This is a genomic window from Octadecabacter sp. B2R22, assembly GCF_018861045.1.
Taxonomy (GTDB): domain Bacteria; phylum Pseudomonadota; class Alphaproteobacteria; order Rhodobacterales; family Rhodobacteraceae; genus Octadecabacter.
Genome location: NZ_JAHKQJ010000005.1, coordinates 227,331 through 284,384 on the forward strand (window position 1 = coordinate 227,331; position 57,054 = coordinate 284,384).

The 57,054-nt window shown below is 52.8% G+C and carries 57 protein-coding genes (2 of these 57 running past the window's edge); 26 read left to right on the forward strand and 31 right to left on the reverse strand.

All coding sequences use genetic code 11. The features are described from left to right. Window positions 1-394, reverse strand: partial view of an NADP-dependent malic enzyme gene (locus KO486_RS03655; protein WP_216035885.1) — the beginning only. Its footprint begins 1,862 nt before the window's first position; 394 of the gene's 2,256 nt are visible here — the first part of the coding sequence; it begins with the start codon at window positions 392-394; its stop codon lies off the left edge, out of view. Window positions 395-517: 123 nt separating this feature from the next. Between KO486_RS03655 and mutS the strand changes: the two genes are divergently transcribed. Next, window positions 518-3,142, forward strand: a complete 2,625-nt coding sequence (gene mutS, locus KO486_RS03660) for a DNA mismatch repair protein MutS (protein WP_252734551.1) — start codon at window positions 518-520, stop codon at window positions 3,140-3,142. Here mutS and KO486_RS03665 read toward each other — a convergent pair. Beyond that, complete coding sequence (locus KO486_RS03665) at window positions 3,126-3,698, reverse strand: nucleotide exchange factor GrpE (RefSeq protein ID WP_216035886.1); 573 nt, start codon at window positions 3,696-3,698, stop codon at window positions 3,126-3,128. The two genes, mutS and KO486_RS03665, sit on opposite strands and share 17 nt — an antisense overlap. A gap of 13 nt (window positions 3,699-3,711) precedes the next feature. After that, window positions 3,712-4,773, reverse strand: coding sequence for a heat-inducible transcriptional repressor HrcA (gene hrcA, locus KO486_RS03670; protein WP_216035887.1), 1,062 nt, complete (start codon window positions 4,771-4,773; stop codon window positions 3,712-3,714). A 115-nt stretch (window positions 4,774-4,888) separates the two neighbouring features. Between hrcA and rph the strand changes: the two genes are divergently transcribed. The 3 genes from rph to hemW are packed head-to-tail and all read left to right on the forward strand — an operon-like array spanning window position 4,889 to window position 7,333. Then, window positions 4,889-5,596 (forward strand): ribonuclease PH, encoded by a 708-nt coding sequence (gene rph, locus KO486_RS03675; protein ID WP_216035888.1) that lies wholly within the window; start codon window positions 4,889-4,891, stop codon window positions 5,594-5,596. Continuing rightward, window positions 5,596-6,204: an RdgB/HAM1 family non-canonical purine NTP pyrophosphatase gene (gene rdgB / locus KO486_RS03680; RefSeq protein ID WP_216035889.1), complete on the forward strand. Its 609-nt coding sequence runs from the start codon at window positions 5,596-5,598 to the stop codon at window positions 6,202-6,204. The genes rph and rdgB overlap by 1 nt, the downstream gene beginning before the upstream one ends. Next, window positions 6,197-7,333, forward strand: coding sequence for a radical SAM family heme chaperone HemW (gene hemW, locus KO486_RS03685; RefSeq protein ID WP_216035890.1), 1,137 nt, complete (start codon window positions 6,197-6,199; stop codon window positions 7,331-7,333). Before rdgB ends, hemW begins: the two co-directional genes overlap by 8 nt. Here hemW and KO486_RS03690 read toward each other — a convergent pair. Genes KO486_RS03690 through rho form a run of 6 tightly spaced genes read right to left on the reverse strand, consistent with a single transcriptional unit; the run spans window position 7,330 to window position 14,117 of the window. Next, complete coding sequence (locus KO486_RS03690) at window positions 7,330-8,220, reverse strand: ParB/RepB/Spo0J family partition protein (RefSeq protein ID WP_216035891.1); 891 nt, start codon at window positions 8,218-8,220, stop codon at window positions 7,330-7,332. The genes hemW and KO486_RS03690 overlap by 4 nt on opposite strands. After that, complete coding sequence (locus KO486_RS03695) at window positions 8,217-9,071, reverse strand: ParA family protein (RefSeq protein WP_216036218.1); 855 nt, start codon at window positions 9,069-9,071, stop codon at window positions 8,217-8,219. Before KO486_RS03695 ends, KO486_RS03690 begins: the two co-directional genes overlap by 4 nt. Beyond that, window positions 9,025-9,645, reverse strand: a complete 621-nt coding sequence (rsmG, locus tag KO486_RS03700) for a 16S rRNA (guanine(527)-N(7))-methyltransferase RsmG (RefSeq protein WP_216035892.1) — start codon at window positions 9,643-9,645, stop codon at window positions 9,025-9,027. The genes KO486_RS03695 and rsmG overlap by 47 nt, the downstream gene beginning before the upstream one ends. Further along, window positions 9,642-11,522, reverse strand: a complete 1,881-nt coding sequence (mnmG, locus tag KO486_RS03705; protein WP_216035893.1) for a tRNA uridine-5-carboxymethylaminomethyl(34) synthesis enzyme MnmG — start codon at window positions 11,520-11,522, stop codon at window positions 9,642-9,644. Before mnmG ends, rsmG begins: the two co-directional genes overlap by 4 nt. Window positions 11,523-11,525: 3 nt before the next feature. After that, window positions 11,526-12,815 carry a tRNA uridine-5-carboxymethylaminomethyl(34) synthesis GTPase MnmE gene (gene mnmE / locus KO486_RS03710; RefSeq protein ID WP_216036219.1) on the reverse strand — a complete coding sequence of 430 codons (1,290 nt, stop codon included), beginning with the start codon at window positions 12,813-12,815 and terminating at the stop codon, window positions 11,526-11,528. Between the two features lie 30 nt (window positions 12,816-12,845). Beyond that, on the reverse strand, window positions 12,846-14,117 hold the full coding sequence (gene rho, locus KO486_RS03715; RefSeq protein ID WP_216036220.1) for a transcription termination factor Rho: 1,272 nt from the start codon (window positions 14,115-14,117) through the stop codon (window positions 12,846-12,848). A 543-nt stretch (window positions 14,118-14,660) separates the two neighbouring features. Here rho and KO486_RS03720 point away from each other — a divergent pair. From KO486_RS03720 to dnaQ, 4 genes are read left to right on the forward strand one after another with little or no spacing between them, the layout of a single operon-like run. Beyond that, the gene (locus KO486_RS03720) at window positions 14,661-15,260 is read left to right on the forward strand and encodes a Maf family protein (RefSeq protein ID WP_216035894.1); all 600 of its coding nucleotides are present in this window, start codon (window positions 14,661-14,663) and stop codon (window positions 15,258-15,260) included. Continuing rightward, window positions 15,257-16,090, forward strand: coding sequence for a shikimate dehydrogenase (locus KO486_RS03725; protein ID WP_216035895.1), 834 nt, complete (start codon window positions 15,257-15,259; stop codon window positions 16,088-16,090). Before KO486_RS03720 ends, KO486_RS03725 begins: the two co-directional genes overlap by 4 nt. Beyond that, window positions 16,087-16,680, forward strand: a complete 594-nt coding sequence (coaE, locus tag KO486_RS03730) for a dephospho-CoA kinase (RefSeq protein ID WP_216035896.1) — start codon at window positions 16,087-16,089, stop codon at window positions 16,678-16,680. The genes KO486_RS03725 and coaE overlap by 4 nt, the downstream gene beginning before the upstream one ends. After that, complete coding sequence (gene dnaQ / locus KO486_RS03735) at window positions 16,673-17,401, forward strand: DNA polymerase III subunit epsilon (protein WP_216035897.1); 729 nt, start codon at window positions 16,673-16,675, stop codon at window positions 17,399-17,401. The genes coaE and dnaQ overlap by 8 nt, the downstream gene beginning before the upstream one ends. On the opposite strand, the gene secB is transcribed toward dnaQ, so the two are convergent. After that, window positions 17,398-17,907: a protein-export chaperone SecB gene (gene secB, locus KO486_RS03740; protein ID WP_216035898.1), complete on the reverse strand. Its 510-nt coding sequence runs from the start codon at window positions 17,905-17,907 to the stop codon at window positions 17,398-17,400. The genes dnaQ and secB overlap by 4 nt on opposite strands. 68 nt (window positions 17,908-17,975) lie before the next feature. Next, window positions 17,976-18,458, reverse strand: a complete 483-nt coding sequence (locus tag KO486_RS03745) for an FxsA family protein (protein WP_216035899.1) — start codon at window positions 18,456-18,458, stop codon at window positions 17,976-17,978. A gap of 111 nt (window positions 18,459-18,569) precedes the next feature. Here KO486_RS03745 and KO486_RS03750 point away from each other — a divergent pair, with 111 nt between their 5' ends. The 3 genes from KO486_RS03750 to KO486_RS03760 are packed head-to-tail and all read left to right on the forward strand — an operon-like array spanning window position 18,570 to window position 20,835. Further along, entirely contained in the window at window positions 18,570-19,232 is a 663-nt protein-coding gene (locus KO486_RS03750) for a Tim44/TimA family putative adaptor protein (protein WP_216035900.1), read from the forward strand. Window positions 19,233-19,282: 50 nt separating this feature from the next. Further along, window positions 19,283-20,248: an MltA domain-containing protein gene (locus KO486_RS03755; RefSeq protein ID WP_216036221.1), complete on the forward strand. Its 966-nt coding sequence runs from the start codon at window positions 19,283-19,285 to the stop codon at window positions 20,246-20,248. Then, window positions 20,245-20,835 (forward strand): Smr/MutS family protein, encoded by a 591-nt coding sequence (locus KO486_RS03760; RefSeq protein ID WP_216035901.1) that lies wholly within the window; start codon window positions 20,245-20,247, stop codon window positions 20,833-20,835. Before KO486_RS03755 ends, KO486_RS03760 begins: the two co-directional genes overlap by 4 nt. Here the strand turns inward: KO486_RS03760 and KO486_RS03765 are convergent. The 11 genes from KO486_RS03765 to regB all read right to left on the reverse strand — a co-directional run bounded on the left by KO486_RS03765 (window position 20,818) and on the right by regB (window position 35,883). Beyond that, on the reverse strand, window positions 20,818-21,981 hold the full coding sequence (locus tag KO486_RS03765; RefSeq protein WP_354667483.1) for an MFS transporter: 1,164 nt from the start codon (window positions 21,979-21,981) through the stop codon (window positions 20,818-20,820). The genes KO486_RS03760 and KO486_RS03765 overlap by 18 nt on opposite strands. Before the next feature lie 103 nt (window positions 21,982-22,084). Further along, window positions 22,085-23,389 (reverse strand): ATP-dependent protease ATPase subunit HslU, encoded by a 1,305-nt coding sequence (gene hslU / locus KO486_RS03770; RefSeq protein ID WP_216035903.1) that lies wholly within the window; start codon window positions 23,387-23,389, stop codon window positions 22,085-22,087. Further along, window positions 23,386-23,913, reverse strand: coding sequence for an ATP-dependent protease subunit HslV (gene hslV / locus KO486_RS03775; RefSeq protein ID WP_216035904.1), 528 nt, complete (start codon window positions 23,911-23,913; stop codon window positions 23,386-23,388). Before hslV ends, hslU begins: the two co-directional genes overlap by 4 nt. A 111-nt stretch (window positions 23,914-24,024) precedes the next feature. Beyond that, window positions 24,025-24,345: a thioredoxin gene (gene trxA, locus KO486_RS03780; RefSeq protein WP_216035905.1), complete on the reverse strand. Its 321-nt coding sequence runs from the start codon at window positions 24,343-24,345 to the stop codon at window positions 24,025-24,027. A gap of 62 nt (window positions 24,346-24,407) precedes the next feature. After that, window positions 24,408-27,782: a double-strand break repair helicase AddA gene (gene addA, locus KO486_RS03785; protein ID WP_216035906.1), complete on the reverse strand. Its 3,375-nt coding sequence runs from the start codon at window positions 27,780-27,782 to the stop codon at window positions 24,408-24,410. Continuing rightward, window positions 27,779-30,724 carry a double-strand break repair protein AddB gene (gene addB, locus KO486_RS03790; protein WP_216035907.1) on the reverse strand — a complete coding sequence of 982 codons (2,946 nt, stop codon included), beginning with the start codon at window positions 30,722-30,724 and terminating at the stop codon, window positions 27,779-27,781. The genes addA and addB overlap by 4 nt, the downstream gene beginning before the upstream one ends. Next, on the reverse strand, window positions 30,717-31,397 hold the full coding sequence (locus tag KO486_RS03795) for a nucleotidyltransferase family protein (RefSeq protein ID WP_216035908.1): 681 nt from the start codon (window positions 31,395-31,397) through the stop codon (window positions 30,717-30,719). The genes addB and KO486_RS03795 overlap by 8 nt, the downstream gene beginning before the upstream one ends. Beyond that, window positions 31,394-32,353 carry a phosphotransferase gene (locus KO486_RS03800; protein WP_252734553.1) on the reverse strand — a complete coding sequence of 320 codons (960 nt, stop codon included), beginning with the start codon at window positions 32,351-32,353 and terminating at the stop codon, window positions 31,394-31,396. The genes KO486_RS03795 and KO486_RS03800 overlap by 4 nt, the downstream gene beginning before the upstream one ends. Further along, window positions 32,340-32,810, reverse strand: coding sequence for a tRNA (adenosine(37)-N6)-threonylcarbamoyltransferase complex ATPase subunit type 1 TsaE (tsaE, locus tag KO486_RS03805; protein WP_216035909.1), 471 nt, complete (start codon window positions 32,808-32,810; stop codon window positions 32,340-32,342). The genes KO486_RS03800 and tsaE overlap by 14 nt, the downstream gene beginning before the upstream one ends. Window positions 32,811-32,850: 40 nt before the next feature. Next, window positions 32,851-34,380 (reverse strand): PAS-domain containing protein, encoded by a 1,530-nt coding sequence (locus KO486_RS03810; RefSeq protein ID WP_216035910.1) that lies wholly within the window; start codon window positions 34,378-34,380, stop codon window positions 32,851-32,853. 132 nt (window positions 34,381-34,512) lie between these two features. Next, window positions 34,513-35,883 (reverse strand): sensor histidine kinase RegB, encoded by a 1,371-nt coding sequence (gene regB / locus KO486_RS03815; RefSeq protein WP_216035911.1) that lies wholly within the window; start codon window positions 35,881-35,883, stop codon window positions 34,513-34,515. 85 nt (window positions 35,884-35,968) lie between these two features. On the opposite strand from regB, the gene KO486_RS03820 reads away from it, so the two are divergent. Next, entirely contained in the window at window positions 35,969-36,586 is a 618-nt protein-coding gene (locus KO486_RS03820) for an SCO family protein (RefSeq protein ID WP_216035912.1), read from the forward strand. Between the two features lie 61 nt (window positions 36,587-36,647). Then, window positions 36,648-37,193, forward strand: a complete 546-nt coding sequence (locus KO486_RS03825; RefSeq protein ID WP_216035913.1) for an ActR/PrrA/RegA family redox response regulator transcription factor — start codon at window positions 36,648-36,650, stop codon at window positions 37,191-37,193. 42 nt (window positions 37,194-37,235) lie between these two features. On the opposite strand, the gene KO486_RS03830 is transcribed toward KO486_RS03825, so the two are convergent. Next, window positions 37,236-38,093 (reverse strand): LysR family transcriptional regulator, encoded by an 858-nt coding sequence (locus KO486_RS03830; protein WP_252734554.1) that lies wholly within the window; start codon window positions 38,091-38,093, stop codon window positions 37,236-37,238. A 125-nt stretch (window positions 38,094-38,218) separates the two neighbouring features. Between KO486_RS03830 and KO486_RS03835 the strand changes: the two genes are divergently transcribed. Beyond that, on the forward strand, window positions 38,219-38,383 hold the full coding sequence (locus tag KO486_RS03835; protein WP_216035915.1) for a hypothetical protein: 165 nt from the start codon (window positions 38,219-38,221) through the stop codon (window positions 38,381-38,383). A gap of 597 nt (window positions 38,384-38,980) precedes the next feature. Here the strand turns inward: KO486_RS03835 and KO486_RS03840 are convergent. Both KO486_RS03840 and KO486_RS03845 read right to left on the reverse strand, forming a co-directional pair. Further along, a complete protein-coding gene (locus tag KO486_RS03840) occupies window positions 38,981-39,454 on the reverse strand; it encodes a GNAT family N-acetyltransferase (RefSeq protein ID WP_216035916.1) in 474 nt (157 codons plus the stop codon). Continuing rightward, on the reverse strand, window positions 39,451-40,041 hold the full coding sequence (locus KO486_RS03845) for an HD family hydrolase (protein WP_216035917.1): 591 nt from the start codon (window positions 40,039-40,041) through the stop codon (window positions 39,451-39,453). Before KO486_RS03845 ends, KO486_RS03840 begins: the two co-directional genes overlap by 4 nt. 156 nt (window positions 40,042-40,197) lie before the next feature. On the opposite strand from KO486_RS03845, the gene ahcY reads away from it, so the two are divergent. The 3 genes from ahcY (at window position 40,198) to KO486_RS03860 (ending at window position 42,833) form a co-directional block, all read left to right on the forward strand. After that, a complete protein-coding gene (gene ahcY / locus KO486_RS03850; RefSeq protein WP_216035918.1) occupies window positions 40,198-41,586 on the forward strand; it encodes an adenosylhomocysteinase in 1,389 nt (462 codons plus the stop codon). A 9-nt stretch (window positions 41,587-41,595) separates the two neighbouring features. Further along, entirely contained in the window at window positions 41,596-42,378 is a 783-nt protein-coding gene (locus tag KO486_RS03855) for an extensin family protein (RefSeq protein ID WP_303435440.1), read from the forward strand. A gap of 113 nt (window positions 42,379-42,491) precedes the next feature. After that, the gene (locus KO486_RS03860; RefSeq protein ID WP_216035919.1) at window positions 42,492-42,833 is read left to right on the forward strand and encodes a DUF2853 family protein; all 342 of its coding nucleotides are present in this window, start codon (window positions 42,492-42,494) and stop codon (window positions 42,831-42,833) included. 237 nt (window positions 42,834-43,070) lie between these two features. Here KO486_RS03860 and KO486_RS03865 read toward each other — a convergent pair whose 3' ends face one another. From KO486_RS03865 to tsaD, 5 genes are read right to left on the reverse strand one after another with little or no spacing between them, the layout of a single operon-like run. Then, entirely contained in the window at window positions 43,071-43,463 is a 393-nt protein-coding gene (locus tag KO486_RS03865; protein ID WP_216035920.1) for a DUF1761 domain-containing protein, read from the reverse strand. A 54-nt stretch (window positions 43,464-43,517) separates the two neighbouring features. Further along, window positions 43,518-43,937, reverse strand: a complete 420-nt coding sequence (locus KO486_RS03870) for an EVE domain-containing protein (protein WP_216035921.1) — start codon at window positions 43,935-43,937, stop codon at window positions 43,518-43,520. Continuing rightward, the gene (locus tag KO486_RS03875; RefSeq protein WP_216035922.1) at window positions 43,937-44,209 is read right to left on the reverse strand and encodes a YciI family protein; all 273 of its coding nucleotides are present in this window, start codon (window positions 44,207-44,209) and stop codon (window positions 43,937-43,939) included. Before KO486_RS03875 ends, KO486_RS03870 begins: the two co-directional genes overlap by 1 nt. Beyond that, window positions 44,209-45,174: an NAD(P)H-dependent glycerol-3-phosphate dehydrogenase gene (locus KO486_RS03880; protein ID WP_216035923.1), complete on the reverse strand. Its 966-nt coding sequence runs from the start codon at window positions 45,172-45,174 to the stop codon at window positions 44,209-44,211. The genes KO486_RS03875 and KO486_RS03880 overlap by 1 nt, the downstream gene beginning before the upstream one ends. Further along, the gene (gene tsaD, locus KO486_RS03885) at window positions 45,171-46,271 is read right to left on the reverse strand and encodes a tRNA (adenosine(37)-N6)-threonylcarbamoyltransferase complex transferase subunit TsaD (RefSeq protein ID WP_216035924.1); all 1,101 of its coding nucleotides are present in this window, start codon (window positions 46,269-46,271) and stop codon (window positions 45,171-45,173) included. The genes KO486_RS03880 and tsaD overlap by 4 nt, the downstream gene beginning before the upstream one ends. A gap of 78 nt (window positions 46,272-46,349) precedes the next feature. Between tsaD and KO486_RS03890 the strand changes: the two genes are divergently transcribed. From KO486_RS03890 to KO486_RS03900, 3 genes are all read left to right on the forward strand, one after another. Then, complete coding sequence (locus tag KO486_RS03890) at window positions 46,350-47,039, forward strand: uroporphyrinogen-III synthase (RefSeq protein ID WP_216035925.1); 690 nt, start codon at window positions 46,350-46,352, stop codon at window positions 47,037-47,039. Window positions 47,040-47,112: 73 nt separating this feature from the next. Beyond that, entirely contained in the window at window positions 47,113-48,387 is a 1,275-nt protein-coding gene (locus KO486_RS03895; RefSeq protein ID WP_216035926.1) for a hypothetical protein, read from the forward strand. A 15-nt stretch (window positions 48,388-48,402) separates the two neighbouring features. Further along, the gene (locus tag KO486_RS03900; RefSeq protein WP_216035927.1) at window positions 48,403-49,869 is read left to right on the forward strand and encodes a heme biosynthesis HemY N-terminal domain-containing protein; all 1,467 of its coding nucleotides are present in this window, start codon (window positions 48,403-48,405) and stop codon (window positions 49,867-49,869) included. A 54-nt stretch (window positions 49,870-49,923) separates the two neighbouring features. On the opposite strand, the gene idi is transcribed toward KO486_RS03900, so the two are convergent. Next, window positions 49,924-50,451, reverse strand: coding sequence for an isopentenyl-diphosphate Delta-isomerase (idi, locus tag KO486_RS03905; RefSeq protein ID WP_216035928.1), 528 nt, complete (start codon window positions 50,449-50,451; stop codon window positions 49,924-49,926). A gap of 219 nt (window positions 50,452-50,670) precedes the next feature. Between idi and KO486_RS03910 the strand changes: the two genes are divergently transcribed. The 6 genes from KO486_RS03910 to KO486_RS03935 form a co-directional block, all read left to right on the forward strand. After that, the gene (locus KO486_RS03910) at window positions 50,671-51,120 is read left to right on the forward strand and encodes a c-type cytochrome (protein ID WP_216035929.1); all 450 of its coding nucleotides are present in this window, start codon (window positions 50,671-50,673) and stop codon (window positions 51,118-51,120) included. A 115-nt stretch (window positions 51,121-51,235) separates the two neighbouring features. Continuing rightward, the gene (locus tag KO486_RS03915; protein WP_216035930.1) at window positions 51,236-51,856 is read left to right on the forward strand and encodes a CDP-alcohol phosphatidyltransferase family protein; all 621 of its coding nucleotides are present in this window, start codon (window positions 51,236-51,238) and stop codon (window positions 51,854-51,856) included. Continuing rightward, window positions 51,853-53,049, forward strand: a complete 1,197-nt coding sequence (locus KO486_RS03920) for an ABC transporter substrate-binding protein (RefSeq protein ID WP_216035931.1) — start codon at window positions 51,853-51,855, stop codon at window positions 53,047-53,049. The genes KO486_RS03915 and KO486_RS03920 overlap by 4 nt, the downstream gene beginning before the upstream one ends. Before the next feature lie 18 nt (window positions 53,050-53,067). After that, window positions 53,068-54,744, forward strand: coding sequence for an ABC transporter permease subunit (locus KO486_RS03925; protein WP_216035932.1), 1,677 nt, complete (start codon window positions 53,068-53,070; stop codon window positions 54,742-54,744). Then, on the forward strand, window positions 54,737-55,384 hold the full coding sequence (locus KO486_RS03930) for an ATP-binding cassette domain-containing protein (RefSeq protein WP_216035933.1): 648 nt from the start codon (window positions 54,737-54,739) through the stop codon (window positions 55,382-55,384). Before KO486_RS03925 ends, KO486_RS03930 begins: the two co-directional genes overlap by 8 nt. 87 nt (window positions 55,385-55,471) lie before the next feature. Further along, window positions 55,472-57,054: the 5' portion of a hydantoinase/oxoprolinase family protein gene (locus KO486_RS03935; RefSeq protein WP_216035934.1), read on the forward strand. Its footprint extends 412 nt past the window's final position; the window shows 1,583 of its 1,995 coding nt (coding positions 1-1,583); its start codon is at window positions 55,472-55,474; the stop codon falls past the right edge of the window.

Below are 57,054 nucleotides of genomic sequence, written 5' to 3' on the forward strand. Positions count from 1 at the left end.
ACGTAGGACCCATGAGGCGGACAGCATTACAGAATGCATCTGGGTCTTCAGTATCGAGTTCAATGTCAATCGAGTTCACGTCAGCGAACCGTTTGAACAGAACTGCCTTACCTTCCATCACTGGTTTTGAGCCCAGCGCGCCTAGGTTTCCGAGTCCTAAAACAGCCGTGCCGTTCGAAATCACCGCAACTAGGTTGCCCTTGTTCGTATAGTCATAGGCAAGCTCTGGGTTCTCGGCGATGTCTTCACATGGAACAGCCACACCCGGAGAATACGCGAGCGAAAGGTCACGTTGAGTGGTCATTGGAACAGTCGCGTTGATTTCCCATTTGCCCGGTGTGGGTTCCAAATGGAACGCGAGAGCGTCCTCTCGTGTGATCCGATTGCTGGCCATGTTTCTCTCCCTTAAGTCTGAGCCTTGATAGGGGGCGCGAATGTTCCCCGCAATGGGCGGATTTTGGACTTTCGTCGCTAACATATGGCCATTAGGTTGCTTCAGCGGCCTTTGGGGGAACACATGAGCAGCACTGTTACGCCGATGATGGCGCAATATCTTGAGATCAAAGCCGACCATCCGGACGCGCTACTGTTTTATCGTATGGGCGATTTCTATGAATTGTTCTTCGATGACGCTGTCGCAGCGGCTGGGGCGCTCGATATCGCTCTCACGAAACGTGGAAAACACTTAGGCGAAGACATCGCGATGTGTGGCGTACCGCATCATGCCGCCGAAGGGTATTTTCTAACTCTGATCCGCAAGGGACATCGCGTTGCAGTTTGTGAACAACTCGAAAGCCCTGCCGAAGCAAAGAAACGCGGTTACAAATCCGTCGTTAAGCGCGGTGTAACGCGGGTCGTCACACCCGGAACTTTGACTGAGGATGCATTACTTGATGCGCGTCGCCACAACTTTTTAGCAGCCTATGCTGATGTGCGCGGGGAAGGGGCCTTGGCTTGGGTCGATATCTCGACAGGTGCGTTTTCAGTGCTGAGCTGCAAAGCATCCGAGCTTGGGCCGGAACTGGCGCGTTTGGGGCCCAAGGAAGTACTTCTCAGCGAAGCTGGTGAGGACGATTTCCATACGATCGTTGAAGATTCTGGCGCTGCTGTCACCACCCTCGGCAATGCCGCGTTTGATAGCACGAATGGTGAAAAGCGCCTTATTAGTGTCTATTCTGTTGGATCATTAGAAGGTTTTGGGGCTTTCGACCGCGCGGAAGTCGCAGCGATGGCGGCGATTGTAGAGTATCTTGAGATTACCCAAAAAGGGAAACTGCCGCTGCTGCGCCCACCAGTCCGTGAAAAGCGCGAAGCCGCAATGCGTATAGATGCAGCGACGCGTAAATCTCTGGAGTTGGTCCGTGGGATGAACGGAGGACGGGCAGGGTCGCTGCTGTCCGTAATCGACCGTACATCAACGTCAGCAGGTGCGCGGTTGCTGGAACGGCGCCTTTCTTCGCCCTCTCGCGATTTAGGTCAAATATCCGCCCGCCATGATGCAATATCGTGGTGTTTGGAACGGGCCGACGTCGGTGCTTTGCTAGAAGTTCGGTTGCGCGAAGTTCCCGACCTGGATCGCGCATTGTCGCGCCTTTCCCTAGAGCGCGGTGGACCAAGAGATATGGCAGCCGTCCGTAATGCTATTAGCCAGGCGGCGCTTATATCTGACGCGCTACCCGCTGCGATGCCAGACGTATTGGCTCAAGCGGCGATGAACCTAACGGGGCAGGAGCCTTTGCTGGATTTGCTAGACTCCGCACTCGTTGCCGAACCCCCACTTCTCGCGCGCGACGGTGGGTTCATTGCGACAGGGTACGACGCAGAACTGGATGAATACCGTTCGTTGAGGGATGAAGGCCGGTCAGTCATCGCCGGTTTGCAAGGACGCTATGCCGATGAAACTGGCGTCGCTGCACTGAAAATCAAACACAACAATGTTCTGGGCTACTTTGTCGAAGTGACGGCCACCCATGTGGAAAAGATGCTCTCTGCGCCACTGTCGGAAACCTATATTCATCGGCAAACCACCGCAAACCAAGTTAGATTCACGACGATTGAGTTGTCGGAACTGGAAACCCGGATTCTGAACGCTGGAGGTCGCTGTTTAGAAATCGAAAAGCGGCTCTATTCGACCTTAAGTACCGAAATTCTTGGGCAATCTGCGCCGTTGTTTACTTTGGCCCGTGGTTTGGCGGAATTTGATCTTAGCGCAGCAATGGCACGTCTCGCGCGCGAAGAAAATTGGGTTCGACCGGTCCTTACAAACGAGCGGGAGTTCATCATTTCGGAGGGCCGTCATCCAGTTGTTGAAACGGCACTTGCGCCCAGCGGTACTCCGTTCGTGGCGAATGATTGCAACCTAAGCGATGAATCTATCTGGCTGCTCACCGGTCCGAACATGGCAGGTAAGTCTACTTACCTGCGACAGAATGCAGTGATCGCTATTCTTGCACAAACGGGAGCATTCGTCCCGGCAAAGGACGCCACAATCGGAATAGTTAGTCAGATTTTCAGCCGTGTCGGCGCGTCCGACGACCTGAGCAAAGGGCAATCGACATTTATGGTAGAGATGGTGGAAACAGCTGCCATTCTCAATCAAGCCGATGACCGCGCCTTGGTGATATTAGACGAAATCGGCCGTGGCACGGCAACTTATGATGGCTTGTCGATCGCCTGGGCGACACTGGAACACCTACATGAGGTAAACCGCTGTCGCGCATTGTTCGCGACGCACTATCACGAAATGACAGGTCTATCGGACAAGTTGGACAACGTAGCCAATGCGACGGTGACGGTCAAAGAATGGGAAGGTGATGTAATCTTCCTGCATGAAGTCAAACGCGGCACCGCGGACAGATCTTACGGCGTACAAGTCGCGCGTTTGGCTGGCTTACCTACAACTGTTGTCGACCGCGCCAAAGTCGTGCTCGAGGCATTGGAAAAAGGCGAACGCGAAGGACGGCAAAAAGCGGTTATCGATGACCTACCGCTATTCAGTGCAACTCCGGCGCCAGCGCCACAAAAAACCGCGCCATCCAAAGTGGAGGCGCGGCTTAAAGATGTAATGCCCGACGATCTGTCGCCCAAGGATGCCTTGGATTTGATCTACGAGCTTCGCGGCTTGGTTAAGACTTCGGAGTAGAAGACACGCCAACTTGTGCAGGGCGCAACAAACGGTCGTGCAGCATGAAACCAGTGTTTGCCACTTGAATGATGTCGCCAGCCTTAGTGCCGGGTAGGGGGGCTTCGAACATTGCTTCGTGAAACTGCGGGTCAAACTTGTCGCCAACTTCTGGGACAATCGGGTCAATGCCGTGCTTCTTAAAGACGCCAATCAGTTCGCGCATGGTCAGCTCAACGCCTTCTAGCAAGGCTTTGTCGCCTTCTTTTCCGTCTTCTTTCGCCATCTGAAGCGCGCGCGTCAGGTTGTCATAGACGGGCAGCAGGTCGCGAGCGAGGCGGGAACCGCCGTAGTTTTCGGCTTCGCGACGATCGCGATCGGCACGCTTGCGCGAGTTTTCTACGTCGGCAAGTGCCCGCATATACCCATCTTTGAGCTCTGCGATTTCAGTTTTCAACGCAACGATATCGTCGCTCTCTGCAACCATTTCATCCAAAGTCATTTCGTCTTCCGGACCGAGATCCGTTTCCGCCATGATGTCATCAAGAAATTGGTCGTTGTTGTCTTTGTCAGCCATAATCCAGCATTCCCTATCCGCGGTCCTGTATCAGTTTCCCGACCAGCTGCGCGGTATAATCCACGATGGGCACAATGCGCCCGTAGTTGAGGCGAGTGGGTCCAATGACACCAACCGCGCCGACGATCTTTCGATCAGCGTTCATATAGGGAGAAACCACCAAAGATGAACCCGAAAGTGAGAAAAGTTTGTTCTCTGAGCCAATGAAAATGCGAACACCTTCACCTTGGTCCGTCAATTCAAGGAAATCAGCGATATCACGTTTGCGTTCGAGGTCGTCAAACAGTGTACGAATGCGATCGAGATCGGCCTCATCCTCGTCTGTGATTAGGTTTCCACGCCCGCGCACGATCAAGCGTTCGGTTGATTCGCCCTTATTCTCCCACATAGCAGCACCCGTATCGATAAGCTCCCGAGCAAGGATATCGATTTCTTGGCGTCTACTTTGTACTTCGCGCGCTATCGCGCTACCGAGTTCAGACAACGTCCGGCCCTCAGCTACAAAGTTAATAAAATTCGCCGCTTCTCGCATCGAAGATGGCGTCTGACCGGGTGGTGGGGTGAAAACACGGTTTTCAACATGTCCGTCAGCGAACACCAAAACAACAAGCGCTCGGTCCGCGGCAAGACTCACGAACTCGACATGTTTAATGGGCGCTTCATGTTTTGGCGTGAGAACCAGACTTGCGCCATGGGTCACGCCCGAAAGCGCTGAACCTACACGATCAAGCAACGTGCCAACGTCATCATCATTGCTACCAAGTGTTTGATCTATCTTGGCACGATCTTCGCCATCCATGTCACCGACCTCAAGCAGACCGTCAACAAACATACGTAGACCTTGCTGGGTAGGGATCCGACCAGCACTGATGTGAGGGCTATCAAGGAGGCCAAGGTGTTCAAGGTCTTGCATAACATTGCGAATGGTCGCGGCACTGACTTGTTCAGAGAGGCTTCGCGTGAGCGTCCGTGAACCTACAGGCAGCCCGGATTCCAGATAGCCTTCCACCACACGACGAAAAACTTCGCGTGAGCGGGTATTCATGTCATCAAGATTGGGCAATTGATCAGACATCGTGGCAATCCTTTGGGCGAGGGTAGTTAGACCCCCGTGCGCGGCAAAGGTCAATCGGGGTTGGAATTACGAGCGTCGCGGCGTATCCGATGAGAAACCTAAGAAAGGACATGCAATGCGCCCCTCCGGAAGAAAAATCGACGAAATGCGGAAAGTTTCGATCGAAACGAATGTCACACGCCACGCCGAAGGGTCCTGCCTCATCAAATGCGGCGACACTCATGTGCTTTGTACTGCTTCAATTGATGAGCGCGTTCCATCATTTCTCAAGAACTCTGGCCTTGGTTGGGTCACGGCTGAGTATGGGATGCTACCTCGTGCAACGAACACTCGGATGCGACGTGAAGCAAAGAACGGTCAAAGTGGTCGAACTCAGGAAATTCAGCGTTTAATTGGCCGCTCATTGCGGGCAGGTGTGGACCGTGTTGCATTGGGCGAACGGCAAATCGTTGTCGATTGCGATGTCATTCAAGCAGACGGCGGAACGCGTTGCGCATCAATCACCGGTGGCTGGGTTGCTTTGAAACTGGCCGTGAACAAATTGATGAAGGCGGGTGATGTAACGTCGGATCCTTTGGCGGTGCCTGTAGCGGCAGTGTCCTGTGGTGTTTACGCGGGTCAGTCTGTTCTCGATCTCGACTACCCAGAAGACTCAGAAGCTGGCGTAGACGGTAATTTCGTCATGACGAGCGACAAGCTCATCGAAATTCAAATGTCAGCTGAGGGTTCGACATTCAGCCGTGATCAGATGAACGCGATGATGGAATTGGCGGATAAAGGAATTGCCGAGTTGAGTGCAGCCCAGATCGCGGCCGTTAGCTAATGAGAAAATTCAACGAAACCGAGCTTCTGATCGCGACTCACAATCAGGGCAAACTGGAAGAGATTGCCGATTTGCTAAAGCCTTTTGGCGTGTCGGTTTCCTCCAACGCGGACCACGGGCTTCCAGAACCTGAAGAGACGGAAACCACTTTCACTGGAAACGCTAGGATCAAGGCCCGCGCTGCTGTTGCTGCAACCGGACTGCCAGCGCTTTCGGATGACAGCGGCATTACGGTTGATGGCTTGGATGGGGCACCGGGAGTCTACACCGCGGATTGGGCCGAAACGCCCAGCGGACGTGATTTCGTGATGGCGATGACTCGGACTTGGAATGAACTGGAGAAGCGAGAAGCGCCATATCCTCGAGCGGCTCAGTTTCGGTGCTGTTTAGTTTTAGCTTGGCCTGACGGACACGATGAAGTCTTTGAAGGCATCATGCCTGGTCAGCTCGTGTGGCCAATGCGCGGCGATCAAGGCCACGGATATGACCCGATCTTCCAACCCGACGGATACGACATCACGTTTGGGGAGATGGATCGTTGGGAAAAGAACAAGATCAGCCACCGTGCCGACGCGTTCAAAAAATTAATCGAGGGTTGTTTTGCCTGAAGGTGGCTTTGGCCTCTATATCCACTGGCCATTCTGCCAAGCGAAGTGCCCATATTGTGATTTTAATTCCCATGTCGTGGCATCGATCGACCAGTCGCGGTGGGCCGCTGCATTTGAATCGGAAATTGACCGCATTGCAGCGCTGACATCGGACAGAGTGTTGAACTCCATCTTTTTTGGCGGCGGCACTCCAAGCCTCATGGACGTTTCGACGGTTGAGAGAATTCTGAACCGCGTACGGAAACACTGGAGGCTCGCCAACGACTTGGAGGTCACCTTAGAGGCCAACCCGACATCCATCGAGGCAGAGCGGTTTTCCGGTTATCATGCGGCAGGGGTGAACCGCGTTTCTATTGGCGTACAGGCGTTGAACGATCTTGATCTTAAAGCTCTTGGGCGACTTCATTCTGCCGACGAAGCCTTGATAGCCATCGACCTCGCTCGGAACGTTTTTGATCGCGTTAGCTTTGACCTGATTTACGCACGACAGGGGCAGTCAGTTTCACAATGGGAAGACGAGCTTAGTCGGGCGCTTCGTTTAGATCCCGACCACTTATCATTGTACCAATTGACCATCGAGGACGGCACAGCATTTGGGGATCGGTTTAAGCGTGGTTTGTTGCGTAACTTGCCAGACGAAGATCTCAGCGCGGATCTTTGGGATACCACTCAGGAGATATGTGATGCCGCAGGACTTCCGGCTTATGAGGTGTCTAACCATGCGAAAGAAGGTCAGGAAAGTCGGCATAACCTCATCTATTGGAATTCTGGGGATTGGGCTGGCATAGGGCCGGGTGCCCATGGTCGATTGACAGTGAGTGGCAAACGTTTCGAGACTGTTTCAGCCAAAATGCCCGGAGACTGGATTGGACGCGTCGAGACTGGGTCAGGTGGCGATTTGATTAATAGCCCGCTGTCTTCTGAGGCAATTACGGAAGAGCGTGTCTTGATGGGATTGCGTATGAGCCAGGGCATCGTGCTACCCGAACCTTGGATCAAGGAAAAAATGATTTTAATCAATAACCTACAAGAAACTGGTCATCTAGATTGCAGGTCGAACCGGCTGACCGTAACAAAACAGGGTCGGCCAGTTCTAAATGCAATTATTGCCAAACTTCTGTCTGACTAGCCTCCAGACAAGAGCCGGAGAAGATCATCAAGTTGTTCAAGATTCCGGTAATTCAAGACAATCTGCCCGTTCTCTTTCCCGTCAGCGTGAGAAATGCTGACTTTCATGCCGAGATTGGCTGCAAGTTCATTTTCGATCTGTACCGTGTCCGCATCTTTGGGCACAGACTTGCCGCGCGCTGGCTTCGTAGGCTTTGACTTAGCTTTCTTGCTTAACTTTTCTGCATCACGAACGGATAGACCCTTTTTTACAATCTCCGCAGCAAGTTCGTCTGCGTCAGGATGACCAACCAACGCCCGCGCGTGGCCAGCTGACAAACGACCATCTTCGAGAAATGCTTGGACGCTATTTGGTAGGGTCAACAAACGGACAGAGTTCGCGATGTGGCTCCGGCTTTTCCCTAGAGCTTTGCCCATCTCGTCCTGAGTTCGTCCGAACTTCTCCATCAACTGTTTGTAGCCAGCAGCTTCGTCGATTGCGTTGAGGTCAGAGCGTTGGATATTCTCAATGATGGCGACCTCAAGGACCTCTACATCATTGAAGTTACGAACAATTACCGGGACCTCATGAAGTTTTGCACGCTGTGCAGCACGCCAACGTCGCTCACCAGCTACGATTTCATAGGAGCCGTTTTCAGATTCTCTTTTGCGGACGATGAGAGGCTGAATGATCCCCTTCTCGGCGATTGAAGCCGTTAGATCAGACAGCGCTTCTTCATTAAAAGTGCGTCGAGGCTGATCCGGATTCGGGTAAATTTGATCGATCGGCAATGATTGTTCCGACTTCAACGCACGATCAGCGGGCGCGTCATGTGTTTGATTAACATCGGACATCAATGATGAAAGGCCTCGTCCAAGGCCTCGATTTGGGGACTTTGGCTTGTTCATTTCGATCTCCTGGTTTTCTGGGACGCTTCTTTTGCGATGATTTCCGCTGCGAGGGCGATGTAAGCGACTGACCCTTTCGATGTAGGGTCATAATCGATAACGGATAATGCAAAGGACGGCGCTTCACTCAACCGTACATTCCTTGGGATTACAGTTTCAAACACGAGCTCGCCTAGATTATCACGTGCGTCAGCTTCGACCTGTTGACAAAGATTATTGCGTTTGTCGAACATCGTTAAAACAACACCCTCAATCCGCAAGGCCGGATTTGCCGTTTGCCGAACCTCCCGAACAGTTAGCATAAGCTGCGAAAGCCCTTCCAAGGCGAAAAACTCGCTTTGAAGCGGTACAACAACGGAGTCGGCCGCAATCATTGCGTTGACGGTCAGAATATTAAGGGATGGGGGGCAATCTATTAGGATGTAGTCAACGTTGAGCTGATCCACGTCTGGGTGATGCAGCGCATCATGCAGCATATAGCTTCGCTTTTCATTCGACATGAGGCTAATATCCGCCGAACTTAGGTCTGTCGTTGCTGGAATGATCAAGAGATCCGAAACCTCCGTTTCTTGAGCGCATTCGGTCGGAAAGGCTTCACCAGTCAACAGATCGTAGGTCGTGATTCCGCGATCGGCCGCTTCAACACCCAAACCCGTTGACGCATTTCCTTGTGGATCGAGATCAATCAGCAGAACCCGGCGACCCGCCCGCGCAAGCGCAGCACCCAAATTAATAGTCGTTGTTGTCTTACCAACACCGCCTTTTTGGTTCGCAACCGCGATGATTTTTGGCTGTGTTGTACGACTAAGGTTCACGGGAGCGTATCCTTGAAATTTCGAGTATTCTTGCATCTGAATTAGTTTGGCTTTGGTGAGCTGAAACATCAAAATGCCAGTCTTTTTTTGCTTGATCCAGCTCTTCTTCGTACCGCGCACCCTTAGAAAATAAGGCTACGCCATTTGCATCCAAGAGCCTGTCAGCAAACGAAAGAAGATCAGGTAGAGATGCAAGAGCGCGGGAGCTTAGGATTGACGCCTGCGCATTTTGAACATTTTCAATCCGCTCATTAAGCACATTCAGGTTCAGCGATAACTCGCGACGTACTGTGTTTAGAAACAAGCACTTGCGTTGATCACTCTCAATAAGCGTAACTGGGCGATCATCACGATCCAATATCGCAACTATCACCCCTGGAAGACCACCTCCACTTCCGAGATCAGTCCAATTACTCCAGTTCGCTGGGGCAAACTGATAGATCTGCGCGCTATCAACTATATGACGTGTCCAAATTTCCGATACGGTATTCGGTGCTATGAGATTAATTGACTTCGTCCATCTTTCTAGTAGATGAGCAAAACTCTGAAGTTTCTCCATTGTTTCACGTGAAACATCCAGACCCGCAACTCTCTTCGAAGACTGAATCATGATGCTTTTTCCAGCTTTTCCAATCTCTTGACCTCTGCTGCAACCAACATGAGCGCTGCTGGAGTGATTCCATCAATCCGCGCTGCTTGACCCATATTGTCTGGCATCGCCGCTTTCAACTTAGACTTCAATTCGCTGGAGAGACTCGTAATGGCATCATAGTCCAAGCCGTTAGGTATCGTCTTCTTTTTATCGCGGTTAAGAGCTGCCACATCGTTACGCTGACGATCAATGTAATGAGCATAAAGCGCATCCCTCTCGAGCTGCACAGCCAATTCAGCTGGAATCTCTAAAAGTGATTTTTCCAGCGATCCAAGCTGCTTAACTTCAGTCCCAGCAATGGTAAGCGCGTCGTACAGACTACGTTTAGGGCCATCAGCGCTTACTTTCACCCCAATTTCGTTAAGTTGCCTCGATGAATAAGAGCTCGATTCAAGCATGTTCTTATACACCAATAACGATTCGTTCTTTTCGCTAAAAGCCTGCCACCTGACGTTTTCTACACATCCAGCCGAGCGACCAAATTCTGTAAGTCGTTGATCCGCGTTGTCTGCCCGTAGCGAAAGCCTAAACTCCGCACGAGATGTGAACATTCTATATGGCTCAGAAACACCTCTGACCGTCAGATCGTCAACCATGACACCAATATAGGATGTAGACCTATCAAACTTAATTGCATCACTTTCTTGAATGACAGCCGCTGCATTCATCCCAGCAACCAGTCCTTGCGCAGCCGCTTCTTCATACCCGGTCGTACCGTTGATCTGGCCTGCTAAATAAAGACCAGGAAGTTTCTTAAGTTCTAATGACAAGCTTAAGCTGCGTGGATCTACGTAGTCATATTCAATTGCATAACCTGGCTGAAGAATCTCGGCTTGTTCGAGTCCTTTGACCGAGTGAACATAGTCTTCCTGAACATCTATCGGCAAAGATGTTGATATCCCATTTGGATAAATGACATCATCCGAAAGGCTTTCAGGTTCAAGAAATATTTGGTGTGAGGTTTTCTCGGCAAAACGAACGACTTTGTCCTCAATAGAAGGGCAGTACCTTGGCCCAACTCCGTCAATATGGCCCCCGTACATTGCTGATCGGGAGAGGTTCTTTTCAATAATATCATGGGTTTGAGAGTTCGTATGCGTAATGCCACACGCAACTTGTTTGGCAAATGGCGCTTTATGCAGAAAGGAAAAGAGTTCTGGTGCTTCGTCAGCATCCTGGCGTTCCAATTCAGACCAATCAATTGTCTTCCCATTCAGCCTTGGCGGCGTTCCTGTCTTGAGACGCCCCATAGTCAGGTCGAGCTCAGCGAGTCTTTCGGCTAAAGCTATAGATGGTTTGTCACCCATCCGCCCGCCCGAGCTTGAAATATCACCAATATGAATAACGCCACGCAGGAACGTTCCCGACGTAAGAATCACTGCACGGGCTTCAATCTCTGATCCGTCCTTGAGATGCACACCTGCAATACGGCCGCCATCAACGGACAAGTCCACGACTTCACTCTCTAAAACGGTCAGATTTGACCGGTCAGCCGTCAGGCCCTGCATGGCCTTCCGGTAAAGAGCGCGGTCTGCTTGTGTCCTAGGACCCTGTACTGCTGGCCCCTTCTTGCGATTAAGTAACCGAAACTGAATACCAGCGTGATCGGCCGCCCGACCCATGACCCCATCGAGTGCATCGATTTCCCGGACCAAATGCCCCTTTCCAAGCCCCCCAATAGCTGGATTACACGACATCACACCGATATCGCTTGCCCGCATGGTTATCAAAAGTGTTTGCACGCCCATACGAGCAGAAGCATGAGCCGCTTCTGTTCCGGCATGCCCACCGCCAATTACAATGACATCAAAACCCGAGTGTTTCACGTGAAACAATCCTTACTTTCCGATACAGAAACTTGAAAAAATCTCACCTAGGACGTTTTCTACATCAATTCGGCCAATGAGGCTATCCAAAGAACGGATAGCAACACGAAGATCTTCAGCTAACAGATCCACTGGCGTACCACCAGTTACAAGAGAACTCGACACATCTAAAAGAGCGCCCGCAGCGGCTGTCAGCGCTTTCTCATGGCGAGAACGAGTCGCGACGCCGGCACCCGCAATCAGGTTACCCAAATATGAAGAAACCTGCTCTAGCAACTCGTCAACACCCTGTCCCGTCACACCAGAAATACCCAGGATATGCGGCTCATGAGCACAGCTATCTACTTTGGATAAAACAAAAATATCCAAACCATCAGATCCGGATTCCCGTTCCGCGTCACTCGACTCAAGGAGATGGATTCGTACATCTGCTGCCGCGGCCCGCTCTCGGCCACGTGCAATACCGATCTCTTCTAGTTCGTCATCCGACGAGCGTAGTCCAGCCGTATCCAAGACCGTCAAAGCCAAGCCATCGAGATCCATCCTGACTTCGATCACATCACGCGTTGTGCCGGCTATGTTAGACGTTATTGCAGCCTCACGACCCGCCAAACGGTTAAGCAATGTTGATTTACCCGAATTTGGCGGTCCAACCAAAGCAACTTCGAATCCATCGCGGACCCTTTCACGAACCCGCACCCCGGATGCTTCGTGCTGTACTTCTTTGGAGACTGAGTCGACCAGCTGGTTAACCTCAGGATAAACATCGACAGGGACCTCTTCATCGACAAAATCAATTGTCGCTTCCAGAAGAGCGGCCGCTCGCAACAACTTTTTGCGCCATCCATCAGCGAGGTCACCCAGTGCGCCATTGAACACACGAACTGCCTGACGCCGTTGGCTTTCGGTCTCTGCATCAATCAGATCAGCCAACCCTTCAACTTGGGCGAGATCCAACTGCCCATTGTCCAAGGCCCGCCGGGTAAACTCCCCAGCTTCAGCCTCTCTCATTCCAAGTTGAGACAAGCGAGACAAAACGGCTGCAACGATAGCCGGAGAGCCATGCGTTTGCAGTTCCACAACTTGTTCACCTGTAAAGCTGCGACCTTTTGCAAAACTTATAGCAAAGGCCTGATCAATTAGGACACCGTCTGCCGCTTCCAATTTGACCAGTTTTCGATCATGAGGGCCCAACTTCGCACCCATCTTTGCGCAACCCGGTAGCGCATCTGGACCAGATACGCGGATGATTGAAACACCAGCTTTACCAGCAGCTGACGCAAGTGCGAAAATCGTATCCATCATATTAACCCATTGTTTAGAAACAATAAGTTACGTGTTCATCGAGTCAAAGAAGTCCGAATTTGTCTTAGTTTGCTTCAACTTTGAAATCAGGAACTCGATAGCGTCTGTTGTTCCCATCGGGTTGAGAATCCGGCGCAGCACGTAAGTCTTTTGAAGATCAATCTTGTCAACCAAAAGGTCTTCTTTCCGCGTACCAGATTTCAGAATATCCATCGCTGGGAAGACCCGTTTGTCAGCAATCTTACGATCCAATACGATTTCGGAGTTACCCGTCCCTTTGAATTCTTCAAAGATAACTTCGTCCATCCGGCTACCTGTATCAATCAATGCAGTCGCAATAATTGTAAGCGATCCGCCCTCTTCAATATTCCGTGCAGCACCAAAGAAGCGCTTAGGACGTTGTAGAGCGTTAGCATCAACACCACCTGTCAGAACCTTACCGGACGAAGGAACCGTGGTGTTAAAGGCGCGACCTAGACGTGTGATTGAGTCTAGCAGAATAACAACATCCCGCTTGTGCTCTACCAAGCGTTTTGCTTTCTCGATCACCATCTCGGACACCGCAACGTGACGGGAAGCAGGTTCATCAAAGGTAGAAGATACAACTTCACCCTTAACCGATCGCTGCATGTCCGTAACTTCTTCGGGGCGTTCATCAATCAGAAGAACAATCAAATAGCATTCTGGGTGGTTTGCCGCGATCGAATGCGCGATGTTCTGCAAAAGAACGGTCTTACCAGTCCGAGGCGGCGCAACGATCAAAGACCGCTGACCTTTACCAATCGGCGCCACCAAATCGATAATTCTTGCTGAACGATCTTTGGCCGTAGGATCTGCCGTTTCCATCTGCAGACGTTCATCTGGATAGAGAGGTGTCAGATTTTCAAAAGCAACTTTATGGCGCGCCCGTTCGGGATCTTCAAAGTTGATTTTCTCAACCTTCGTCAACGCAAAATAACGTTCTGTATCCAATGGAGCCTTGATTACGCCCTCAACCGTGTCGCCTGTACGCAGGGCATGCAAACGGATCATATCTGGAGAAACATAAATATCGTCTGGGCCGGGTAAATAGTTTGCTTCCGGAGATCTCAAAAATCCAAACCCGTCCTGAACCACTTCCAAGACACCGTCGCCGCCGATAACCCAGTCATCCTCAGCTCTCTCTTTGAGGATCGAAAACATCATGTCGCCCTTGCGCATGGTCGACGCGTTTTCGATTTCCAGCTCTTCAGCCAAAGCCAGCAAGTTTTTTGGGCTCTGCGCTTTGAGGTCAGCGAGGTTCAAGCGGTCAGTAACCACTGTTTCAGATATGACGTCATCTGACATAAACTAAGTCTCCGACCACTATCATGGTCTTTTTATTATTGGTTTGGAAAAACACTCTTCGAATGAAGGTTGAGGCGTTGCTAAGCTTTCTCAGCCCCTCTGTCAAATCCGCTGTTTGGCTTGATGAGGCTGGGCGTAACGCTTGTTTCACTTACTCTTAAGAAAGATTCTTAAAATAGATGATAGTAGTAGTAGTACTGGGGACAACTCAGAAAACTGCTGTCATCCACACAGTTACCCACGGTTTTTGGATAGCTAACGTTACTTTCAAAAACAGATTTATACACTTAAAGTATTGATAATAAATACTTATATTCTTGTTATGGCTATTGAGCTATCTTGAATCTTGAGTCCAACCTAATTTCATCCACAGGTGCGATTCTTCCTTATCCCTTATGGATAAACAATCTGGCTGTAGGGACAGGCTGCATAACATTTGGCTGGAAGGGCGGGTGTTGCTCTTACTCGGAAATCATCCCATGACGTGTGCACGTATTCATTCACGGGGATATCCACATGTCTGACCGCATTATTTTGGCCTCAACATCAGAAATCCGAGCACGATTACTGCGAAATGCAGGTGTCGACTTTGACATCATACCAGCGCGAATCGATGAAGATTCGGTTAAAGCCGCATTGGAAGCTGAGGATGCGCCTCCACGTGATATCGCCGATACACTCGCTGAGATGAAGGCTCGTAAAATTGCCGAGAAAGGGCATGACGGCTTAGTTCTGGGATGTGATCAGGTTCTTTCCTTCAAAGGAAAGGTTTTGTCCAAGCCAAAAAGCCAAACCGAAGCACTCGATCAACTTACAGAGCTGCGGAATGAAACCCACCAATTGCTCTCTGCCGCTGTCATCTATGATGGTCAAAAACCGGTATGGCGACATGTTGGCGTTGCACGTTTGGCGATGCGTGATTTTTCCCAAACCTATCTAGAGGACTACCTGACACGCAACTGGGATAGCATCCAAACGTCTGTTGGCGGTTATAAAATAGAAGAAGAGGGCATTCGCCTGTTTCGTATGATACAAGGCGATACTTTCACGATTCAGGGACTGCCCCTTTTGGAACTCTTATCTTATCTCGTCTTACGCGGAACACTGCCCCAATGACCGACCAAAACATCCCTCTTGCTGCTGTCCTTGGCCACCCGATTGTGCAATCCAAATCGCCCAAGTTGTTTCGTCATTGGTTGAAAACCTATGATCGTGCCGGACATTACATTCCCATCGATGTTGCCGAAGCAGATTTTAAGACTGTTGTCAGCACGATGCCGAAGATGGGTTTTGTCGGGTGTAACGTAACAGCCCCACATAAACTCGCGGCATTGGAAATTGCCGATCTTGCCACAGACCGTGCAACCCTGATCGGGGCTGCAAATACACTCATTTTTCGCAAGGATGGGAAGATTCACGCAGATAACACTGACGGCTACGGCTTTATAGCGAACTTGAAACAGGGTGCTCCGGGTTGGGCGCCATCATTAGGGCCCGCTGCTGTTCTCGGCGCTGGTGGTGCAGCGCGGGCTGTAATCGCATCTTTGATCGAAGTGGGAGTTCAAGAAATCCTACTTAGCAATCGGACACGCCCGAACGCAGAAGCACTGAAGTCATCGTTTGGATCCAAAGTAACGGTCGTTGATTGGGTGCAAGCGGGCAACATGCTTGAGAATGCTGCCACGGTCATTAACACGACATCACTGGGCATGCAGGGCAAGCCCGAGCTACGTGTTCCGCTAGATGGGCTGCGGCGCGGTACAGTTGTGACTGATCTGGTTTATGCGCCATTGAAAACGCACCTTCTTCAAGAAGCCGAAGCTGCAGGCTGTGTCGTTGTTGATGGCTTGGGTATGCTGCTTCATCAAGCCGTGCCCGGATTTGAACGTTGGTTTGGTGTTCGCCCAGAAGTAGACGTTAACACGCGAGCGGCAATTCTATCATGACCTTTGTTATTGGCCTTACGGGGTCTATTGGGATGGGCAAATCAACCACTGCCAAGATGTTTTCGGACATGGGCGTTCCAGTTTGGGACGCTGATGCTGTCGTGCGAGGTTTGTATGACAAAGGAGGTGCGGCGACCGAGTTGGTCCGACGCCATTATCCTGAAGCAATAGAATCTGGTGCTGTTTCCCGAGATAAACTTCGGGAACTAATCGCAGCGAATCCAAAAACTCTTGATCACCTCCAATCACTTGTTCATCCGCTCTTGGCTGAGAACAGATCAGCTTTTCTGAAAGACCCTAAGAACAAGATTGTTCTGTTGGATATACCGCTGCTTTTTGAGACAGGAACCGACACAGAGTGTGATGCTGTCGTCGTTGTAACTGCACCCGCTGACATTCAAAGGCAGCGTGTTCTTGATAGGGGTGAGATGACGGAGGAGGACTTTCAATTGATACTGTCCCGTCAGTTGCCCGACACTCAAAAGCGCGAACGCGCACGGTGGATCATCGAAACCTTATCGATGGACGCCGCCCGTCAATCGGTCAAAGATATCCTTGCTGAGATTAAACAGGAACTGGAACATGCGTGAAATCGTTCTCGATACCGAAACCACAGGGTTTGAACCGGGGGAAGGTGATCGCCTCGTTGAGATCGGCGCGGTCGAACTTTTCAATCACATGCCAACAGGCCGCACGTACCACCAGTACATAAACCCAAAACGCGACATGCCCGCCGGCGCATTCGAAATCCACGGAATTGGCCCTGATCTTCTTAGCCCACCGCAAGACCCGAAACCGGGGCAAGTCATTCTGAAAGACAAACCCGTCTTTGCTGACGTTGCTCAAGCGTTTCTTGATTTCATCGGCGATTCAATACTGGTCATTCACAACGCTGCGTTTGATATGAAATTTCTGAATGCAGAACTCGGATGGCTTAACCGCCCACCGCTGCCAATGGATCAGTCGTTAGATACGCTTGCGATTGCACGGAAAAAATTCCCGGGTTCGCCTGCGTCTTTGGATGCGCTTTGTCGTCGTTTTGGCATTGATAACTCGAACCGGGCTCTGCACGGCGCACTGCTCGATAGTGAGATTTTGGCCGAAGTTTATCTGGAGCTTATCGGCGGGAGGCAGCCAGACTTGGTGCCAACTTCGCAGGATACAACAAAGACGAAGACAACAGCGTCCAGCAATTGGCGCCCCAGCCCACGCCCAACGCCGCTTGCACCAAAAATAAATGCGGCGGAAGCCGAAGCCCACGCCGCATTCATTGAAAAACTGGGTGAAGATGCCCTTTGGAAGAAGTCTTAAGCGTCAGCTGTCTTCTGTTGATCAGCTTGCTGTTGCGCACGTAGCGCAAGCTGCTGGCGGTAGATCGCTACGAAATCAATCTGTTCCAAATTCAGTGGTGGGAAACCGCCATCACGGGTCACATCGCTAACGATGCGACGGATAAATGGGAACGTCATGCGTGGACATTCGATCATCAGGTAAGGGTGCATTTGCTGCTCTGGAACACCTTCGATTTCGAAGATGCCGGAGTATTCCAACTCAAGCAGGAACAATGACTTGTCGGATCCAGCATTTGTGGATGTGACTTTTAGCTTTGTGATGATCTCGTACTGGTTTTCAGCACCACGTTTGCGCGCATCAAGGTTCACTTCAACTTTGATCTCTGGCTTCACTTCACCATCAACGCCTTTTTGCGCCATGATGTTTTCAAATGAAAGGTCGCGAACAAACTGAGCAAGGATGCGCTGTTTGATTTGTGGTGCAGCTTCTGCTGCGCCGTTTGGAACTGTGTTTTCTTCGGCCATTTGGCTCTCCGGATGTCAGTAAATTAATTGTTCAATCTGGTCGTGTGTAGCAGGGCTGAGACGGGGCCTCAATCTTTAGTCCAGCCAGATGGACCACGCGGCTCAGAATTTTCAGGATCGACCTGTTCGAACTCACCATCAATGACGTGATCGCCGGTTCGGCTTCGATTCTGGCCTACATCCGGACCCATTTGAAAACTTTGCACATTAACGCGACTGCGCATGTAGCCATAAACGGCGGACCGCACAGCCGGAACAAGGAGCGAAAAGCCGATAAAGTCAGTGAAAAACCCTGGCGTCAGCAAAAGTGCTCCTGAAAAAAGTATCATCGCCCCGTGTGCAAGGTGTTCAGTCGGGTCTTGCAGGTTGGAGAAGGAGCCACGCAAGTTTGTCATCGCTTGGGTGCCTTGGGAGCGCACCATGTAAGCCCCAAGTATTGCTGTTGCGACCACAATAAACAGGGTCCAACCCAAACCAATTGCGCCGCCAACCTGAATAAACAACGTTATCTCAAGCAGTGGAATGCCAATAAAAAGCAATAGAAGTAGCATGATCTCTCCGAATTTATCGCGGTAAGGTGGACTTGGTCCATCCTCAACCCTACATAAGGCTGGCAGGTGGTGTTTACCACTTGTACGGCCCTTATTCGGAAAGAAACCCACATGAATTCGCCTGTTATTCAGCTTTTGGTTCTCGCAGGTATTGCGATATTTCTCATCTTGCGCTTGCGCAGTGTGTTGGGAACTCGCGAAGGATTTGAAAAACCGCGTGCGCAACCAACCCCAGCATCATCGCGTCGGTCTACTCCGGACTTAGAGGTCATTGATGGTGGTCCAGACCCAGACATCACAGATTATGTTGATGCGGAAAGCGAGAGCGCCAATGCATTGGCAGCGATGAAATCCGCTGATCGTAGCTTCAACGTCCGTGAATTTGTCCGTGGCGCGCGCGGTGCTTATGAGATGATCTTGACTGGGTTTGAAAACGGGGACCTATCAGAAATTAAGCCGTTTCTGTCAGACGACGTCTATGAGGCCTTTGCCGGCGTCGTTGAATCCCGTGAGAAGAGCAATCTGAGCGTTGATTTCAACTTCATCGGAATTTCTGAAACCACATTGGTGGATGCAGATTATGACGCGACATCAAAGAACGCAGAAGTCTCCGTTCGATTTGTGAGCGAGAGCACGTCTGCCGTTTATGACAACGGTGGTGATTTGATCGAAGGGTCCGCCACGGACGTCAAAAAGCAACGTGATGTTTGGACATTCGGTCGGACAATGGGAACTGGCGACCCGAACTGGTTCCTTGTCGCCACGGGCGAATGAAACTGAAAGCGGCCGTCGTCGGGCTGTCGCTCCTCACTGCGGAGGGTGCGATGGCAAACCCGACCTATCAACTTATGAATTTTGATGATCTTTCCGGCTGGTCAGATGATGACCACCATGCCGCGATGGATGTTTTCCTCAGCACTTGTGGTGACATGAAAGATCCAAACTGGGCATCGCTCTGTGGGGTTGCGGGATCAGGGCAAAACCCCAAAGAATTCTTTGAGAGGTTTTTCACGCCCGTAATGATCGATGACGGAAACGACGCACTGTTTACGGGTTATTTTGAACCAGAGCTAAGAGGGTCGTTGAATCGTGGTGGGCCATATCAATATCCACTTTATCGGCTGCCCCCGATTCCTGGCCAGATGTCACGACGGGAGATTGAAGAGACCAATGCCTTTGATGGCATGGGCTTAGAAATCGCCTGGATTGACGATCCGGTGGATGTGTTCTTTCTGCAGGTACAGGGATCAGGCCGCGTAAAGTTGGATACCGGCGGTGTCATTCGTGTTGGGTATGGCGGCGCGAACGGCCGCGAGTATTCCTCGGTCGGTAGGGAACTTGTCGCGCGGGGGATTTACCAATCTCATCAGGTTTCTGCAGATGTCATTCGCAACTGGGTGCGCAACAACGGTGAAGAGGGCCTTCAACTTCTCTGGACAAACGAAAGCTATGTCTTCTTTCGAGAGGTCAATGAAGTTCCACCTGAGCTGGGACCACTGGGCGCAATGAACCGAAGCGTTACTGCAATGCGGACCGTGGCGATTGACCCCAGCTACGTCCCTTACGGTGCGCCGGTCTGGATAGAAAAGAGTGGAGAAAACCCATTGAACCGCTTGATGGTTGCCCAAGATACGGGGTCCGCGATCAGGGGCGCACAAAGGGCCGACATCTTTTTTGGGACCGGCGATCAGGCAGGCCGTGATGCTGGCCGCATCAAAGATGGCGGACGCATGGTCGTTCTTATGCCGATCCAAACCGCAAATGCGCTTTTGCCGGACATAATCGAATGAAGAAACCCAGAAACGTGTCGGCTGAAGAACGCGCGCTTTGGGAGACTGTCGCGAAACGTACGGAGGCCTTGCAAAAGCCGGCTTCCAAGTTGGTGCGCGCTGCACCGACCAAACCTATGACAGAAATAAGCAACCGAGCGCCACGCCCGATTCCAGCGTTCAAGGTCGGTCAATCTGTAGATCACAAAGGTGACCATGATTTGTTGCCTTCGCTAGGACAGCAATTGCGTTCTGATCCTGTTCAGATGGACAACAAGGCCTATGGCCGTATGAAACGGGGCAAGCTCAAGCCAGATGCGCGGATTGACCTGCATGGCATGACGATGGCGCAAGCGCATCCAGCCCTGACTGGATTTGTTTTGCGGTCCGCCAGCGCGGGGCATCGTTTGGTCTTGGTCATTACGGGTAAAGGGAAGCATCGCGATGATGGCGGACCGATCCCCACGAAATTTGGTGTGCTTCGCCATCAGGTTCCGCAGTGGCTCAAGATGGCGCCTTTGGCAGGACTGGTGATGCAGGTAAGCGAAAGCCACATCCGTCACGGTGGGCAAGGTGCCTACTACGTTTACCTACGCCGCAGCCGCTGAACGCCGCGCGACCGATACAGGATAGAGCAATAGCGCAGCCGCTCCGAAGAACGTTGCCGCATAGCCGAGCATCTGCACTTCAAATCCGACGCCATTGTCGATGAGCCAACCACTCACGCCCGGACCGAGTGCAGACCCAAGAACCATCAAAGCCATCGTGGTCGCTTTAATTGACCCAAGGTGGCGCGTCCCAAAGAATTCGGCCCAACAGGCATTCAACAAGGTCGCCTGACCACCGCCAGCAGCGCCCATCAGCACAATCGCAGCTGCGGTCCAGACCAAGCTGGGCGCATACCAATGCAAAACAAACGCGAATGCATAGGGGATAAGGTAGAAGGGCAGCAATTTGACAGCGCCGATCCGATCGACTGCCCAACCATAAAAGACGGTTGATAAGAAAACGGTCACGGTACCAAGTGGGAAAATCGCTACTAATGAAAGGTGAGACCAGCCTTTGATTTCTGCAAAATGAACTTGGTGAAACCAAAACGCAGTTCCAAAACCCGAGAACGACATAACCGCAGGGGCCATCGCCCAAAACACAGGGTGACGTAGGGCTTCAGCGCGCGTCCAGTGCCGACCGAAAAGCCCAGCGGTTTGTTCCGAGGATGAAATAGCCTGCGGTGTGCGCTCAAGACGTAGGAGCGTAAACAAGACAGGCGTCATCGCGATGCAAAACACAGCACATCCTAGCCAGATGAAACGCCAATCAACAATGGATTTCATCCAGACCATCAAGAGCGGCAAAGTCGCCTCGCCCAGCATGTATCCCATTGCAGCGACAGCTAAAGCACGACCGCGCGCCGCGACAAACCAACGTGCCATTGCGACGGTTGCGACTTGGGTTGTCATGCCTTGGCCAAAGAACCTGAGGAAGAATACCAAAACGGGAAGAAGGGCAGCTACAGGATTGAGAGCCATCAAGACACATGAAAGCCCGAGCAGCAGGATAACAGTGATACCCAACTGCCTGACCCGAAACCGATCCGCCAATCCACCCGCGAAAACCATCACAGCTGCTGAGGCACCGGTGCCGATCATATAGATCAAACCCCAATCGCCATTACTAAGACCGTATGCCTCTCGAATTTCACCACCAAATATCGAAATAAAGAAGGTTTGCCCAAAGCTTGAAAGAAACGACAACAACGCCCCCGTCGCAAGGAAGGGAGCGTTCTGTCTGATAAATGCTAGGTATCCGCTTTCGGCCATAAGGCCTTATCCGTCGATCGCGAGGAACAAGAAAGCGCTAAAGTACGTAGCGACTGATGTCGGTAGAACGCGCAAGTTCGCCAAGATGTTCTTCGACGAATGCAGCGTTCACCTCAATCTCTTCTCCGCCACGATCCGGCGCGTTGAATGACAGGTCTTCAAAGACCCGTTCCATAACCGTGTAAAGACGTCGCGCACCGATGTTTTCTACGCTTTCGTTTACTTCCGCTGCGATGCGGGCAAGGGCAGCGATACCGTCATCGTTAAACGAAACAGTGACTTCCTCGGTCCCCATCAGCGCTGTGTATTGACGCGTTAGCGCATTATCGGTTTCCGTAAGGATACGGACGAAATCATCCTCAGTCAGGGCTCGCAACTCTACGCGGATCGGGAGGCGGCCTTGCAATTCCGGCAGGAGGTCGGACGGTTTCGCAATATGGAACGCACCGCTTGCAATAAACAGGATGTGGTCTGTTTTGACGGATCCATGCTTGGTGCTGACCGTGGTCCCTTCAATCAAGGGCAATAGGTCACGCTGAACGCCTTCGCGGGATACATCAGCACCGCGCGCGTCTGAGTTACGGCAGACCTTGTCGATCTCATCGAGGAAGACGATGCCATTTTGTTCAACCGCCTCAAGCGCCTTTTTGGTGATGGCCTCATCATCCAAAAGTTTGTCGGCTTCGTCTGCGATCAAAAGGTCATAGCTTTCTGCAACGGTAACCTTCTTGCGGGTCGTGCGCCCGCCCAACGCTTTTCCAAACATCGCGCCCAAGTCCATGCCGCCCATACCTTGCGGCTGACCTGGAATTTCAAGACCACCCAACGGGTTGGACGTGTCGGCAAGTTCTAGTTCGATGATCGTTGAATCCAGTTCCCCAGTCTTGAGTTTCTTGCGGAACATGTCGCGCGTGCCTTCGCGTGCATCCTCGCCGGCGATAGCATCAATGACGCGGGCTTCGGCGGCTTCACGTGCGCGTTGTTTCACGTCTTCGCGCATATAATCGCGGGTTTCCACAATCGCCGCTTCGACGAGGTCACGGATGATCTGTTCGACGTCACGACCGACATATCCAACTTCGGTAAACTTCGTTGCTTCCACCTTAATAAACGGCGCACGAGCGAGCTTTGCCAAACGGCGTGAAATTTCGGTCTTACCAACGCCGGTAGGTCCGATCATCAGGATGTTTTTCGGATAGACTTCATCACGAAGGTCATCGCCCAATTGCTTACGGCGCCAACGGTTGCGAAGTGCGACCGCGACGGCGCGTTTGGCATCCTTTTGACCAATGATAAATCGATCAAGTTCAGAGACGATTTCACGGGGGGTCAGGTCACTCATGCTTTGATGCTTTCTACGGTCAGATTGCCATTGGTATAGACACAAATATCAGATGCGATGGCCATTGAGCGGCGCGCAATTTCTTCTGCGCTTAGGTCTTGGTCCATTAATGCGCGGCCCGCAGCCAGTGCGAAGTTGCCGCCAGAACCGATCGCCGTCACATCAAATTCTGGCTCAAGAACGTCACCAGCGCCGGTGATCACGAACAAGTCTTTGCCGTCAGTGACGATCAACATCGCTTCAAGTTTCTGAAGGTACTTGTCGGTGCGCCAATCTTTGGCGAGCTCAACGGAGGCGCGTGCCAATTGACCTGGTGTTGCCTCGAGTTTCTTTTCAAGTCGTTCAAGGAGCGTGAATGCATCCGCAGTGGAACCGGCAAAACCGCAAATCACATCGTTGCCACCGACTGTGAGACGGCGCACCTTTGTTGCTGTGCCTTTCATGACTGTCTGCCCGACAGACACTTGCCCGTCACCCGCGATGACCACTTCGTCATCTTTGCGTACACCGATAATTGTTGTCATGTCGTGTCCTTACGTTGCTTGTGAATTATATGGCGACGCAATTGGCGCGACACAAGGTTCCATGAAAAAAGGGCGCCCCATTGGGACGCCCTCAAAGTCAATAAATCCGGTTTAGATGCTTTCTTCGATCCAACCTTGCAGGGCAGCTTTAGGTGCTGCGCCTGTCTTGTTGGATACCACTTCGCCACCTTTGAACAGGAAAAGCGCTGGAATACCGCGCACACCCATCTGAGCTGGAGAGTTAGGGTTTTCGTCAACGTTCACTTTGACGATTTTGACTTTGCCTTCCATTTCAGCGGATAGCTCTTCGAGCGCTGGGCCAATCTGCTTACAAGGGCCACACCATTCCGCCCAGAAGTCTACGACTACTGGAATGTCGGAATTCCGAACTTCGGCGTCAAAAGTGTCGTCTGTTACTGCTACGGTCGCCATTTGGCTGCTCCTTTAAGGGATGAATTCGTTGAAACGGAAAGTATGAGCGCACCACGTGGTCGTCAAGGCGTGGTCACATCTTTGAGAGCATCATCAAGTTGATTGGCAGACAGTTCGCTCGTTTCGCCTGTTTTGGTCCACATGAGAATGCAACGGATTGTGTGATCCGGGTACACCAATGACAATGCGTCACGGTAGGCCGCCATTTGACGGGTCAGACCAGCAGGAGTTTCTTTGGGGGTGTTCGGTGTTATCCGGTTTGATTTGTAATCGACGGCGATGACTTCGGTTTCGGTTATGATCAATCTATCAATGATGCCGAATATTCGATCTCCGGCAAGAGAGCTCAGATTTGCCGAAATCGGAACCTCTACGAGGCCTGACCTGAAGATCCATGACAGCTCGGGTTGCGCAATTAGGTTCAGGGCTTCCTCAATGATCTCTGATGGGTCGCCAATGAGCCCTGTGTCGGGATGGTTCTGAACTAAAGTCTCTGCAATCTCCCTCTGGTTTTCGCCGCTGACCTCCGGCAAATACTCAAGCAAAAGGTGAATGATCCTTCCCCAAGCCAGTGCAAGATCGGACGCATCTGTGTGTGTTTCACCAGACATGATCTTGGCGCCACCCAACTCCGAGGGAGATCGAGTGGATTGGCGATCTGGAACAGCGGGAAGAACATCGCCGAAGCCTTTTTCAGGCGCGGGGCCTTGGGTAATAATCGTCTCTTCGAATAGGTCCCCATCGTCCCATCCTTGGCGAGATAGTCTCTTGATTGTTCCAAAAGGCGTCCCATGATCAACGGCGTCCAAATGTTCCATCGCGCCACTGATCGTTGAATGCCAAGAGTCGTGTTCTTCGCCAACCTTTCCAGCTGCAGCCAGAATCAACCAGTTCTCGGCGCGGGTCATGGCGACGTAGAGAAGGCGGCGTCGCTCACGATCTTGCGCGAGCAGCATGTCCTCCTGCACATCGCGTAGTGGCTCCGGCATGACGTCTGCCTTAGGTTTCCAGAAAATGCCGTCATCAGACTGAAGCAAGTCCCCCCGAAGAGATCGCGCTCGGCTTCCTGTATCGGGAAGAATGACAATCGGTGCTTCTAGACCTTTAGCACCATGAACGGTCATCACGCGGATACGGTCCCCCGCAGAATCCATCTGCCGTTTGATTGTAACGTCTTCGGATTCCAGCCATGTCAAAAACCCCGTCAGGCTTGGTACAGCTGATTGCTCATACCCCAGCGCCTGAGAAAGCAACGCGTCGATGCCATCTTCAGCTTCGTGCCCAAGCCGCGCGAGTAGATTTTGGCGACCTTTGTGACGCACCAACAGGCGATTAATCAGATCATAGGGGCGAAGGAAATCGGCGTTGTTTCGCAAATCGTATAATATGGCGAGCGTGTCTTCATGCTGCCCAGACGTTCGCAACGCTTCCCATAAAGATTGTCCCTTTGGGCGAGGTTGGGCGAGATCGTAAAGCTGTTTCTCCGTCCAACCAAACAGTGGGGACTTCAACGCAGCGGCCAGTGACAGGCTGTCCTCTTGCAAAGCAACGAATTTCAGAAGCGCCGAGATATCCTTGACGGCAAGCTCTCCTGCTAGTTTCAATCTGTCGGCACCAGCGACCTCTAGTTCAGCGGCCTTACACGCGGCAATGATCTGTTCGAAAATCCCGCTGAGGCGACCCTGTACAAGGATCAGAAAATCACCCGGAGTAATTCTGCGCCGGCCCCATTTTCCGTCCTTTTGGGTCGGTAGTGTTTCCTCGGCAAGCATGCGTTTAATCTCAGCGGCGATACGATGGGCCAGCACAACCTTATGGTTGGTGCGCCCTTTCAAATCGAGCGGGTCATCCCAGTCGCGTTCTTCTGGTTTATCTGACGGCTCGATTACCGGCCAAACATCCACGCGACCTGGCATGTCGTTCTTGAATGCAAGATGGGTGATCTCATCTCCCAAGCCTTCTGACATTTCACCTTTGAAGGTTTGGTCAACCAGCCGCAAAATTGCTTCTGACGAACGGAAGGAATACAGCAACTCGCTTGTCTTGAGTTGCTTCTTAACCTTTGCAAGTTCTCCGTCGAAGTGATCGCGCATACGGTCAAACCCTTCGGGGTCCGCGCCTTGGAAAGAATAGATAGATTGCTTTTTGTCGCCCACGACAAAGACTGTTCGAAGCCGCTCAGGCTGCGCTCCTTCGCCGGTGGAAAACTCTTGAGTCAGAAGCCGCACAATATCCCACTGATCAGGCGATGTGTCTTGAGCTTCATCGACCAGCACGTGATCCACGCCACCATCCAAGCGGAACAAGACCCATTGCGCCAGTGCGGGGTCTTCGAGGAGGGACTTTGCCTTGCTGATCAGATCATCGAAATCCAATGCAGCACGTTGGGTTTTCTTTCGCTCATACAGCTGCACAAACGGCTCGGCGAATGCCAGTAACGCCCGTGTCTTTTCAAGCGCGTTGATGCGGCAGATGAAATCATATGCATCTGCGGTGCGGTCCATCCACGCATGAACGTCGTCCGAAAGATGCGCCAAAGCCTCGACTGCTTTGGTATGGTTTGACTGAGGCCAGTTACGCGACTTGCTTGTCTTGTCAGTTGCATACAGCAGCAACGATAACGCCCCTTCTAAAGATGCCATGTCTGGGTTGGCCAAATTCAGCTTCTTTAGATTCGCCGCAAATGTTTGATAGGTCTTTGACGTTGTCGCGCTGGCTTCTATCAGTTCATCAACCAACCCATCTTCGCCGCCGACAAACCCGACATCAATTGCGTCCCCAACTGTTGTTCCTTTGGGTACGCCAAACGCGGCCGCTAATTCATCATCGTTCAGCGGGCTAAGGAATGCTGACTTACGACCAGTGACCGCCGCGAGAAAGCTGCTGACATCCGCCCCTGTGTAGTGTTCCGCAAACCCCGCGACAGCATCTGCATGTGTGCCCATCGCCATCTCATCCAAGACTTCTTCGCGCAACATTTGAGCGGCTCGGTCTTCCATTTCCTTGAACTGTGGACTCACCTCAGCTTCTAGCGGAAAGCGGCGCAAAACGCCGGCGCAAAACGAATGGATTGTTTGGATCTTCAATCCGCCAGGAGTTTCGATGGCAGCGGCAAAAAGGGTCCTCGCCTGACCGAGATAGTCGTCCGAAACAGAGGTCGTTCCGCCAAGATCAATCAGTTGTTGTCGCAACTCTTGATCGGGCATCATTGCCCATTCGCCTAGCCTCTTGAACAGGCGGTTCTGCATCTCGGACGCCGCCGCCTTGGTGTAGGTTAGGCACAACACGTTCTCCGGCCGTGTCCCACCCAGCAACAAACGGGCCACGCGGTCGGTGAGGACGCGTGTCTTGCCTGAGCCAGCATTGGCTGACAGCCACGTCGATTGGGTTGGGTCTGCTGCTTCGATCTGGCGGAGCGTTGCGTCGTTATGGGTCATGCCAAATCCTCCACGACAGGATCGTTCGTTTCATCCCATTCGCCGTATCTCGCGAGGTGGTCGTAGTCGCCCTCAAAGGTAAGCGTCTCGTTTGCGCGCCGTGATGTGTAGCCTTTCGAGGGGTCCATCCACTTGGTTATCAGGCTCTCGAAGCGGGTCAAAATCTCTTCGGTAGATGTGTCCTTCAACGGTGCGTCTTGGTCTTTCAAACCACTTCCCAAACCTATGTATTTTGCAGCTTTGGTGCGTGTGACTCCGAGCGGCTTGAAGGCACCTTTTTCTACCATGGCGGCTTCTAGCAACAGCTGCTTATCGAATTCTTTTTGCTGTTTCTGAGTAGGGGCGTTGCCAGTCTTATAATCATATATCAACGCCTCCCCGTCATCAGACAGGTCGATCCTATCGGCCGTCCCCGTTAGCGAAAACCCGATCTTTGGAAAGTTCAGTTCGCCCCGCATCTCAGTGTCTACGTTGGTAGAGCTCGCCTGACGTTTTTGCTCCTCAGCCAAGAAGTGAGGTACGAAATACGCTACCCTTGCACGCCACATCGAACGGGCAGCAGGCCATGGGCAATGCTTCAACAAAACCCCGTCAGCAATCTGCATGAACTGTTCGGTCGCATTGATGTCATTTGGATCAATCGCATCCTTTACGAAACGCTCAAGGATCTCATGGACGATTATGCCCCTTAAGGGAGCGTCAGCAGACTGAGACAAAGGATCAAGCGAATTTAGCTTCAGGATTTTGCGAGCATAGATCGCATAAGGATCGCGGATTAACGTCTTGATCTGAGTTACTGACAATTGATTTGGACGTGCGGCGGCGGGCGGCGCAGGTGACGGACGCGGGGCCGCGTCTATAATACGTTCGGGTGCCGCGATGGCTTCTGCGAGCGCAAGAAATGTATCCCCTCGAGCGCGCATTTGTTTTAAGCACTCTGGTCCGTCCTTCGCCGTCAAACCGCCCAGCAAATTGGTCAGCCGGTTCACCCAGCGACTTGGCACGGTTTCGGCTTCGTCTGAACGGATGGCTCGGCTCAAAACCACCTTTTTGGCGCAGACCGCTTGCTGATAATCATGCGCGCTTAGCCCGATCCGGCGTTCCGGGAGAAGCAAGCCAGCTTGCATTCGCAAGGGTCGATTCAGCCAAGGATCGGGGGTTGGTGCCTCGGGCCATGTGCCTTCGTTCAATCCAGCTAGAATAACTAAATCGGCGGACTGAACCCGGGCCTCAAGCGTACCCCATATGAGAACTTGGGGGTGCCCTTTGTCGCGGTCACGCACTTCGCCACCAGACAAAACAGAATTTACAAGTTGTCGGTACTCGCGCGGGGTCATCTCCCCGCCAGCGTCGGCGTGAGTTCGCAATTCTGACATAACCCGAAGTGCTTCGCGGCCTGCTGGTTTTAGCCAGACTTCGCCTGAGCCTTCAGCATGGGGTCCCGCAGACAGATGCTCGGAAATTTGCCAGTGTTGGGCGACGAAGTCAGCCAGCGGCCGCTGGTCCGCCCCATTCAATCCCATAACGGCGTCGCATACCCAAGCAACCCAATCTGTTCGATCAGGATGACGATCAGCCGTGGCAATCGCCCATTGGGTAAGGCTTTCATGGGTTGGAAAGGGCGGGCCATTCCGGCGCAATTCCATTTCAAGGCTGTTGGTATGAAGGTTGTGCTGGCCGCGATCGGAACTGGCAGAATTGCTGAGCGGGTGACGCAATAGAACCAATAGGTTTTCGGCGGACAAAGGCTCGCAGAACAGCTCCGCGATATGTCGCAAGAACCGTCCAGAAGCCGTCAGTTGGAGAGGGAGGCCTGCGCTGTCGTCAGGAACAATATCCCAACGGTCCAGAGCAGCAGTGACCTGACGTGTCAGCACCCGATCTGGTGTAATAAGTGCCGCAGTCTCACCATCTTCAACGGCTTGGCGCAATCGAACCGCGATAGCGTCCGCTTCGGCGCGGGGGGTTGGGGCCTCGATCAACGTCATATCCCGCGTTGCCGCGTGCAGATCACCCAGGGCGGGCCCGTCTTTAATCCACTGGTCGGTGACGGGTGCAGGTCTTAGAGAAAGGGAAATCAAGGCTGTTCGATCAGCTCTATCTTTCACTGCGTCATGCCAAATCTCTAGACTGTTCACCGGCATGTCGAGCGCGTCACAGAATGCTTTGAATCGGTATTGCGGGTGGTCTTCTCCTCCATCCAGCGGATCAAGTTTGTCCCAAACGTCGTCTGGCAAATCCATGTCAACGCCGGGCAAAACAACGGCCCCTTGCGGCATGTTTGCCACCGATTGCATGAACAGTGATGTTGCCCCGCGGGACCCCGTTGATCCTGCGACGATGATGGGATGTTGAGGGGGAAAGTCAGCCCAACGCGCGATTTGTGCTTCCACGACACGTCGTTGGCGTCCTTCGACGTCCAGCTGAGTGTCTTTATCAAAATAGCGCTGCACAAGTTGAATGAACGATAGCGCGCGTTGCCAATGTCCAGATTGGTCGGTGACGTCCAAGCCAGCGATGGCTTCTGGGGGAACACCTTCGCCCTGCATCTCTCCCATCAACGCGACCAAGCTATCCGCAAGATCAAATGCAGCGGTTTGCGCAGCAAGCGTTGGATCGACGGCCAACAACCCTTTGACAAGTTGCGCCACCTCTAGCCGTCTTTTTAGCGGCGCAACAGCCGGAGGAATGTCGTTCAACCCAATGTCCGAACCGAGGTCGGTGACAAGTCGTATTCTCGGCAGTAGTAAAGCATCCCCGCTATGGAACAGCTCGACCAAACGGCGCTGCATCCGGCGTGTGTTTACAAAGATTTCGACGTTGGCCACGTCCTCAGGTGCGCGCGTTTCAAATCTCTCGCGAAGGCCATCATGCAATGCAGTGGTAAAATCCACGCCTAAAGGAGCCGCAAAAACACGCGGCCCTTCTGTTGGGCTAAACATCAATTTTTCCTTCTAACATCGCCTCAGCCAACGGGATGCTTTCAGGGCGCCCCACATCACACCAATTACCGTCATAGACTGCACCAAACATGCCGCCTCGTGCCAACATTCCGTCCCACAGGCTCCACATTGAAAAGGCATTCTCCTTGATGTCGGCCAGCCTATCTGTGCGGATGATTTGGACGCCGGAATAGACAAAATCAGAACCTCGCGACAAACGACCTGTCGCACCGATATCGAAATCTCCCGACCCCTTATGACCAACAGCGGCATGACGCGGGATCATGAGCAACAAAGCTTCCATTTCTGGCCGCCAAGCTTGGGATAGTACACTCACTGGATTTGCGCCTTTCCAGCAGGCATCGGTGTTCATGGTGAAAACAGGATTACTATCCAATAACGGCAGGGCTCGTTTGAGGCCGCCCCCCGTTTCGAGCAATTGATCTGTCTCGTCAGAAATTAGGACGCCACTACCAGCCAGATGGGTTTCAATTTGATCTGGAAAGTAGTGTGTGTTGACGACCCGGCGAAGCTCATCACACCAGACAAGCGCATGATCAAGCAGAGGCCGGCCAGCAACTTTGACCATCGGCTTAGGTTGGGTATCCGTGAGGGGCGCCATGCGTGTTCCAAGACCCGCTGCAAACAAGAGAACGGCCGTTGGCTTATTCATTTGGTTTGTCCTTCAGGGATATTAAATGCCCGCTCCACAAGGGGCGCGATGCGAGCGAGACCGGGCGCCTTAAGGTCAGTACGCAGATGGTCACGGACGCGCGGAATTAAGTTTAGATAACTCTCTTTACCATCGCGCTTGGCGAGGCGTTCGAAAATCCCCAAGATCCGTAGGTTTCTCTGCACCGCCATGACGTGAAAAGCCAAAGTAAATTTTTCACCGCCTCCCATCCGTTTTACAAGTGGACCAACCAAATTTGGATCAACGTCACGCCGTGCATCGCGCAAGAGCGACGCAAGATCGTAAGCGGGGTGGGTAATAAACGCGTCCTGAAAGTCGAGCAGTCCAACGGTGGCGTGGGCGGTTTTGTCTGGACGCCAGATCAGGTTCTCAGCATGGAAATCGCGCAAAGATAGCGTCGCAGGATTAGGAGAAACAACAGAAAGGAGCGTCGTTAGTTCTGCCTTTACATCCTCCGCAAGGGACTGGGATTTGTTGGTTGCGGCCCATTCAAAACCAATGTCGATCATTTCCGCACCTACGGCGGGCGTCATCTTTTGTAGGTTAGAAGGAGCAGGTGTTCGCCCGAGTTCGATTAGGACATCAACGGCGGCATCGTAAAGCTTTCGTTCATCGTCTGGATGTTTTTGAAGGTGACGGGCAAAATCGATCTGACCCAAGTCTTCAAGAACTAGAAGCCCGAGAGTGTTGTCCCAGTTCAGTATCTTGGGGGCGCTAAGGCCAAGACCGCTCAAATGTTTGGAAATTTCGACAAACCGAGCTTGACTGCCGCATACGTCTGGCTGGGCATCCATAAGGATCACGCAGCCACCCGACGTGTCCGTTAGTCTTTCGTAGCGTCGCGCTGATGCGTCGCCGGTCATGGCATGCCTTTGCCATTTCGCCCAAGGTGACTGCTCCAACCATTCTGAGACGATCTCATTACGCATCTTCATTCAACACCCGCATTCGGCTGGCCCAATTTTCATCAAAGCTAATGGTACAAAGATGGGCGTCATCTATAATTTCAAGATGGATATCCAGCGCCGATTCTGGAACCATGTCACCAAGAAGTTCAGGCCATTCAATCAAGCAGATGTGGTCCTCGAACGCGTCAACGAGGCCAAGTTCGACAGCCTCCTGCGGGTCGCCTAAACGATAAAGATCGGTATGCCAAATCTCGACATCGCCGTAGTCGTAGGTCTGCACCAATGTGAACGTCGGTGACGGCACTTCTACATCAGGGCCAAGAAGCGCGCGAATAAAGGCGCGCGCCAGTGAGGATTTTCCCACTCCGATTTGCCCATTCAACAAAAAGCAATCACCCGGATTTGCAAGGTTAGCAAGGGTCTGTCCAAGTTGGGCGGTATCGGCCTCTGATTGGAGCCGAAGAGTGATCGTGGATTTTGCCATGCGCCAACATTATGCGGCGTAGCTTTCCCTGCAAGTGCAATCAGCTTGTTAAGGATTGGCTCTCACGTATTTTAAGGGGCTCGATCTGCCCATCAGGTTGGTTTTCATTGGATGACGGCACAAAGGTTACTTGGTGATTGCCGTCAGGTAGGGGTGCATAGTGGCAGGTCACTTCGATGTGGTTATCTAGCCAAATGCGTCCATCCCACGGCGCATCCGAAGAACGTCGTGACATTGTTTCTTTTAGCTTTAACCAAACGGGAGATGGCGCAGACATAGCCTGCCATGTTTCCATTTCATCTACGAAATCTTGATTGCTGAGAGACCCGCCTTGCCGATTCCCCCAAAGCTGGCGATAGGCGGAGTTTGCCATGATCAGCGATCCCGACGAAGAAAACACAGCGACGGGAACCACTAGGTTGTCAATCGTTGCTGTCGTTACATCGATCTGGGATCGATATTTTCGAGTGAGTGAGACCTCATCGCTAATATCTTCTATTAATACGGCGATTGCGCCATTTGGATGCGGATTACCGGTAACACGAAACGTCTGCCCGTTCGGGAGCGACCATGTCTCATGATAATTGCCCTGTTCGGCTGCGGCCTCTAATGCAGCGACCTGATCTCTCCAGGTCTTATAATTTTTTGGCTCGGGGATCATATTTTGGTCTCGCAATCGATCAAGTACCGAAAAGAGCGTTGGCCGATTGATGAGAAACTCTGCGGGAAGGTTGGTTAGATCGACCAACGCAGGATTGAAGAGGACCAGCCTTCGATCTTCATCAAAAATCGCGAGCGCAACAGAAAGTTGTGCGAACGTTTTTGTAAGTGTTTGAACGAATGTCCGCTGTGCTTCTCGGGCTGCAACCACTGCTGTGGCATCGACAGCAAAGTGGATGGTATCGGTGCCGCGTCTGAGGCTGGTTACTTCGTACCAAATTGGGTCATCGGAGTCCGGCACATCAACACGCTGCATGTCGATCAGCGGCGCGGTACCTTCTGGGGCAATTGGGTCGTCAAACACAGCGCGCGGCGGCCAAGGTAAAATATCTTGCGGGCCGACTGGATGGATCGCTTCAGAGAGCTCGATGTATGCGCGGTTTGCCCAGACCAGTACACCTTCTGCATCGCGCTTCCAGATCAGTTGAGGAGAATCTTCGCCAATGCTTCGCAGGGTTTCAAGCTCATGTTCCAATGCTTCGGCCGACAAAGGGTCGAGCGTTTCATCTGGGTGGTTTTGATCCTGAACCAAAGTAATACGAGCGAGGCCATTCCAATACTCGGCTTCGATCCAACCACTCTGACTGTCATTTGCAGCGATGGTTTTCTTTCCGACACTCGCAAGATCGCTGCATTGGGACCGCATATGCGGAAACCGCGCCGACAAGAGAGACAGTAGATTTTCCCAGTCTGACCGCATGCTATCGCCGTGGGACATCAAAGCGCGCGCGCGCGGCGTTAAATCAATAAGACGACAATCATCGAATAGAAACGTTACAGTGTCTTCCGTTTCATTCAGAAGCGTCCGGGCCGTAATAGCTGAGGTTCTATTCACCCGGATCCAGATCATGAGCAGAGCACAGGCAGTGGCCGCACCGGCAAAAATTGCGATACCTACATCTAGAAAACCATAACTAACCATCGCGACCTCCGACTTGTCGAATGCTAAGATGAGATGATTTGGTTAATTGCGCGTTAAAACTTAGGTGATTGGTGTATTGTCTCCTAACGCCCCTTGTGATGCTTCGATGCTGGAGCGGGGCCATTGAACGTTTATCAGTGCACCGCGTTCTCGACCCGAGCCGCTTTGAGGTCCGGCGTTAGCGAAGTTTAACGTGCCACCTGATCTCTCAAGCAAGGTCTTTGCGATAAAAAGGCCAAGTCCCATGCCTTGATACCCGGGTCGTTGACCTCCGCGGCCGTCTGCTCGTCGACGTCGAACGAAAGGGTCCCCGATGCGACCCAATACAGACTGCGGGAACCCTGGACCATCATCGTTGATCTGCAGGGTCAGCAAATTGTCAGTCCAAGAAACGTCTACCCGGACCGTACTTTCGGCGAAATCGACAGCGTTCTGAACGAGATTTCGGACACCATGAATAATTTCGGGGCTACGTATGACCGTAGGTTGTCGCCAGTCACCGTGATTTGGGGGGTTAATCGAAATTCTAACCACCTTACCGCGGTCCAAGTGCGGCTCACTCGCCTCTCGGATAACAGTCTCCCACAGGGCATGCCGCAGAAGGTGGTCTTCCTTTCCCGCCCGCCCCATCGATTGGAGAATGTCGCGACACCTGTCCGCTTGTTCACGGATCAGACGGGCGTCTTCTTGCAGTTCTACTTTGCCCTCAAGTTCATCAACAAGCTCACTGCTGACGAGTTTGATGGTTGCCAACGGTGTACCCAATTCATGTGCTGCCGCAGCGACGACACCACCAAGGTCTGTCAACTTTTGTTCTCGAGCTAAAGCCATTTGCGTTGCGGCCAAGGCTTCCCCCATCGACAGAGTTTCTTGTGTAACCTGGCGCGCATAGACGGCGACAAATACGACGCCGATTATGAGCGCGACCCAGAAACCAAACACAAAAAGATCAGGCAACATGAGCTCAGACCCAGCCGCGGTTCTAATTGGCAAGCTTTGAGACCGTAGGAGCGTAATAATCGCCAAGGTGATCGCGCCCAAAACCATCGTACTGCGCAGCGGCAAAACTGTGGATGCGACCGTTACGGGGGCGAGGATCAGCAAAGTAAACGGGTTGTTCAACCCGCCTGTCAGGTACAGCAATACACCGAGCTGCAAGAGGTCAAAGCCGATCATGAGACCGGCTTCTCCTTCGGCAAGGCGGCGGCTTTCGGGGTAAAGGAAAATCGAGACCAAGTTCAAAAGAACCGGCAATGCGACGATGACAGCGATCAGACCGATCTCGAGGGACAGATCAAACACATAGATAGCGACCAATATCGCCCCAACTTGGCCGAAAACCGCGAACCACCGCAGTATAACCAGAGTACGCATGCGCACCCAGTTGCTTCGCTTGTGGCTTTCGAATACCTCGCCCTGATCCTGCGCCATAATGACCTGTCTCGCGTTTGTGACTTTACCACCGCTATGGTGCGCACAATAAGGGTGCAACCGCGACCGTTTTTTGAGGAATACAATGTCAAAGACTTACGCTATCGCCGCTGGTGCCGCTGTTGTGGCTTTGTTGGGCGGGACTCTCGCCGCAACTTGGAAGTCTTCTGATGAAGACATCTTTGCAGAGTGCAGGACCGGCCAAGTAGCCGGGGGCGCCATTGGTGGTCCGTTCGAATTGGTGGATGAGAACGGAACCACAGTCACCGACGCCGACATCATCACCGGCCCCACGTTGATCTATTTTGGCTATACGTTCTGCCCAGATGTCTGTCCCTTGGATAACATGCGCAATGCGCAAGCGATCGAAATTCTTGATGAACAAGGCATCGACGTGACGCCTGTCTTTATCAGCATTGACCCTGAACGGGACACGGTTGATGTCGTTCGCGATTTTACGGACAATTTCCACGAGCGCATGATTGGGCTTACAGGAACACCAGAACAAGTTAAGGCCGCATCCCAAGCGTACCGGACCTATTACAACAAACAAGACGGCGATGATGAGTACTACCTCGTCGATCACACAACGATGTCCTATTTCATGTTCCCTGACATTGGGCTGATGGAATTCTACCGCCGTGACGTCACACCAGAGCAGATGGCCGAAAGCCTTGCTTGTTTTGTTGATGCCGCAAGCTGACATGGAGTTTGACGCTCTCGACGGCGAACGGTAGGTTCGTTTGAACGAGGAGGAGCGGCACATGGAAGTGAACCCTATTGGCGATGACAATACGCTGTTGTTGGTTGACGACGACGAACCGTTTTTGCGCCGTCTGGCCAAAGCGATGGAAAAGCGCGGGTTTGCAGTTGAGACTGCGGACTGCGTAGCCGCTGGCAAGGCCATCGCGACAGCACGCCCACCTGCATATGCAGTCGTTGATCTTCGTCTCGAGGATGGGACGGGACTTGATGTGGTCGAAACACTGCGAGAACAGCGGCCCGAAAGCCGTATTGTTGTTCTGACGGGGTATGGCGCTATCGCGACTGCCGTTGCGGCCGTTAAAATTGGCGCCACGGATTATTTGTCAAAGCCCGCGGATGCGACGGACGTTATGAATGCTCTTTTGACACCTGAAGGAGCGGTACCTCCAGCACCCGAAAACCCGATGTCTGCGGATCGCGTGCGTTGGGAACATATTCAGCGGGTCTACGAATTGTGCGACCGCAACGTCTCAGAGACCGCGAGGCGATTGAATATGCACCGCCGAACTTTGCAGCGCATTCTCGCGAAACGAAGCCCGCGTTAACACTGAAAACCCGATATGGGTCTGGTATGGGTTTGGTATTGCTTAGATCCGGCTCTCGATCGTTTGAGCTTTGAGCCATTTCACGAATGTATCCCGTGCGGGGTTCACCACCTCTGGGCGTATCAGGACGTGATAGGCGACGGGGCTATCGACCTCTTCACATAGTTTCACCAAGGCGCCGGATGCAATGTGGCCAGCGGCGACAGGCGCAGGGAGGATCGTGACGCCAAGACCGGCAAGGGCTGCTTCGCGGGACAGTTGACCGGTGGCAAAGTAGGTGACGTTTTCTTCGTCTAGGTCGATGCCATTCTCGCAGACCCAAAGCCGTTCTTCTGACCTGTTATCGTCCAGCAACCAACGAGACCCCTTGAGGTCTGCAAGGCAGTCGGTCTTACACCCCTTTAAATAGTTGGGAGCAGCGACAGCTGTGTGTCCAGCGGGCATGAGCGGAACAGAATGGACACCAGTCCAATTCCCATCACCGTAGCGAATTGCGACATCGATGTTGTCGCGGCGGATGTCGATCAATTGCATTGACGGGATGAGTTCAACTTCGATGTCTGGGTGTGTGTCCCAGAATGCCCCAATGCGGGGCATTAGCCAGTTGGCGGCGAACGACGGAGTTAATGACACACGGATGGCGCGGGTTTTGGTTTGGTCCAAAAGGTCGGTGGAGGCCGTGGCAATAAGACCGAAGGCTTCGGATAAGCTGTCGGCCAATTGACGGCCCTGCGCTGTGGTGGACATGCCTCGGCCGTCCCGTTGCATGAGAGATTGACCGAAATGGTCTTCAAGTGCTCGGACATGTTGACCAATGGCGGCATGTGTCACGTTAAGGTCGCGCGCGGCAGCAGAAAAGCTGCCGTGGCGTGCTGCGGCTTCAAACGCACGCAGTGCCATAAGGGAAGGGATGTCATGCCAATTCATATGAAAGCTAGGCTAACATATGAGAAATCTTCCTGACTAGGGGAAATCGCAAGTTAACCATATCTGTTGGCTATCAAGACAAACCAAAGGAGACAGACATGCTTACTCTACTTGCAGACGCTATGTTCACAGCGACTTTAAAACGACGTGGCGACAACATCCCCGACAACGCCAAGGACTACGCAGATCACTACATTCCAAAGCGTCTCCGTAATCCGAACTGGCAGGCGCGAACACACAACCCTTACCGCGATCTATGGTGATGGTCTGGTAGGGCCGGCGTTCCCTAACGCCGGCCTTGTTCTCTATCAGATTGTTAGAGACTGGTAATTCGGTTGTTATATGATCGTACTTTGTGGGAACATGAGGAAAATTTTAGAGGTTCTGGGTCCTTCAATGCGCGAAGAAGATCGTCAAGATGCTAAACAGCTTCGACAAATGTCGTCAGAAGAGGCGGCAAGCTGGATTATCGCGAACTACGAAACTGTGCCGCGCATCCTGAGTTGTAGATCGTGGGGTATAAGCGATCAGAATAAACTGTTGCGGCATTTTTTTCCGTCGCGGTTCTTGTTCGGAAATCCCGATCACTTGAGGCTATTCCTGAAGTTTATGTCCGTCCGGCATTTTTCTTCTGAAGTTGATCACCACCTAGATAAGCTCGGAGAGGGTGAAGTTGGCCTTTTGGCTTACAATTTGAGAATAGTACTTTCTGAAACGCACCGTTCAGAAAACGAAACCAGAGCGGGAGAACGATTGGTTTCTTCTCTGGTCGCCCGCTTACCCTCTAATTCGCGATTTCGGAGGGATGAGGTGTAGCGGGAGCTTCTAGGGAAATAGCCTCTGAAGTCCTTAAATTTGAGTTACAGTTCCAATCTCTTAATGACCTTATCCACCACCTTGCCCGATTTGCGGGTATGGGCGGCTTTATCGACCTTGAAATCTTCGAACCCCATTTTGGAGTAAAACGCCAAAGCGCCGGTGTTGTCTTCGGTGATTTTGGCAAGGATGGCGGTGCCGCCGCGGGTTCGGCAATCGGATTTGGTTTTGGCCATGAGCGCCGCGCCCGCACCGCGCACCGGATTGTTGCGGTCAGTGAAGGTCCCGATGGAATAAATACCCTGTTCTACCTCAAATGCGGCCTGAAAGCCGATGATCGTGCCGTTGTGGAGAACGACGTTGGAGACAGGCGGTTCGCTGAAATAGTGATCAAGGAACGCTTGTTCGGTGTAGGGGTCCTCATAGGCAGTGGTACCACCAGCGGCGATGATCGGATTAAGGATGGCAACGCAGGCTGGGACGTCGCCAGCGGTCATCGTACGGGTTTCGAATGTCATAATTGATCCATCAGCTCTGCATGGCGTTGGGTGAATTCTGCACGGACCTCGACGGGTGGACGAAGGCGAATAGCCAAAGTTTTCACGATGTTTGCGTCAGGCTTGCCGAAAAACTTATCTGCTTCAGTTGTCGTGAAGCCAGCGATCTGCACCGCTTCGAGCCATGCACTAATCTTGTCCGCCTTCTTAATCTGCTTCTTGATCGCGATAGGAACCTGTGCGGGTAGCCCAAAGCGAATGTGGATCGCAGCCATAAGCCGATCGTCCAAGGCTTCGTAGTCTGGACCAACAGCGGCTTTTACGGGGCTGATCATATCGCCAATTACATATTCCGGCGCGTCATGTAGCAAGGCAGCCAATTGCCATCTGATACCCGCCGCAGGGTTCATTATCGCGAAAATGCGTTCAACCAAGAGAGAGTGTTCAGCGACAGAATAGGCAAAATCGCCTTTGGTTTGGCCATTCCAGCGGGCCACAAAAGCCAACCCGTGGGCAATGTCCTCAATTTCGATATCCATAGGAGTGGGGTCCAACAGGTCTAACCTGCGCCCCGACAACATTCTTTGCCATGCACGTGCTTGTTTCATGGCGATTGGATAGCACAGCGATTGAGCCATGCAAGCGGCCCGCTGGACACTAAGGCTTTGCATCAAGCTTTTACGAATTTAGCGCAGGGCTGCTTTATTGAACCGAGCCACCGACAGTGATAGGCGGCTCTCAAACAAACAGCAGGAGCCTCTGAAATGGCAAATGACTATATCGTAAAAGACATCTCTCTTGCTGCATTTGGCCGCAAAGAGCTGGATATCGCAGAAACCGAAATGCCAGGCCTCATGGCGTGCCGCACTGAATATGGCGAAAGCAAACCTTTGAAAGGTGCGCGGATTGTCGGCTCGTTGCATATGACCATTCAGACGGCTGTTTTGATTGAGACCCTTGTAGAGCTGGGTGCCGACGTGCGCTGGGCGTCCTGCAACATCTTTTCAACGCAGGACCATGCGGCTGCTGCGATTGCTGAAGGCGGCACACCTGTGTTCGCGATCAAAGGGCAGTCGCTTGAAGAGCATTGGGACTACCTAGACAAGTCATTCGCTTTCTCAGAAGGCGCGAACATGATCTTAGACGATGGTGGCGATGCGACGCTCTACATTCTGTTGGGCGCACGTATGGAAGCCGGCGAAGACGTTTTGGCAGTGCCAACGTCCGAAGAAGAAGAAGTCATCAAGGCGCAGATCCAGAAACGTATGGCTGCCACTCCGGGTTGGTTCACTAAGACCCGTGGCGACATTCTGGGTGTGTCAGAGGAAACCACAACGGGCGTTCACCGCCTTTATGATCTGCACAAAAACGGTCAACTGCCGTTCCCGGCGATCAACGTGAATGACTCCGTGACCAAGTCGAAGTTCGACAATAAATACGGGTGTAAAGAATCTTTGGTCGACGGCATTCGTCGAGCAACTGACACGATGATGGCTGGTAAGGTCGCTGTCGTCATGGGCTACGGTGATGTTGGTAAGGGTTCTGCTGCGTCTTTGGCTGGTGCAGGCGCACGCGTGATCGTCACAGAAGTCGATCCAATTTGCGCGCTTCAAGCGGCAATGGATGGTTTTCAAGTTACGACACTTGATGACGTTGTTGAAACTGCAGACCTCTTTGTTACGACGACAGGCAACAAAGACGTCATTCGCATCGAACACATGCGCCGCATGAAAGACATGGCGATCGTTGGCAATATCGGCCACTTCGACAATGAAATTCAGGTCGCGGCGTTGAAGAACCATAAGTGGACGAACATCAAAGAACAGGTCGACATGATCGAAATGCCAAATGGCCATCGGCTGATCCTGTTGTCCGAGGGTCGTCTCTTGAACCTTGGCAATGCGACGGGGCATCCATCTTTCGTGATGTCTGCATCGTTCACCAACCAAGTCTTGGCGCAGATCGAATTGTTTACAAAAGGCGATGAGTATCAGCCGGGTGTCTACATTCTGCCAAAGCACCTCGATGAGAAAGTTGCCCGTCTGCACCTTGATCGGATTGGTGTGAAACTGTCAAAACTCAACCCCGAGCAAGCCGCCTACATTGGCGTAACGCCTGAGGGTCCGTTTAAGCCAGAACACTACCGGTACTAAGGTCGAAGTGTGACCGAAGAACCCGAAGACAATGTAGAACGCGAGGCCCTAACACGGCCTCGCGTTTCGCGTTGGGCAATCTTTCGGTCTGTGGTCGGTTCCGTCCTTTTCTTAGTTGTAGTTGGTGGCGTATTCGGCGCGCTTGTTGCATTTTTTCACCCTGACACACCGTTGCCCGACGAATGGAATCCTAGGGCGCCATTGTCCGTTGCTGATCCAGTTTCACCTCTCACGACATGGAAATTGCGCTCGGCGATAGAAGATCCAACGCAATGCGTTGCCATACTGTTGGACGCCGCACAGGCTGCTTCAATTGACCCGATTGAAGAGTCAGCGGATTGCCATGTGCGCAATCGCGTGAACCTTACTCGTGTTGGTGAAGCCGGGATCAATGAAATCGCAACGTCCTGCGCAATCGCATTGCGGACTGCAATGTGGGAACGTCACGGGCTCCAACCTGCGGCTCGAGACATTCTTGACAGTGAAGTCACGACCATCCGCCAGATCGGAAGCTATAACTGCCGGCCCATTAGAACGACCCAAGGCTCGTCAACGAGATGGAGCACCCATGCGACCGCCGAGGCGATCGACATCACTGGATTCGACTTTTCTGATGGCCGCCGAATTAGACTTATTGATGATTGGGGTGATGGAACTGAAGAGGCCGATTTTCTGCGCGCGGTACGAGATAGCGCCTGCACGTGGTTCGCAACCACGCTTGGCCCTGACTACAATGCGCTGCATGCAGATCATTTTCACCTGCAATCACGTGGTCGTGGGCTGTGCAGATAGGGCGGGTATGGGGAACCTAAACGATATTTTCCCTTTGCGTTAAATGAATCACAGACTAACCTTCCCCCAGCGCCAGATAATTGGCCAAAAACAGGACAAGGTGGGAGAATACCATGAGCAAGCGTGACGACCTGATTGCGAAATATGCAGACGACCTGAAAAACAAATGCGGCATGTCTCCGGACATGGATCTTTTGACTAAAGTTACGATTGGCTGCGGTCCGTCGATCTACAATGCTGACGCATCCACAGTCGCAGGCAGCCAAGCCTCCGAGCTGGAAACCGTGAAGAACAACTTCTTGATGAAGAAGCTTGGTCTTGCAGATGGACCTCAGCTGATGGAAGCGATCAACGCCGCTATCGAAACTTACGGTAAATCCGAGCGTAGCAAGTACCGCGCCGTGATTTATTACATGCTGACGAAGCATTTCGGAAAAGAGTCTGTTTACGGCTAAACGTCCGATACTCGACCGAAATCAAAGAAGCGCCTGCCATTCATTTGGTGGGCGTTTCGCATTTGAATTGCATCTTACAGGCTATCTTGTTGCAAGAATCCCATCTCAGCGGGTATCACTCAAGAGCGGCCAGGATGGCCCAGAACCAGTTTCAGATACACGTGTGGTGGCTCTTCGGAGTGCATGTGGGTGAGAGAAAGGGTCTGGGCATATGCTCGGACCCTTTCGTTTTTCAGATCAGAACAGAGTCAGAACCGCGCCGATCACAGCGCAACCGAAAGTCGCATAGCCGCCGTCGATCAGCGTCAATTTGAAAGGTCGGCTCGTGTAGCCATTGTTGATCATTATCCATGGGCTGATAAAGAATAGCCCAATGCCAAGGCCGGAAATCAGGCCTTTTCCGAATGTTTCGATCCCCGAGAGAGCAAAGGTGTGGCGCATCATCCCCGAAACGACGATCATCGCTATCATGGCCATGATATAAGGCAACATGGTGTCGCCTTCAGGCCGACCGTCTTCGTCTTTTTTGATGTTTGCCGCTTCCATCCAAGGGTTGGCAAGTGCCATGTACCAAACAGCACCAAATGCGAACCCAGCGACTGCCGCGACGATTACAGAAATAATTTCCATTAGTTCCTCCCACTTTTATTGTAGCGGGATTTTGGGCCTCGGGAGGCCAAAAAGCTAGGGTTTTGTATTGCCAAGGTCGCAGATAATGCGCCACTCATCTTCAGTCACCGGTTGTACGGACAGACGTGAGCTTTTCACCAACACCATCTCGCTAAGCCGTTCGTCCGACTTGATCTGGTCCAGTGACACTGGCGATTTAAAGGGGCGCACTACTTCGACATCAACGCAGTCCCAACGGTCATCATCCGTGGTGCTGTCGGGGTGCGCCGCGGCGCAGACCTCAACAATTCCAACGACGGACTTCTCTTTCTGAGAATGATAAAAGAAGCCTTTGTCACCGACGTTCATTTCGCGCATGAAATTGCGGGCTTGGTAGTTGCGCACGCCGTCCCACTCTTCGCCAAGGTCTCCCTTGGCGACTTGGTCATCCCAGCCCCAGGTTGACGGTTCTGATTTGAAAAGCCAGTACCGCATCAGCCGATGACCTTTTTCCATTCCTCAATGCGAACTTTCTCGAACAACCCCGCCTTAGCGTAAGGGTCATTTTCGGCCCAAGTCTGGGCATCCGCGATGGTCTCAACATTCATGATAATCATGGACCCGCACATGGATCCGTCCGCGTCGAGAAATGGACCGGCCATTTCAACAACACCAGTTTCTGCAATATAAGCGAGGTGTGCGTCGCGATTGTCGAGGCGAATTTGCAAAGCACCTGCTTTGTCACGAGTGATAAGAGCTACACGCATTATTGTTCCTTTCGAAGAGGGCGCGCCAACAGCGTCGCCAAAGCGGTTTCGGGGTCTATTTTCCTAGCGGCAAGATCAGAGACCACGCGGCAAATGGGCAGGTCAAGATCGTGCTTTTTTGCTAGGTTAGTCACTGAAATAGCAGTAGCAGCACCTTCTACGGTCGTGCCGGAATCGAATTCTTTTCCAGCCCCGACTGACAGCCCAAACCGGTAGTTGCGTGAGGCATCTGATGTGCACGTCAATGCAAGATCACCAAAGCCCGAAAGCCCAGTTAAGGTCTCGGGGTCGGCGCCGAGAGCTGCACCAATACGACGCATTTCCGCAAAGCCCCGAGTGATTACTGCTGCGCGGGCGCTTTCACCAAATCCAGCTCCCATGCAGACACCGCAGGCGATCGCGATGACGTTCTTTAAAGCGCCACCCAGTTCGGCGCCCACGACGTCGTGGCTGAGGTAAAGCCGCAATGTTGGTGTCGAAAGGCAGGCTTGGAGATAGGCACCTTCTTCGGCATCCTTACAGGCAAGAGTCAGCGCTGTTGGCAGGTGGCGCGCAATATCTGCAGCGAAGCTGGGGCCGGTCAGCATAGCTGCCACCGCATCTGGAACGTGATTTTCTATTTGCGCGACGGGGCCACGCAGTGTCGCTTGATCGATCCCTTTGCAGCAAGCCACCAATCGCTTACCAGCCAAAGCCGAAGCATGCTCTGCCAGCCAAGCGCCAACTTTCTGCGCTGGGATCGCCAGTAAGATGGTGTCGGCCGAAAAGACTTCGGACAAGTCAGACGTTACAACCACATTCGCGGGAATTAAGAGATCGGGAAGGCGCTCTGTGTTCTCTCGGCTTTCTTGTAACTTGGCGGCCGCCTTTGCATCCCGCGCCCATAGCGTCACAGGGCCATTTGCTGCTAACGCAATCGCGAGCCCTGTTCCAAATGCACCAGCACCTGCGACTGCAATCTTCATGCCTTTGCACCCTTTTTCCCACTGCCGAGCATCGATGGGCTTGTTTCATCCAATGGCCAACGCGGCCGTGCGGAAAGTGTCAGGTCATCCGCATTTCCACCAGTAAAACGAACTAGTCCCGCATAAGCAATCATCGCGGCGTTGTCGGTACAAAGAGAAAGTGGCGGGGCGACGAAAGTAGTCTCTGTTTCGGCGCAAAGCGTTTGCAGGCCGCTTCTTATTGCGCTGTTTGCCGCAACACCGCCAGCAACAGCCAATGTAGAAACACTTGGTGAAATCACCCGCGCGGCAGCTAAGGCCCGACGTGATTTTGAGATTAGGACATCCGTTACAGCCGCTTGGAAGCTGGCGCAAAGGTCCGAGCGAACGGAAGCAGGCAACCCTCCGTGTTTAGCAATGACTTCATTGCGGGCCCGAAGGATCGCTGTTTTCAAACCGGAAAACGACATGTTGCAATCGTCACGATTAAGAAGCGGGCGCGGCAAAGCGAAGGCTTTCGCATCGCCATCTTTTGCGGACTGCTCAACCGCAGGGCCACCTGGTTGAGAAAGGCCAAGAATACGTGCGGTTTTGTCAAAAGCCTCACCGGGAGCGTCATCAATCGTACCGCCGAGCCGCGTATAGTCATCGTGACCTTTCACCAGCAGGAACTGGCAATGACCACCTGACACCAACAGCATAACATATGGAAAGGAGACGTTATCGGTCAGCTGTGGGGTCAATGCATGCCCCGCGAGGTGGTTTATTCCCAACAAAGGCAATCCCGTCGCCGCACTCAGTCCCTTAGCGCACATGACACCGGACAACACTCCGCCGATCAATCCTGGCCCGCTTGTTACCGCGATCGCGTCAATATCCGACAATGTTAGGTTCGCCGTTTGAAGCGCATCCTCAACCGCATAGTCAATCTTCTCTGCGTGTGCACGGGCTGCAATTTCGGGGACAACACCGCCAAAAGCTTTGTGGGCTTCGGTTTGATCAAAGACGATGGAGGACAGAACAGCAGCTTTACCCGCGACGCCGCGCACGACTGCGGCAGCGGTGTCATCGCAGCTGCTTTCGATGCCAAGAATGGTAAGGGGAGAAGGATTGTTCACGGGGCGGCCTGCTTGCGTCTGGACAGTAGGCAGGTAACACTTGGCTGCAATCGCTACAATGCTTCTGGAGGTATCGACGTGCCCCGCTTTGACAACCCAACCGTTTTGGCGACCCGCCCAAAAGAAAGCAGCGAGGAATTTCTTGCAGACTTGGCCTTAAATGCAGGGCGGTTTCAGTCACTCATTAGCCCCGCATTCGAGCTTCGTGGGATTGGAGACGGTGCGCCGGCATTTGACGCAGGAATCTTTACGTCGCGCGCGGGGGTGTCTTTTGCGCCAAAGGGTTGTGGGCGAATGGCGTACTGCGTGGGTGATAGCACAGCCGAAGCTGCTGAAAGTGCCGGTTACCGGCCAATTAGCGCGAATGGCGTGGCGTCGGACCTGGCCGAACTGATTCTAAGTCACGGACCAAAGGAACAGTTGCTTCATTTTAGGGGGGAAACTTCTGTCGGGAATATCAAAGAGAAACTAAGAGCGGGGGGGCTGACGTGCGAAGAAGTTGTAGTCTATCGCAAAGAAAGCTGCAGCCCAGACCCAAGAGCTATTGAGCTGTTGTCGTCAGAGTGCGCAACGATTCTCCCTGTCTTTTCAGCTGAAACAGTCTCTATTATTGGGGATTGGGGGGCAAATTATGGTCAATCCCATATACTAGCAATAAGCCCATCTGTAGCTTGTGCTGCCGAAGCTTTGTCTCCTGCTTCGATAGCTATTTCGAAAGCGCCAAATCAATTGGAAATGGTAGCGGCAACATCTCGTTTGATCGCTTGAGGGTCTGCAAGGGCCGCGCTAGAGTGCTCTGGTGAGCGATGAAACTCAAATTGATGTGAGTAGGGTAAGGCACGTGGCGAAGTCTTCTAAGACAAAGACCAATAAATCAAAAACCAACAACACCGATGCTGATGAGGTTGAGGTTACTGAGGCTGAAGTCTTGGCTGAAACAGCGGATGACAGTGTGTCTTTTGATGATGACGCGATGCCGACCGATATTCCGACCGACGAAGATATTTTAGACGATGAAGAAGACTACGACCTCTCGTTAGACGATGTAGAGGATGACCCAATGGGCATGGAGATCGTTGAAGACCCGATCGAAGTTGTGGAGCCGGACGCCTATGCCGTTGACCCGCAACCCGTAACACAGCAGTCATCTGGATTTATGCCGATGGCGCTGGGCGGTCTTGTGGCTGGAGCAATCGGGTATGGTGTAGCAACCTATTTCCCGCTGTTCGCCGATAATGATGATCTAACAGTGCAGCTGACGGATCAAGCTGCGCAGATCGCCGCTTTGGAAGACCAGATTGCAAACATTCCAGCTCCCGATTTGGGTGGGATTGAAAGCCAGCTAACTGAATTGGGTTCTCAAACCGCTGCGCAGGTCAGTGATTTGAGTTCTGAACTGACCGGACAAATCACAGCTTTCGAAGCGCGTTTGGATGAATTGGAAAAACAACCGAACTCTGATGGTACGCTCTCGGACACTGCCCTTGCTGCTTATGAGCGGGAATTGGAACAACTGCGGGCGGACCTTGAGGTCCAACAACAGTCCGTTATGACGGCTGCCGCGCAAGCTGAGGCGGACTTGGCTGCGGCGCGTGCAGAGGCGGAAGCCTTGGAACAAGACGCGCTTGCAGCTGCTGAAGCGGCGGTCGCCCGTGCCGCGTTGAACCGTGTTGCCACAGCCGTTGAGACTGGCGCGCCATTCGCAGACGCATTGAACGACCTGAACGATGCTGATTTGCCTGCCGAGCTTACAGCCGCTGCAGATATTGGCGTCGCGACAACCGCGCAACTTACAGCGGACTTCCCTGCTGCCGCGCGCGCGGCATTGGCAACAGCCCGAGCCGAGGGCGTTTCGGATGACGCCGGCGGGTTTGGTGGTTTCTTGCGGAGCCAATTTGATGTTCGTTCGACCTCGCCACAAGAAGGCACAAGCCCTGACGCTATACTCTCACGGGCTGAAGCTGCTGTTAAAGAAGGCCGTGTTTCCGACGCGCTTGCTGAACTCGAAGCACTGCCAGAAGTGGCACGTGCTGATCTGACAGATTGGACCGCCCGCGCCACAGAACGTGCAGACGTTTTGAACGCGATCGCGACCTTGTCTGAAACCTATAACTAGTCAAAGGCTGCCCTGATGCTCTGGTCCCTTATTAAGATTTTGGCGTTTGTCGCCGTTGTTATGGCCGCGACCTTTGGCGCGACAATGTTGATGGATATGGATGGCAGCGCCACGATTGATATCGGCGGACAAGCGGCCACGTTCTCTGTGATTGAAATGGTCGTTGGGTTGATCGTGCTGGTCGCTCTGATCTGGTTGATGTTCAAGCTGATCGGACTGGCCGTTGCGACGTTCAAGTTCTTGAACGGCGACGAGACAGCAATCTCGCGTTACTTTTCTCGCAACCGCGAACGTAAGGGTTATGAGGCTCTTTCTGAGGGTATGATGGCTTTGGCATCCGGCGAGGGTCGTCTGGCGATGGCGAAAGCCAACCGCGCCGAGAAGTTTCTTGAACGTCCCGAGCTGACGAACTTGCTTACGGCACAAGCGGCCGAACTTGCAGGTGATCGCAAGACAGCCGAGCAGACCTATCGCAAACTGTTGGAAGACGACAAAACACGTTTTGTCGGCGTGCGCGGTATCATGAAACAGAAGCTCGAAGACGGAGACACAGATACGGCATTGGTCCTCGCGGAGAAGGCTTTTGCGATCAAGCCAAAGCATGTGGAAACGCAGGATACTTTGCTGCGTTTGCAAGCAGAGAAGTGCGACTGGAAGGGTGCGCGGGAAACGCTGACGGCGAAGTTGAAAACGGGGCAGCTGCCTCGAAATGTACACAAGCGTCGCGATGCTGTTCTAGCCTTGTCCGAAGCCAAGGGCATTTTTGAAGAAGGCCAGACGGTTGAAGCTCAAGAGGCCAGCATCGAAGCCAACCGCATGTCACCGGATCTGATCCCTGCGGCAGTGATGGCTGCACAGGCATACATTGAAAAAGGCAACGCTCGTGCGGCAAGTCGTGTGCTGAAAAAGGCATGGGACGTTGCCCCGCACCCCGATTTGGCGGCGACTTTTGCGGCGATTGCGCCGGATGAAACACCCGCTGCGCGTCTGAAGCGGTTCCGGACTTTGACCAAAGTGCACCCAACTCATGCCGAAACCAAAATGTTGCTCGCAGAGCTTTATATCGCTGCCGAAGATTTCCCAGAGGCGCGCCGCGCGATCAGCGAACTTGTTGTTGAGCAGCCGACCGCTCGGAATCTGACGATCATGGCGGCGATTGAACGCGGCGAAGGGTCTGATGACGCAGTTGTTCGTGGTTGGCTTGCGAAGGCGTTGACAGCAACGCGAGGTCCACAATGGATTTGCGAAAATTGCCAGCACATACACCCAGTTTGGGCCCCTGTTTGTGGGAACTGTTCGGGCTTCGATACTTTGACTTGGCGCGAGCCTCCAAAGGGTGAAGTTGCAATGCCAGCTGGCGTTGAAATGCTTCCGCTCATTGTCGGCCAGATTGAAGCACCGGTGGAAGTGGCTGAGGTCGTCGACGCGGAAATTGTTGATGAGGACGTAGCGTCCGAAGGCGACTCCGAAGCGACTAAATAACCACCACGTCACAGAAGTCGCATAGTCAAATTGTGCACGACCGATGGTTCGCTCTCAGACCGCTTTCGCTGGCAGGACTGTCTCAAGGTGATCCGCCAGATAGATCTTTAGCCACGGTGTATATTCGTCTGGTTGTTGGATGACCTGCTCAGCGAGGTCGTAGATCTCGACCCAACGGGTTTCCATGACTTCATCAGGGTTGAGCACAAGAGACAGGGTTTTGGCGTCAGCTGTCGCGACGAACAAATCAACGACCTCGTGTTCGACTAGACCACCGCCAACGTCTGCCCTGTATTCTAGTTGATCACGAAACACCGACGTGACTCCTTCGATACCCAGCTCATCCATCAGCCGGCGTGTCGCACAGGTTTCCGGTGGCTCACCCCATAAAGGGTGCGTGCAGCAGGTGTTCGCCCACAATCCCGGAGTATGATACTTCGACAAAGCACGACGCTGTATCAGTACTTTAGTTCCATCCAAGACAAAGACGGAAACGGCTTTGTGACGTAATCCTTCTTGGTGAACGTAGAGCTTATCCATAGGCGTCAGAACGCCGTCCACCCAAGCAGGAATCAATGTCATGTCTTGCACCATTGCAGGGCCCTTTCCGGAGCTGTCACCCCTATTACGGGCATCTCTTGCCTTATGCACGAATGAACACGACAAGAAACAGTATGATAGGCGGGCGTGACATCGCGTCACCCTGTTGAAACGTGTTTTCCCCTAGACGGTAGAGTTGATAGGTTTAGTTTCGCTTTAGTGCGGCAATGCCGCATTTTCATAGACCTTATGGAGATACCTATGACCAAGTTTATCTATGCCGCCGCCGCAGCCCTGATTGCCGGCCCCGTATTCGCTGACGGACATGCAGCTACAGGTGACGCGGAAGCTGGCGAACAGCAGTTCGGACGCCAATGTATTGCTTGTCACGTCGTGGCAAACGCGGATGGTGATGTATTGGCCGGGCGCAATGCGCGCACTGGCCCGAACCTTTTCGGGATTGCTGGCCGTGAGCTCGGTACAGTTGAAGACTTCCGTTATGGCGACCCGATCGTAGATCTAGGTGCAGCTGGACAAGTTTGGACGGAAGAGGCGTTCGTTGCTTACGTTCAGGATCCAACAGCATGGCTACGCGAAGCAGCAGAAGACCCACGCGCGCGTGGTAAGATGGCGTATCGGGTCCGCAATGAGCAGGACGCGATCGACATCTACGCGTTCTTGGCGACGTTTGGGGCTGACGAGTCCAACTAAAACAGTGGGCGCTGGGATAATTCCCAGCGCTGCACATTAGGTCACATTCTTGTCAGCGCGATTGCGTGGCGACGCCGCATCGGTCACAAGTCCTGTGACTTAATTGCGAGACAAAATGCTGGACGCTCACGCCCGACGACTCATTGATCCACCGCTAAACGCGCTCGGCACGGCGCTGGCGGCACGCGGCGTTACAGCCGACTTTATTACCCTCATGGGGTTGGTGTTGGGGCTATCGGCGGCATTCCTGATCGCTATCGGCCTACCATTCTTGGCTCTCCTTCCTCTCTTGGCATCGCGGATCGCAGATGGGCTGGATGGAGCAGTGGCACGCGCGTCAACCAAGACGGACTTTGGCGGGTACCTCGATATCGCGTGCGACTTCTTGTTCTACGGGGCGATACCATTTGGCTTCGTCGTCATGGACCCAAGCGCCAACGCTATCGCGGGCGCATTCCTTTTGATGAGTTTCTACTTCAACGGAACCAGCTTCCTTGGCTATGCGATTCTGGCCGAGAAACATGAAATGGAAACGTCCGCCCAAGGGATCAAGTCGCTCTATTTCTCGAACGGGCTACTGGAAGGAACAGAGACTATCGTGTTCTTTGTCTTATTGTGCCTGTTCCCAACATCGTTTGCGGTCCTTGCTTGGGTATTTGGGTCGCTTTGTTTTGCGACAGCGACACTTCGACTTATCGCCGCACGGCGCGTCTTCACTACAAAGGAAAAAAAATGAAACACCTCGCCCTTATTGCAGCGCTTGCTGCCCCGTCGATTGTTCTCGCTACACCTGATCCATCCGACTGGGACGCTGTAATGGCAGAGGCGGACGGCCAAACCGTTTATTGGAACGCATGGGGTGGTTCCACCACGACGAATGACTTCATCGCTTGGGTCGGAGACCGAGTGGCCGAAGACTACGGTGTTATTCTGGAACATGTTAAGCTTACGGATACTGCAGATGCTGTGACCCGTGTCCTGAGTGAGCGGCAAGCTGGCGAAAACGAAGACGGTGCGATCGACATGATTTGGATCAACGGGTCCAATTTCGCTGCCATGAAACAAGCGGACCTACTGTTTGGGCCATTCGCAGAGCAACTTCCTAACTGGGCGGTGGTCGACAGCGAAGGCAAGACAGTTCAGACAGATTTCACCGTTCCTGTTGAGGGATACGAAGCACCTTGGGCCATGGCACAAGTGGTGTTCATGTATGACACTGCCGATATGGACGCGCAGTCCGACATGACGTCGATCCTGGAATGGTCGACGGCTCATCCTGGCCGGTTTACCTATCCTCAACCGCCCGATTTCCTTGGCACGACTTTCCTGAAACAAGCGCTCGTGGATTTGCTGGATGACGCATCTGTCCTTCAAGCCGAAGCGACAGATGAAAACTACGCTGAAGTTACCGCTCCACTTTGGGACTTTCTGGATGCTTTGACACCGACGTTGTGGCGCGAGGGTCGTGCGTACCCCGCGACAGGTCCAGCCCAGCTCCAATTGATTGCAGACGGTGAAGTCGATCTCGCGATTTCGTTCAGCCCCGGTGAAGCGACGGCCGCCATTGCGAACAGCCAGCTGCCGGACACCGTTCGCACATTTGTTCTGGATAGAGGCACCATCGGCAACGCGTCTTTTGTGGCAATCCCTTACAATTCCGGCTCTGCATCGGGTGCGATGGTTGTTGCTAACTTTTTGATGTCCCCAGAGGCTCAGGCCCGCGCTCAAGATCCAAATATCCTTGGCTATGGAACCGTTCTGAACATGGATGCGCTTAGTGCGGATGAGCGTGCCGCATTTGACACCCTTGAGCTTGGCGTTGCGACATTGTCGCCAGCTGAATTAGGGAGCGTACAGGCTGAACCTCACCCGTCTTGGATGACGCGAATCGCCGATGATTGGGCTGAACGCTACGGCGTCGGCCAATAGGGAAGCGTTTCCTTTAACATGCTTAGGTTTCTTCCAGCGCTGACGTTGTTTGCAATGTTGGGCCCTGTGGCCGCTGGACTATGGGGAACGGTACTGCCCGCATTCGGCCATCTGCCGGCTGCGGGTTTGACGGGACCATCACTGGACCCGTTTCGAACCCTTCTGGACTGGGCAGGGCTTGCATCGGCGTCTCGGCTTTCTCTTTCGACGGGTCTAATCGCCACAAGTGTCTCATTGGCGATTGTTATCCTGTTTGTCGCGGGTTGGTCGGGCACGCGCACATTTAGATTGCTGGAAAGACTGCTGTCGCCTTTGCTCTCCGTGCCGCATGCGGCGGCCGCGTTTGGCCTCGCGTTTCTGATCGCCCCTTCGGGATGGATCGCACGGCTGGTTTCCCCAACTCTTACCGGATGGGATCGGCCGCCCGACCTCTTGATCCTGCAAGACCCGCTCGGACTTGCGTTGATCGCAGGGCTTGTCGTGAAAGAAGTTCCGTTCTTGTTGTTAATGACAATCGCAGCATTGGGACAAGCGCAGCCCCGTCGCTCTCTCATGGTCGCGCAGAGCCTTGGCTACGGGCGGGTCACAGGATGGCTCAAGACAGTGTTCCCTAGGGTCTACGACCAAATTCGGCTGCCGGTTTACGTAGTTCTCGCTTATTCGATGAGTGTTGTTGACGTTGCCATGATTCTGGGGCCGTCGACGCCACCCACACTGTCAGTTCAGATCGTTAAATGGATGGGCGACCCTGACCTCTCGATGCGCCTTACTGGGGCGGCCGCGGCGCTCTTGCAATTGGCACTTGTCATCTTTGCCTTGGCCTTTTGGTGGGGTGGAGAGCGGGCTATTGCATGGCTTGGCCGTATTTGGATTGAAACAGGCCACAGGGGTCAAAAAGAGGCACCAATTCGCGTGATTTCACTCGGACTGGGGTCAGTTTCCTCACTGGCGGTGCTGCTTGGAATCGCTGGATTGGCAGTTTGGTCTGTTGCTGGCTTTTGGAGTTTCCCTAACAGTCTGCCGGATGCAATAACTTTGAAGAACTGGGATAGACACGGCCCCGCTGCGTTCCAGACATTCGGTGAGACCTTTATTGTCGCAGGTATTGCAGTAGGACTCGCGCTGATCCTTGTGTTGGGCTGTCTAGAGGCAGAGCATCGATCTGGCCGTCCACTCTCACGACGTGGGATATGGTTGCTTTATCTACCTCTACTCGTCCCGCAAACAGCATTTCTTCCTGGTTTGCAGACCTTGCTTCTCAACATCGGTGCCGACATTGGGCGAGCCCCTGTGATCTTTGCGCATTTGGTTTTCGTCCTTCCATACGTTTTCCTGTCTCTTGGCGATCCTTGGAGGTCTTGGGACACTCGAAATGCAACAGTTGCGGGCGCGCTCGGCACCACGCCTTGGGGGGTCTTTTGGCGCGTCCGCCTGCCGATGCTCACTCGTCCGATCTTAACGGCAACCGCTGTCGGCATCGCGGTTTCGGTTGGTCAATATCTAGCAACCTTGATCATTGGTGGCGGGCGTGTGGCCACGCTGACGACCGAAGCCGTGGCATTGGCATCCGGTGGGGATCGGAGGGCGATTGGTGTATACGGTCTCATGCAAACATTCGCGGCTCTAGTCCCGTTTGCACTCGCGCTAACTATACCCACACTCTTGTGGCGCAATCGGAGGGGAATGCATGAATAAGAGTCTATCTCTGCGGAATGTCTGCATCCTTCGGGATGGAATTCCACTGATCGAGGTCGATCATGAAGTTTCAGCAGGAGAAGTTCTATCAGTTATGGGGCCGTCAGGTGTCGGAAAATCAACGCTTCTGGCGTATATCACGGGAAACTTACATCCCGTTTTCAAGGGCATGGGTGAGGTCCTGTTGAACGGAAACGATATCACCGGGTTACCGCCCCACAAACGTGAAATCGGAATCTTGTTTCAAGACGACCTGCTGTTCCCGCATATGAGTGTCGGCGAAAACCTTGCGTTTGGTATTCCGCGCGGTGGTTCACGCGCCGAACGGCGTAGCAAGATCGAAAACGCTCTGTGTGATGTTGGATTGGATGGGTTTTCTGACAGGGATCCCGCAACACTGTCAGGGGGGCAGCGCGCCCGTGTGGCGCTCGTGCGGATGCTGCTCTCTGATCCAAAGGCGCTGTTACTTGATGAAGCATTTTCACGCTTGGATGCGGAACTGCGTGCCCATGTTAGAGAGCTGGTATTTCGGGTGGTCAAGGAACGGAACCTACCTGTTTTGATGGTGACCCACGATCTAGAAGATGCAAAATCCGCTGGCGGCCCGATTATCGAGCTAGAAAGCTACACCAAGAAATAAATGCCGCAGAAGCAGCAATAGATTGTCGCCTTTGGCGGTTGGGCCTCAGCTTTCTTTGTTAACTTCGGGAAAAAGTTAGGGGCGACAATGGCTATTCTCTTGGGCATCGATACGGGTGGGACCTACACGGACGCTGTCCTGTTGGATGAAACTGAAGACCAGATTGTCGCATCGGCAAAGTCATTAACGACACGGCCCATTTTATCGATTGGAATCGGTGCGGCAATCGACGCCGTCCTTGAGAAAGGTGACACTGACCCCAAAGATGTAGCGCTGGTTTCGTTGTCAACGACGCTCGCCACCAACGCATTGATTGAAGGGCAGGGCGGACGGATCGCATTGATCTTCATTGGGTTTGAGCAATCCGAGCTGGACAAATCCGATCTCTCGGACGCTCTTGGGGGAGATCCGGTTTTGTTTGTCTCTGGGGGTCATTCACATAATGGAATCGAGCTTGATCCGCTGGACGAACCTGCAATCAATGGCGGTTTAGAGTCTATTTCGGGTGATCTTACGGGAGTTGCAATCGCATCGCGTTTTGCCACCCGTAACCCAGAACATGAGATCGCTACCAGAGAGATCGTACGCAAGAAACTCGGCATTCCTGTAACCTGCTCTCATGAACTAAGCCAATCTTTAGGCGGACCAAAACGTGCCTTAACCGCAGTTCTTAATGCGCGGCTGATCGGCATGATCGATCGACTGATCGAGTCTGTTCTGTCGCATATGGAGCGGCGAGGGATTTCTGCGAGATTGATGGTGGTACGTGGTGACGGTGCATTGATTTCTTCCGATCAGGCACGCGAACGGCCAATTGAAACAATCTTGAGTGGACCCGCCGCAAGTATTGCGGGGGCACAATGGCTAACTGGAAAACAGAATGCCATCGTAAGCGATATTGGCGGAACGACGACCGATATCTGTCTCTTGCAAAACGGATCACCAAAGATCGACACACAAGGTGCGAAAGTTGGCAAATACAGAACCATGGTTGAAGCCGTCGCCATGCATACCTTTGGACTAGGTGGCGACAGTGAGGTGACTGTCGGCGAGGGTTTGGATGCGGGCCTTAGTCTTGGTCCACGTCGTGTGATGCCCGTTTCGTTGTTGGCAGTGAATCATGCTGACCTTGTTCACGACGCCTTAGACCGAGCTTTGCGGCTCGACGCGGCGCCGGTCGAAGCGTCACGATTTGTTTTGGCGCTATGGTCGGTTCTTCCCTCAAGTCTTGATGAGCGTGAAACCAGCGTAGCGGAACGTCTACTCGATGGCCCAAAAAGGTGGTCAGATGTGGTACGAAACCGCATAGATGAACCGGCCCTAAATCGGTTGGTGAGACGCGGCCTGGTTATGATGGTTGGGGTTACGCCAACGGATGCAAGTCACGCCCTTGGGTCGGTGTCGGATTGGGACGGTTCGGCCGCGACCAAGGCTTTGGCCCTGTTCGCTCGGCAACGCGTTGGGGGGGGTGATCGGCTCGCCAAAACAGCACAAGATGTTGCGGAACGGATCATCGAACAGATGACGGTTCAGACCATTTCTGCCATATTAGAGACTGCATTTGCCGAAGAGGGCTGGGATAAACCAGCCCAATTGTCCCTTCATGATCTGACCAAAGTAGGCCTAGGAAGTCACAGCAATATCGCGCGGGTCGATGTCGGTCTTGCGGT

Bases quoted from the DNA above. Each gene is read 5' to 3' on its own strand.
- mutS (WP_252734551.1), top strand. From the start codon at position 518: ATGAGCAGCACTGTTACGCCGATGATGGCGCAATATCTTGAGATCAAA.
- KO486_RS03665 (WP_216035886.1), bottom strand. From the start codon at position 3,698: ATGGCTGACAAAGACAACAACGACCAATTTCTTGATGACATCATGGCG.
- hrcA (WP_216035887.1), bottom strand. From the start codon at position 4,773: ATGTCTGATCAATTGCCCAATCTTGATGACATGAATACCCGCTCACGC.
- rph (WP_216035888.1), top strand. From the start codon at position 4,889: ATGCGCCCCTCCGGAAGAAAAATCGACGAAATGCGGAAAGTTTCGATC.
- rdgB (WP_216035889.1), top strand. From the start codon at position 5,596: ATGAGAAAATTCAACGAAACCGAGCTTCTGATCGCGACTCACAATCAG.
- KO486_RS03690 (WP_216035891.1), bottom strand. From the start codon at position 8,220: ATGAACAAGCCAAAGTCCCCAAATCGAGGCCTTGGACGAGGCCTTTCA.
- KO486_RS03695 (WP_216036218.1), bottom strand. From the start codon at position 9,071: ATGCAAGAATACTCGAAATTTCAAGGATACGCTCCCGTGAACCTTAGT.
- rsmG (WP_216035892.1), bottom strand. From the start codon at position 9,645: ATGATTCAGTCTTCGAAGAGAGTTGCGGGTCTGGATGTTTCACGTGAA.
- mnmE (WP_216036219.1), bottom strand. From the start codon at position 12,815: ATGGATACGATTTTCGCACTTGCGTCAGCTGCTGGTAAAGCTGGTGTT.
- KO486_RS03720 (WP_216035894.1), top strand. From the start codon at position 14,661: ATGTCTGACCGCATTATTTTGGCCTCAACATCAGAAATCCGAGCACGA.
- KO486_RS03725 (WP_216035895.1), top strand. From the start codon at position 15,257: ATGACCGACCAAAACATCCCTCTTGCTGCTGTCCTTGGCCACCCGATT.
- coaE (WP_216035896.1), top strand. From the start codon at position 16,087: ATGACCTTTGTTATTGGCCTTACGGGGTCTATTGGGATGGGCAAATCA.
- dnaQ (WP_216035897.1), top strand. From the start codon at position 16,673: ATGCGTGAAATCGTTCTCGATACCGAAACCACAGGGTTTGAACCGGGG.
- secB (WP_216035898.1), bottom strand. From the start codon at position 17,907: ATGGCCGAAGAAAACACAGTTCCAAACGGCGCAGCAGAAGCTGCACCA.
- KO486_RS03745 (WP_216035899.1), bottom strand. From the start codon at position 18,458: ATGCTACTTCTATTGCTTTTTATTGGCATTCCACTGCTTGAGATAACG.
- KO486_RS03750 (WP_216035900.1), top strand. From the start codon at position 18,570: ATGAATTCGCCTGTTATTCAGCTTTTGGTTCTCGCAGGTATTGCGATA.
- KO486_RS03755 (WP_216036221.1), top strand. From the start codon at position 19,283: ATGGCAAACCCGACCTATCAACTTATGAATTTTGATGATCTTTCCGGC.
- KO486_RS03760 (WP_216035901.1), top strand. From the start codon at position 20,245: ATGAAGAAACCCAGAAACGTGTCGGCTGAAGAACGCGCGCTTTGGGAG.
- hslU (WP_216035903.1), bottom strand. From the start codon at position 23,389: ATGAGTGACCTGACCCCCCGTGAAATCGTCTCTGAACTTGATCGATTT.
- hslV (WP_216035904.1), bottom strand. From the start codon at position 23,913: ATGACAACAATTATCGGTGTACGCAAAGATGACGAAGTGGTCATCGCG.
- trxA (WP_216035905.1), bottom strand. From the start codon at position 24,345: ATGGCGACCGTAGCAGTAACAGACGACACTTTTGACGCCGAAGTTCGG.
- addA (WP_216035906.1), bottom strand. From the start codon at position 27,782: ATGACCCATAACGACGCAACGCTCCGCCAGATCGAAGCAGCAGACCCA.
- addB (WP_216035907.1), bottom strand. From the start codon at position 30,724: ATGTTTAGCCCAACAGAAGGGCCGCGTGTTTTTGCGGCTCCTTTAGGC.
- KO486_RS03795 (WP_216035908.1), bottom strand. From the start codon at position 31,397: ATGAATAAGCCAACGGCCGTTCTCTTGTTTGCAGCGGGTCTTGGAACA.
- KO486_RS03800 (WP_252734553.1), bottom strand. From the start codon at position 32,353: ATGAAGATGCGTAATGAGATCGTCTCAGAATGGTTGGAGCAGTCACCT.
- tsaE (WP_216035909.1), bottom strand. From the start codon at position 32,810: ATGGCAAAATCCACGATCACTCTTCGGCTCCAATCAGAGGCCGATACC.
- KO486_RS03810 (WP_216035910.1), bottom strand. From the start codon at position 34,380: ATGATCTGGATCCGGGTGAATAGAACCTCAGCTATTACGGCCCGGACG.
- regB (WP_216035911.1), bottom strand. From the start codon at position 35,883: ATGGCGCAGGATCAGGGCGAGGTATTCGAAAGCCACAAGCGAAGCAAC.
- KO486_RS03820 (WP_216035912.1), top strand. From the start codon at position 35,969: ATGTCAAAGACTTACGCTATCGCCGCTGGTGCCGCTGTTGTGGCTTTG.
- KO486_RS03825 (WP_216035913.1), top strand. From the start codon at position 36,648: ATGGAAGTGAACCCTATTGGCGATGACAATACGCTGTTGTTGGTTGAC.
- KO486_RS03830 (WP_252734554.1), bottom strand. From the start codon at position 38,093: ATGGCACTGCGTGCGTTTGAAGCCGCAGCACGCCACGGCAGCTTTTCT.
- KO486_RS03835 (WP_216035915.1), top strand. From the start codon at position 38,219: ATGCTTACTCTACTTGCAGACGCTATGTTCACAGCGACTTTAAAACGA.
- KO486_RS03840 (WP_216035916.1), bottom strand. From the start codon at position 39,454: ATGACATTCGAAACCCGTACGATGACCGCTGGCGACGTCCCAGCCTGC.
- KO486_RS03845 (WP_216035917.1), bottom strand. From the start codon at position 40,041: ATGAAACAAGCACGTGCATGGCAAAGAATGTTGTCGGGGCGCAGGTTA.
- ahcY (WP_216035918.1), top strand. From the start codon at position 40,198: ATGGCAAATGACTATATCGTAAAAGACATCTCTCTTGCTGCATTTGGC.
- KO486_RS03860 (WP_216035919.1), top strand. From the start codon at position 42,492: ATGAGCAAGCGTGACGACCTGATTGCGAAATATGCAGACGACCTGAAA.
- KO486_RS03865 (WP_216035920.1), bottom strand. From the start codon at position 43,463: ATGGAAATTATTTCTGTAATCGTCGCGGCAGTCGCTGGGTTCGCATTT.
- KO486_RS03870 (WP_216035921.1), bottom strand. From the start codon at position 43,937: ATGCGGTACTGGCTTTTCAAATCAGAACCGTCAACCTGGGGCTGGGAT.
- KO486_RS03875 (WP_216035922.1), bottom strand. From the start codon at position 44,209: ATGCGTGTAGCTCTTATCACTCGTGACAAAGCAGGTGCTTTGCAAATT.
- KO486_RS03880 (WP_216035923.1), bottom strand. From the start codon at position 45,174: ATGAAGATTGCAGTCGCAGGTGCTGGTGCATTTGGAACAGGGCTCGCG.
- KO486_RS03900 (WP_216035927.1), top strand. From the start codon at position 48,403: ATGCTCTGGTCCCTTATTAAGATTTTGGCGTTTGTCGCCGTTGTTATG.
- idi (WP_216035928.1), bottom strand. From the start codon at position 50,451: ATGACATTGATTCCTGCTTGGGTGGACGGCGTTCTGACGCCTATGGAT.
- KO486_RS03910 (WP_216035929.1), top strand. From the start codon at position 50,671: ATGACCAAGTTTATCTATGCCGCCGCCGCAGCCCTGATTGCCGGCCCC.
- KO486_RS03915 (WP_216035930.1), top strand. From the start codon at position 51,236: ATGCTGGACGCTCACGCCCGACGACTCATTGATCCACCGCTAAACGCG.
- KO486_RS03920 (WP_216035931.1), top strand. From the start codon at position 51,853: ATGAAACACCTCGCCCTTATTGCAGCGCTTGCTGCCCCGTCGATTGTT.
- KO486_RS03925 (WP_216035932.1), top strand. From the start codon at position 53,068: ATGCTTAGGTTTCTTCCAGCGCTGACGTTGTTTGCAATGTTGGGCCCT.
- KO486_RS03930 (WP_216035933.1), top strand. From the start codon at position 54,737: ATGAATAAGAGTCTATCTCTGCGGAATGTCTGCATCCTTCGGGATGGA.